Source organism: Nostoc sp. JL33, from assembly GCF_017114985.1.
Classification (GTDB): domain Bacteria; phylum Cyanobacteriota; class Cyanobacteriia; order Cyanobacteriales; family Nostocaceae; genus Nostoc.
This window is the reverse complement of the sequence record NZ_JABXKP010000081.1, coordinates 1-57671: the sequence shown is the minus strand read 5'-3', so window position 1 is coordinate 57671 and position 57671 is coordinate 1. Positions and strand designations below refer to the sequence as shown.

General features: G+C 42.7%; 44 protein-coding genes and 3 pseudogenes (1 of these 47 running past the window's edge). 17 read left to right on the top strand and 30 right to left on the bottom strand.

What is annotated here, in order from left to right; all coding sequences use genetic code 11:
• Both HWQ23_RS24375 and HWQ23_RS24370 read right to left on the bottom strand, forming a co-directional pair.
• Positions 1 to 1456 carry the 5' portion of a glycosyltransferase gene (locus tag HWQ23_RS24375; protein WP_292833976.1) on the bottom strand. Its footprint begins 74 nt before the window's first position, so the window shows 1456 of its 1530 coding nt (coding positions 1–1456); its start codon is at positions 1454 to 1456; its stop codon lies beyond the left edge, outside the window.
• 292 nt (positions 1457 to 1748) lie between these two features.
• The gene (locus HWQ23_RS24370) at positions 1749 to 5018 is read right to left on the bottom strand and encodes a non-ribosomal peptide synthetase (protein ID WP_292833973.1); all 3270 of its coding nucleotides are present in this window, start codon (positions 5016 to 5018) and stop codon (positions 1749 to 1751) included.
• 144 nt (positions 5019 to 5162) lie between these two features.
• On the opposite strand from HWQ23_RS24370, the pseudogene HWQ23_RS24365 reads away from it, so the two are divergent.
• Positions 5163 to 5917 (top strand): annotated as a pseudogene (locus HWQ23_RS24365) (IS1 family transposase).
• A 206-nt stretch (positions 5918 to 6123) separates the two neighbouring features.
• Here HWQ23_RS24365 and HWQ23_RS24360 read toward each other — a convergent pair.
• From HWQ23_RS24360 to HWQ23_RS24345, 4 genes are all read right to left on the bottom strand, one after another.
• Entirely contained in the window at positions 6124 to 10302 is a 4179-nt protein-coding gene (locus HWQ23_RS24360; protein WP_292833970.1) for a non-ribosomal peptide synthetase, read from the bottom strand.
• A 452-nt stretch (positions 10303 to 10754) separates the two neighbouring features.
• Positions 10755 to 10898: a hypothetical protein gene (locus HWQ23_RS24355; RefSeq protein ID WP_292833967.1), complete on the bottom strand. Its 144-nt coding sequence runs from the start codon at positions 10896 to 10898 to the stop codon at positions 10755 to 10757.
• A gap of 517 nt (positions 10899 to 11415) precedes the next feature.
• A complete protein-coding gene (locus HWQ23_RS24350) occupies positions 11416 to 12357 on the bottom strand; it encodes an extracellular catalytic domain type 1 short-chain-length polyhydroxyalkanoate depolymerase (RefSeq protein WP_292833964.1) in 942 nt (313 codons plus the stop codon).
• A 520-nt stretch (positions 12358 to 12877) separates the two neighbouring features.
• The gene (locus HWQ23_RS24345; protein WP_292833961.1) at positions 12878 to 13201 is read right to left on the bottom strand and encodes an iron-containing redox enzyme family protein; all 324 of its coding nucleotides are present in this window, start codon (positions 13199 to 13201) and stop codon (positions 12878 to 12880) included.
• Between the two features lie 105 nt (positions 13202 to 13306).
• Between HWQ23_RS24345 and HWQ23_RS24340 the strand changes: the two genes are divergently transcribed.
• A complete protein-coding gene (locus tag HWQ23_RS24340; protein WP_292833958.1) occupies positions 13307 to 13438 on the top strand; it encodes a hypothetical protein in 132 nt (43 codons plus the stop codon).
• 565 nt (positions 13439 to 14003) lie between these two features.
• On the top strand, positions 14004 to 14318 hold the full coding sequence (locus tag HWQ23_RS24335; RefSeq protein WP_292833955.1) for a hypothetical protein: 315 nt from the start codon (positions 14004 to 14006) through the stop codon (positions 14316 to 14318).
• A gap of 127 nt (positions 14319 to 14445) precedes the next feature.
• Here HWQ23_RS24335 and menB read toward each other — a convergent pair whose 3' ends face one another.
• On the bottom strand, positions 14446 to 15279 hold the full coding sequence (gene menB / locus HWQ23_RS24330) for a 1,4-dihydroxy-2-naphthoyl-CoA synthase (protein ID WP_292833952.1): 834 nt from the start codon (positions 15277 to 15279) through the stop codon (positions 14446 to 14448).
• 332 nt (positions 15280 to 15611) lie between these two features.
• On the opposite strand from menB, the gene HWQ23_RS24325 reads away from it, so the two are divergent.
• The 4 genes and pseudogenes from HWQ23_RS24325 (at position 15612) to HWQ23_RS24310 (ending at position 18453) form a co-directional block, all read left to right on the top strand.
• Positions 15612 to 16031, top strand: a complete 420-nt coding sequence (locus tag HWQ23_RS24325; RefSeq protein ID WP_375466619.1) for a hypothetical protein — start codon at positions 15612 to 15614, stop codon at positions 16029 to 16031.
• 439 nt (positions 16032 to 16470) lie between these two features.
• Positions 16471 to 16968 (top strand): annotated as a pseudogene (locus HWQ23_RS24320) (N-6 DNA methylase); the annotation flags it as partial.
• 3 nt (positions 16969 to 16971) lie between these two features.
• Positions 16972 to 17622, top strand: a complete 651-nt coding sequence (locus HWQ23_RS24315) for a Uma2 family endonuclease (protein ID WP_292833949.1) — start codon at positions 16972 to 16974, stop codon at positions 17620 to 17622.
• A gap of 3 nt (positions 17623 to 17625) precedes the next feature.
• Positions 17626 to 18453, top strand: coding sequence for a restriction endonuclease subunit S (locus HWQ23_RS24310; RefSeq protein ID WP_292833946.1), 828 nt, complete (start codon positions 17626 to 17628; stop codon positions 18451 to 18453).
• Between the two features lie 340 nt (positions 18454 to 18793).
• Here HWQ23_RS24310 and HWQ23_RS24305 read toward each other — a convergent pair whose 3' ends face one another.
• The 4 genes from HWQ23_RS24305 to HWQ23_RS24290 all read right to left on the bottom strand — a co-directional run bounded on the left by HWQ23_RS24305 (position 18794) and on the right by HWQ23_RS24290 (position 20774).
• Entirely contained in the window at positions 18794 to 19075 is a 282-nt protein-coding gene (locus HWQ23_RS24305; RefSeq protein ID WP_292833943.1) for a hypothetical protein, read from the bottom strand.
• A 107-nt stretch (positions 19076 to 19182) separates the two neighbouring features.
• Positions 19183 to 19929 (bottom strand): creatininase family protein, encoded by a 747-nt coding sequence (locus HWQ23_RS24300; RefSeq protein WP_292833940.1) that lies wholly within the window; start codon positions 19927 to 19929, stop codon positions 19183 to 19185.
• A gap of 190 nt (positions 19930 to 20119) precedes the next feature.
• On the bottom strand, positions 20120 to 20392 hold the full coding sequence (locus HWQ23_RS24295; protein ID WP_292833937.1) for a cupin domain-containing protein: 273 nt from the start codon (positions 20390 to 20392) through the stop codon (positions 20120 to 20122).
• A gap of 22 nt (positions 20393 to 20414) precedes the next feature.
• A complete protein-coding gene (locus HWQ23_RS24290) occupies positions 20415 to 20774 on the bottom strand; it encodes a Mo-dependent nitrogenase C-terminal domain-containing protein (RefSeq protein ID WP_292833934.1) in 360 nt (119 codons plus the stop codon).
• Positions 20775 to 21888: 1114 nt separating this feature from the next.
• Between HWQ23_RS24290 and HWQ23_RS24285 the strand changes: the two genes are divergently transcribed.
• Positions 21889 to 24585 carry an ATP-binding protein gene (locus HWQ23_RS24285; RefSeq protein WP_292833931.1) on the top strand — a complete coding sequence of 899 codons (2697 nt, stop codon included), beginning with the start codon at positions 21889 to 21891 and terminating at the stop codon, positions 24583 to 24585.
• A gap of 382 nt (positions 24586 to 24967) precedes the next feature.
• On the opposite strand, the gene HWQ23_RS24280 is transcribed toward HWQ23_RS24285, so the two are convergent.
• The 5 genes and pseudogenes from HWQ23_RS24280 to HWQ23_RS24265 form a co-directional block, all read right to left on the bottom strand.
• On the bottom strand, positions 24968 to 25771 hold the full coding sequence (locus HWQ23_RS24280) for a superoxide dismutase (protein ID WP_292833928.1): 804 nt from the start codon (positions 25769 to 25771) through the stop codon (positions 24968 to 24970).
• A gap of 111 nt (positions 25772 to 25882) precedes the next feature.
• The gene (locus tag HWQ23_RS24275) at positions 25883 to 27013 is read right to left on the bottom strand and encodes an ABC transporter ATP-binding protein (protein WP_292833925.1); all 1131 of its coding nucleotides are present in this window, start codon (positions 27011 to 27013) and stop codon (positions 25883 to 25885) included.
• Between the two features lie 52 nt (positions 27014 to 27065).
• Positions 27066 to 27281, bottom strand: coding sequence for a type II toxin-antitoxin system HicA family toxin (locus HWQ23_RS24270; protein WP_375466620.1), 216 nt, complete (start codon positions 27279 to 27281; stop codon positions 27066 to 27068).
• A gap of 17 nt (positions 27282 to 27298) precedes the next feature.
• Positions 27299 to 27515 (bottom strand): annotated as a pseudogene (locus tag HWQ23_RS33725) (type II toxin-antitoxin system HicB family antitoxin).
• Positions 27516 to 27540: 25 nt separating this feature from the next.
• Positions 27541 to 28269 carry a GUN4 domain-containing protein gene (locus HWQ23_RS24265; RefSeq protein ID WP_292833919.1) on the bottom strand — a complete coding sequence of 243 codons (729 nt, stop codon included), beginning with the start codon at positions 28267 to 28269 and terminating at the stop codon, positions 27541 to 27543.
• 274 nt (positions 28270 to 28543) lie between these two features.
• On the opposite strand from HWQ23_RS24265, the gene HWQ23_RS24260 reads away from it, so the two are divergent.
• The 3 genes from HWQ23_RS24260 (at position 28544) to HWQ23_RS24250 (ending at position 30890) form a co-directional block, all read left to right on the top strand.
• Positions 28544 to 29965: an NADP-dependent isocitrate dehydrogenase gene (locus tag HWQ23_RS24260; protein ID WP_292833916.1), complete on the top strand. Its 1422-nt coding sequence runs from the start codon at positions 28544 to 28546 to the stop codon at positions 29963 to 29965.
• 257 nt (positions 29966 to 30222) lie between these two features.
• Positions 30223 to 30420 (top strand): hypothetical protein, encoded by a 198-nt coding sequence (locus HWQ23_RS24255; RefSeq protein WP_292833912.1) that lies wholly within the window; start codon positions 30223 to 30225, stop codon positions 30418 to 30420.
• Positions 30421 to 30422: 2 nt separating this feature from the next.
• Positions 30423 to 30890, top strand: coding sequence for a hypothetical protein (locus HWQ23_RS24250; RefSeq protein ID WP_292833909.1), 468 nt, complete (start codon positions 30423 to 30425; stop codon positions 30888 to 30890).
• A gap of 141 nt (positions 30891 to 31031) precedes the next feature.
• On the opposite strand, the gene mtnA is transcribed toward HWQ23_RS24250, so the two are convergent.
• The 4 genes from mtnA to HWQ23_RS24230 form a co-directional block, all read right to left on the bottom strand.
• Positions 31032 to 32093, bottom strand: a complete 1062-nt coding sequence (mtnA, locus tag HWQ23_RS24245; protein WP_292833907.1) for an S-methyl-5-thioribose-1-phosphate isomerase — start codon at positions 32091 to 32093, stop codon at positions 31032 to 31034.
• Positions 32094 to 32158: 65 nt separating this feature from the next.
• Positions 32159 to 32545 carry a methyl-accepting chemotaxis protein gene (locus tag HWQ23_RS24240; RefSeq protein WP_292833904.1) on the bottom strand — a complete coding sequence of 129 codons (387 nt, stop codon included), beginning with the start codon at positions 32543 to 32545 and terminating at the stop codon, positions 32159 to 32161.
• A gap of 922 nt (positions 32546 to 33467) precedes the next feature.
• The gene (gene dxs / locus HWQ23_RS24235; protein WP_292833901.1) at positions 33468 to 35375 is read right to left on the bottom strand and encodes a 1-deoxy-D-xylulose-5-phosphate synthase; all 1908 of its coding nucleotides are present in this window, start codon (positions 35373 to 35375) and stop codon (positions 33468 to 33470) included.
• A 1498-nt stretch (positions 35376 to 36873) separates the two neighbouring features.
• Entirely contained in the window at positions 36874 to 37320 is a 447-nt protein-coding gene (locus HWQ23_RS24230) for a hypothetical protein (RefSeq protein WP_292833898.1), read from the bottom strand.
• Positions 37321 to 37449: 129 nt separating this feature from the next.
• Between HWQ23_RS24230 and HWQ23_RS24225 the strand changes: the two genes are divergently transcribed.
• Positions 37450 to 37677, top strand: coding sequence for a hypothetical protein (locus HWQ23_RS24225; protein WP_292834011.1), 228 nt, complete (start codon positions 37450 to 37452; stop codon positions 37675 to 37677).
• A gap of 34 nt (positions 37678 to 37711) precedes the next feature.
• Here HWQ23_RS24225 and HWQ23_RS24220 read toward each other — a convergent pair whose 3' ends face one another.
• The 5 genes from HWQ23_RS24220 to HWQ23_RS24200 all read right to left on the bottom strand — a co-directional run bounded on the left by HWQ23_RS24220 (position 37712) and on the right by HWQ23_RS24200 (position 43490).
• Entirely contained in the window at positions 37712 to 38674 is a 963-nt protein-coding gene (locus HWQ23_RS24220; protein WP_292833895.1) for an aldo/keto reductase, read from the bottom strand.
• Positions 38675 to 39127: 453 nt separating this feature from the next.
• Positions 39128 to 39433 (bottom strand): small RNA NsiR4-regulated ssr1528 family protein, encoded by a 306-nt coding sequence (locus HWQ23_RS24215; RefSeq protein ID WP_196509210.1) that lies wholly within the window; start codon positions 39431 to 39433, stop codon positions 39128 to 39130.
• A 340-nt stretch (positions 39434 to 39773) separates the two neighbouring features.
• Positions 39774 to 40037, bottom strand: coding sequence for a hypothetical protein (locus HWQ23_RS24210; RefSeq protein ID WP_292833888.1), 264 nt, complete (start codon positions 40035 to 40037; stop codon positions 39774 to 39776).
• A 33-nt stretch (positions 40038 to 40070) separates the two neighbouring features.
• On the bottom strand, positions 40071 to 43151 hold the full coding sequence (ppc, locus tag HWQ23_RS24205) for a phosphoenolpyruvate carboxylase (protein ID WP_292833885.1): 3081 nt from the start codon (positions 43149 to 43151) through the stop codon (positions 40071 to 40073).
• 84 nt (positions 43152 to 43235) lie between these two features.
• Positions 43236 to 43490: a hypothetical protein gene (locus tag HWQ23_RS24200; protein WP_292833882.1), complete on the bottom strand. Its 255-nt coding sequence runs from the start codon at positions 43488 to 43490 to the stop codon at positions 43236 to 43238.
• Between the two features lie 502 nt (positions 43491 to 43992).
• Between HWQ23_RS24200 and HWQ23_RS24195 the strand changes: the two genes are divergently transcribed.
• The 5 genes from HWQ23_RS24195 (at position 43993) to HWQ23_RS24175 (ending at position 52813) form a co-directional block, all read left to right on the top strand.
• Entirely contained in the window at positions 43993 to 46986 is a 2994-nt protein-coding gene (locus tag HWQ23_RS24195; RefSeq protein ID WP_292833879.1) for a DUF1574 family protein, read from the top strand.
• Positions 46987 to 47128: 142 nt separating this feature from the next.
• Entirely contained in the window at positions 47129 to 48628 is a 1500-nt protein-coding gene (locus HWQ23_RS24190; RefSeq protein ID WP_292833876.1) for an MBOAT family O-acyltransferase, read from the top strand.
• A 626-nt stretch (positions 48629 to 49254) separates the two neighbouring features.
• Positions 49255 to 50337, top strand: a complete 1083-nt coding sequence (gene psbA, locus HWQ23_RS24185) for a photosystem II q(b) protein (RefSeq protein WP_099099811.1) — start codon at positions 49255 to 49257, stop codon at positions 50335 to 50337.
• Between the two features lie 166 nt (positions 50338 to 50503).
• Entirely contained in the window at positions 50504 to 51193 is a 690-nt protein-coding gene (locus HWQ23_RS24180) for a Uma2 family endonuclease (protein ID WP_292833872.1), read from the top strand.
• A 228-nt stretch (positions 51194 to 51421) separates the two neighbouring features.
• Positions 51422 to 52813, top strand: coding sequence for a malic enzyme-like NAD(P)-binding protein (locus HWQ23_RS24175; protein ID WP_292833869.1), 1392 nt, complete (start codon positions 51422 to 51424; stop codon positions 52811 to 52813).
• 116 nt (positions 52814 to 52929) lie between these two features.
• Here the strand turns inward: HWQ23_RS24175 and HWQ23_RS24170 are convergent, their stop codons facing one another.
• The 5 genes from HWQ23_RS24170 to HWQ23_RS24150 form a co-directional block, all read right to left on the bottom strand.
• Entirely contained in the window at positions 52930 to 53574 is a 645-nt protein-coding gene (locus tag HWQ23_RS24170; RefSeq protein WP_292833866.1) for a nucleotidyltransferase family protein, read from the bottom strand.
• A 12-nt stretch (positions 53575 to 53586) separates the two neighbouring features.
• Positions 53587 to 54744, bottom strand: a complete 1158-nt coding sequence (locus HWQ23_RS24165) for an XdhC family protein (RefSeq protein ID WP_292833863.1) — start codon at positions 54742 to 54744, stop codon at positions 53587 to 53589.
• A gap of 76 nt (positions 54745 to 54820) precedes the next feature.
• Positions 54821 to 55240: an MFS transporter gene (locus HWQ23_RS24160; RefSeq protein WP_292833860.1), complete on the bottom strand. Its 420-nt coding sequence runs from the start codon at positions 55238 to 55240 to the stop codon at positions 54821 to 54823.
• A gap of 19 nt (positions 55241 to 55259) precedes the next feature.
• On the bottom strand, positions 55260 to 56576 hold the full coding sequence (locus HWQ23_RS24155) for a Gfo/Idh/MocA family protein (protein ID WP_292833856.1): 1317 nt from the start codon (positions 56574 to 56576) through the stop codon (positions 55260 to 55262).
• A gap of 136 nt (positions 56577 to 56712) precedes the next feature.
• Entirely contained in the window at positions 56713 to 56955 is a 243-nt protein-coding gene (locus HWQ23_RS24150) for a hypothetical protein (RefSeq protein WP_292833854.1), read from the bottom strand.
• Between the last annotated feature and the right edge of the window lie 716 nt (positions 56956 to 57671).

Genomic DNA, 57671 nt, shown 5'->3' with positions numbered 1-57671 from the left:
TCTGCGATTCGGGATTACGGAAGTAGGGATGGATGGGAAGGAGTTCAGCGCGATCGCGGGGTTCCGGTGAAGACAGAACCGAATCAAGCAAAGTCAGGTAATTTTCAGCAGTAGATTCCCAAGTGTAGGTCTTCAGCACCCGTTGCTGACCAGCTTGGGCAAAAGACTTCCACTCCTCAGCATCGCATAACAACCGCTCCAAGCCCCGCGCAATATCAGCAGGATCTTCTGGATCAACGAGTACGCCATATTCCTTATTTCCCTGCCGGAAGCTCTCACTAGGGCCACCGTTTTTGGTTGCTACCACTGGCAAACCTGCGACTGCCGCTTCTAAGGGAGCAAGCCCAAAGGGTTCGTAAAGTGCAGTCAGCGCGAACACCGAGCGGCGTTTAACCAGAAATCGATAGGCTGCTGCCAGTGACTCTTGAGACTGATCTGACAAGCCAAATGCACTGATTTTGCCCCACAAGTCGTTTTCTTTGACCACCTCTCGAATGGGGGCTAATACCTCTTCAGTCATGCTGTCACTAGTCTCCTCTCGTAAAGGATCGTCCAGCCCCCCTGTAAGTAGCATCAAGTTAGCTCGTTCCTGAAGTGTTGGACTGATTGCGAAGGCTTGCACCAGCCCTAATAAGTTTTTTTTCAAATCTAATCGACTGGATGCTAAGATGACGGGCAAATCTCGACGGGCTTCTGTAATGTCTCGTGCTAATCGCTCCTGAATGAACTGGTAGATAGCCTCCTCGTTTTCGTAACGCGCCTTTGCACCGAAAATTGAGAAATCTGCTCCCGGTGGAACCACCGCAAAGCGGTTGTCGTTGTTTACATCCACTGCACCACCATAGACTTGATGAGAATACTGTTCAAAGCGTTCCTGTCGTGTACTGGTGATATTAATGACCGAGCGATTCATGCTCAGGCGTTCGGCTAAGATGCGATATCTGAAATAGAATTGCTCGTCTATTTCTGTGAGGTTTTCTGGGGTAAGTTCCAGTTTGTCCATCTTTTGAGCGCCGAGAGAATGAGCAGTAAAGGTAAAAGGTGTGCCTGTCTCCTCTTCAATCAGAACGGCACATAGTCCCCCATCGGCGTAGTGGGCAGTCATTGCATCAGGTAACTTACCTTCTTGTTGATAAAATTTCAGGATGTTGGGTACCCAATCACTAACCAGATGAGACCACAAAGACTCTTTAGGGAGAAATTCTTTTGGCCCGGCTGGTAAACGAATAATGCGGACGTTATCGATCCCTGGATATGTCTCAAATGCTTGGGCAAACTCTGGCCACTCCGGGTCAATAATTTGACGGGTGAGAATATCAACTTTATGACCCATTTGAGCGATCGCTATGGCGGCTTGCTTAACGTAAATCAGCTGACCCCCAAAATCTGGGTGTTTCGTTATATGACTATTGTTTGAATCAAAATTGCCTTGAGGGTTAAGAAATCCAATGTGCATCGCCCACTTCCTAATACAGGTTAATTTCTACTAGAGATTTTTGCCTGAAGACGGCAGTAGAACAGTTTAGTGAGCTTGTTAAAAACTCCCAAGACTGAAAAACGCAGGCAGCAAGGCTATACATAAACGCCATCAAAAAGTAAGCTTTTCCACATGACGTGAAAAGTCAGTTTAGCTTAAACCCAGCCAATTCGCGCATTTTCCTAATGCTTAAGTTAATCGCTAGTGCGGCTCGCGCACATATACCGGATGGCATAAATAGCATGGTGATTCTTAACTCAAGCGTTTCTCCTTAAAATTCCATTTCTTCTCGCTGAATTCCGGTAATTTCAGTCTTATTCACACCTTTTGCTGTCCAACACATTGTGTCAATGTACTTAGCAAGTTGTTCAACAGTTGGTGTTTCAAACAGATTGCGTACAGGCAAATCTATTTGGAAGGTATCCCGGATGCGGGAAGTTAGCTGAGTCGCTAGTAGAGAATGACCGCCCAATTCAAAGAAATTGTCGTGGATGCCTACTTGCTCTTTTCCCAAGACTTTAGCCCAAATTTGGGCAAGTAACTCTTCAACTTGCGATCGCGGTGCCACGTAATCTTGATAATTGAAAGTAATTGTATCAGGTGTGGGTAAAGCACGGCGATCGACTTTGCCATTAGGTGTTAGAGGTAGAGATTCCAGTACTACATAGGCTCTTGGTATCATGTATTCTGGTAACTTTTCTTTGAGAAATTGACGCAGTAAGGACGCAAAGCTTTGCACCTCTTGCATCGGTATCTGTTTCTGCTTGGGAACAATATAAGCCGCCAAGTACTTATCATCAGGTACGTCCTCAGCAGCAATGACAACAGTTTCTCTCACTGCTGGATGTTGGCTCAATACCGCTTCAATCTCCGACAACTCAATGCGGAAGCCGCGAATTTTTACTTGATTGTCAATGCGACCTAAAAATTCAATATTGCCATCTGGTAAATAGCGAGCTAAATCACCCGTTTTATAAAGACGTGTTTTTTGTTTATTACTAAAAGGATGAGGAATAAAGTGTTTAGCAGTTAATTCAGTGCGGTTGAGATATTCTCGCGCCAATCCCTCCCCACCCATATATAATTCGCCAATAACGCCAATAGGCACTGGTTGTAAATAAGTATCTAATATATAAATTTGCGTGTTTCTAATTGGGCGACCAATAGGAAATGTGGCTGATGGTGACTCATCTATGCAGTAATAAGAGGAAAATGTCGTATTTTCTGTAGGGCCATAAACATGAATTAAGTGCTTTGGCGCACCATGTTTGATAATCTTCTTAATCCATCTCGGATCAACAGTCTCGCCCCCAAACAATAAATATTTCAAGGTCGCAAAAGCTTGCGGAACATCTCTAGCAATCTGTTGAAACAAAGCAGTAGTCAAAAAGAGAACGTTGATAGCTTTTTCTCGTAGTTCTAAGGCAAATTCGTGAGGCGAAAGGGTTACATCTTTACTAATTCCCAGAAGTTGAGCGCCGTTAAGTAGCGCTCCCCAAATCTCGAATGTCGCTGCATCAAAGGAAGTATTTGAGACTTGAGCGATTTTATCAGACCCAGAGAATCTTATATAGTTAGTATTGCACACTAAGCGATTGACAGCTTTATGAGGTACAGCAACTCCCTTGGGTTTTCCTGTAGAACCAGAGGTGTAAATAACATAGGCTAAATTATCACTATTTAAATCACTTTTGGGATTGTCTTCCTTTTCTTGGTTAATAATTTCCCAGTCTTTATCTATAGAAATAATTGAATTTGAGAAACCTTCAAAATGCTTGAGCAAGTTTTCTTGTGTCAGCAATACTGAAACTTTTGCATCTTCAAGCATAAAATTGAGGCGTTCTTGAGGATAGCTGGGGTCTAATGGAACATACGCCGCCCCTGCTTTCAGAATGCCCAACAACCCGATGATCATTTCTATAGATTGTGAAATACAAATGCCGACTAAAACTTCTGAACCAACTCCGATTTTTTGTAAGTGTCGTGCTAGTTTATTACTGCGAGTATTCAACTCTTGATAAGTGAGTTGCTCGTTAGCAAAGTTTACTGCTATAGAATCAGGATACTGCTGTACCTTTTCTTCAAACAATTGATGGATAGACTTATCTTGAGGATAATCTGCTTGAGTGTTATTCCATTCCACCAATACCTGATGTAGCTCTACTTCACTTAATAACGGTAAATTTGCAATTTGGTGTTCTGGATTTGCAACAATAGCTGATAACAAAGTTTTAAAATGTTCCACCATTCGGCTAATAGTGGCTTTATCAAACAAATCTGTGTTGTAAACAATTACGCCTCGGAGACCTTCAGAATACTCCCAGTTTCCACCCAATAAGCTCCTAAAATCCTCAGAACACTTCCACAGATGCAGTTCCAAATCAAAACGCGTTTTTTTCAAGTCAATATTCATAAAGCTAGGTACTAATTCAGGCAGTTCTAGGGCTGACATTGGCGCATTCTGAAAACCAAACACCACTTGAAATAAGGGATGATGGCTCAAGTTTCGCTCTGGATGCAATTCTTCAACTAACTTTTCAAACGGCAAATCTTGGTGGCTGTATGCTCCTAAAGTTACCTCCCGGACTCTGCCTAGTAGTTCCCGAAAAGAGGGGTTTCCAGATAAGTTGCTACGTAGCACTAAACTATTGACAAAAAAACCAATTATGCCTTCAACTTCACTACGGTTCCGGTTAGCAATTGGCGAACCGAGTGCGATATCTTCTTGATGTGTGTAGCGGTAAAGTAACGTTTGAAATGCTGCCAGCAATGTCATAAATAACGTGACACCTTCTTGCTGTGACAGCTTTTCTAGTGCATCAATTAGCTCTTTTGGTAACTCTAGAAATTGTGTTGCTCCTTCATAGCTTTGTATAGCTGGTCTTGGTTTGTCAGTAGGCAAATGCAGTATAGAAATACCGTTTAATTGCTCCCGCCAGTAACCTAACTGGGTTTGGAGTACTTCTCCTTGCAGCCACTCACGCTGCCAGTGAGCAAAATCGGCGTACTGAAGAGGCAGTTCTAATAGAGGGGAGGGCTGGTTTTGTGCAAAAGCTGCGTACAGCGTTCCCAGTTCCCGAATCAGTACCCCCATAGACCAATCATCACAGATAATGTGGTGCATATTCAGTAATAGAATATGTTCAGTCTCAGAAAGGACAAGGAGTATTACTCGCAGCAATGGCCCAGAGGATAAATCGAAGGAATGTTCTATCTCTGCGGTAATAATGCACTTTGCTTTCACCTCTTGTTCATCAGCTGGTAATTGCTGGAGGTCTAATACAGAAAGAGGTATTGTTAAGCTGGGTGCTATCGCCTGTAGAGGTTGCCCATCCAACACAATAAAAGTAGTGCGTAAGGTTTCGTGGCGACGCACAATTTCGTTAAAAGTCTGTTCTAGTGCGGCTAACTTCAGCGAACCTGTCAAGCGAATTACTGTCAGCACATTGTAGATAGCATTGCCGGGGATCAACTGGTCGAGAAACCATAATCGCTGTTGAGCAAAAGATGCTGGAAAGACGAAGACCTCTTCACAAGACATATAGTAACCCTAAATCATTCGTGAAAATCTCTCTTTATTCTCTCTGCGTTCTCTGCGCCTCTGCGGTTCGTTATAAAAAATTATTGGCGTTGCATAATTGAAGTATGAATTAGAGCGATGCCTTCGGCGGGCGTAGCCATCGTCATGCAATGTCCAAGGTGTGCATCAACTCATATCCGCAAGAACGGAAAAAAGGGTAGTAAACAAAATTACATCTGTGTTAACTGTCGTCGTCAATTTATCGATTCTTATGAAAAACAAGGTTATTCAGAAGAAATAAAACGTGAATGCTTAGAAATGTATGTAAATGGGTCAGGCTTTAGAGCAATAGAAAGAGTAAAAAAAGTAGATCACACAACAATAATAACTTGGGTAAAAAAGATTGGTAATGATTTACCAAAATGTGCTGATTATGATGAAATACCTGAAATAACACAAATAGATGAGCTAGAGACTTTTGTTGGTAAAAAAAAACAAAATTTGGCTTTGGACAGCAGTAAATAAGCATACTCCAGGAATTATAGCTTGGGTTTTAGGAGATAGAAGTGCAGAAACTTTTAAAATTTTATGGCAAGTAATAAGTTGTTGGCATTCTTATTTTTACGTAACTGACGGCTACCCTGTTTATCCCTGTTTTATCAATAATGAAGACCAGCTCGTTAGCAAAACGTATATGACAAGAGTAGTTCGCGCAGCGTCTCCCCTTGGGAGAAGGAGAAAACAGCCGTTTAAGACATTACCTTGCTCGCTTACATCGTAAGACTTTTTGTTATTCAAAATCAGAGGAAATGCTTAGGCATTCAATTGGATTAGTAATATATTATCTTAAGTACGGTTCGGTGGCGTTGCGGGCGCTATGCGCCCGCAAGCTTGAGGCGATCGCACAATTCATACTTTGATTCAGCAACGCCAAATTATTTTATCCCTACGGCAGGCTACGCCAACACAAATCAGATAGGATTGCTATATGGGATTTCCAACAAATAAATTATCCAATCTCGTGGGGTGGGCATCTTGCCCGCCCATTGCCAAAGGCGGGCAAGATGCCCACCCCACAAGAAGTAGTTGAGTATTTTTTTTTTTGTAAGTCCCTATTGATCCATCCTTATTTTAAAGTTTGCGCTTTCTCAATACAGACTCTTAGCTGTGCAGCGAGAACTTCAATATGGGGTTTTCTCAACATAGTTAGATGATTACCAGGAATATGATGAATTTCCGTTCCTTCCACAATTAGCTGATCCCAACCCATACTCGGATCTTCCTTGACAATACTTGATTGAACCTTAGTTCTGAAAAGATTAATTCCTTTAGGGTAGGCTTGCGGAACGTAATTGAGAACTGCTTGACTATTGGCATAGAAAACCCGAAGCATTGGACGAATTGCTAACTCGCTTAAAAATCTTAACTTGGATTCTTCAGGTATAAGCTTGACTGTCGCATCCTCTTTTAGGATGATGTGAGAGAACAAATTTCGAGAAGTTAAACTGTTAATTCGTTTCTTGGCGATCGCGATAATTAGATAAAAATAATCGAAGAAAAATGGCCATATATATCGCGCCACTGTAGTCAGCATAAACTTGAAACCATTACCCAAAGAAGGTACATTTCCCGGAATTGGTGCTAAAGTGTCAAGCACAGCAAGTAGAGCCACTTCTTCCCCAGACTTTTGGAGTTGTTGAGCCATTTCAAAAGCAACCCAACCTCCAAAAGACCAACCTCCTAAAAAATAAGGGCCTTTGGGCTGCACTGTACGCAATGCTTCAATATAATGAGCAGCCATATCCTCAATGCGAGTTAATGGAGAAGTTTTTCCGTCAAGTCCAATAGGTTGTAGCCCATAAAATGGTTGATTTTTTCCCAATTGATCAGCTAATTCATAATAAGGAAAGACAACACCAAAAATTGGATGAACGCAGAAGAAAGCGGGATTTGAACCAGCAGATTGAATCGGAACTAAGGGCGACCACGCCAGAGAATCTGTTTCTGAGGATAGAGAAGTTGCTAAACTTTCAATTGTGGGATTTAAAAATAAGGTAGATAGTGGTAATTCCCGCTCAAACTGCTTGTGTATCTGCTTCAATAGGCGTACAGTTAACAGCGAATCTCCTCCCAAGTCGAAGAAGTTATCGTAAATACCCACGCGCTCAACATTAAGGACTTCAGCCCAAATTTTTGCCAAGGTTGACTCAGTTGGAGTACGAGGAGCGATAAATGCTTTATCTATGAAGCGGCTAGCCGGACTGTCAAGTTCTGTTAGCGCCAAACGATCCACTTTCCCACTAGTTGTTAGTGGCAGAGAATCCAGCACTACAAAAGCTTTTGGCACCATGTATTCTGGTAATTTTTCTTTTAAGAATATACGTAGTACAGACGGGAAATTTTGCGTCTGTATATTGGGAACAATATAAGCCACCAAGTACTTATCGCCAGATACGTTTTCTTTAACAATTACTACTGCTTTTTGCACACTTTTATGCTGACTCAGCACTGTTTCAATTTCTGACAACTCAATGCGGAATCCCCGAATTTTTACTTGATTATCGATGCGACCTAAAAATTCAATATTCCCGTCGGTTCGATACCGAGCTAAATCACCCGTCTTATAAAGTCGCGCTCCCTTTTTATCACTAAAAAGATTGGGAATAAACTTTTCAGTAGTTAATTCTGGACGATTAATATAGCCTTGTGCCAATCCCTCACCACCTATGTACAATTCACCAGAAACTCCAATTGGTAAAGGTTGTAAATGCTTATCTAATATATAAATTTGAGTGTTAGCAATAGGGCGACCAATAGGCGGTTTTTCACTTATATGACCAATCTCTGCAACAGTTGACCAAACGGTTGCTTCAGTAGGCCCGTAAGCATTAAAAAATTGACCCTGAGAGTTCCACCAACGTTTGACAATATCATCAGTGCAAGATTCGCCTGCACAAATAATAGTTTGCAATACCGCAAGTGATTCTGTAGGTAAGACTGCTAATACTGCTGGCGGAAGGGTGACGTGAGTAATAGCTTTTTCGCGCAATAATTGGAGCAAAGGTTGTCCGGGTAGAAGCGATTCTTTGTTTGCTAAATAAAGAGTTGCTCCTATTTGCAGTGCCATGACAATCTCAAAAATTGAGGCATCGAAACTTAATGATGCGAATTGCAGAATGCGGTTACTCGGTTGCAAGTTGAAAACCTCAATCTGAGCTTTTGCTAAGTTAGACAATCCTCGATGCTGGAGCAAAACGCCTTTAGGTTTTCCTGTTGAGCCAGAGGTGTAGATAACATAAGCTAGGTTATCAAATGTTACGCAACTAGTTGGATTTTCTTGGCTGTGTTGTGTAATAGTTGCCCAATCTTTATCTATGCAAATAATTGGATTTGAGAAGTCCTCAAAATGCTTGAGCAACTTTTCTTGTGTGAGCAACACCGAAACTTTCGCATCTTCTAGCATGAAGTTAAGACGCTCTTGAGGTAGGCTCGGATCTAAAGCCAGGTATGCTCCACCTGCTTTAAAGATGCCTAATACTGCGATGATCATCTCTAACGTTCGCTCTATACAAATGCCAACTAAAGATTCGGTTTCTACACCTATTTTTTGAAGATAATGTGCGAGTTGGTTGCTGCGTATATTTAACTCTTTGTAGCTGAGTTGTTCATCGCCAAAAACTACTGCGTTCGCGGAGCGTGCGTTTAGTGCGATCGCATCGGGAGTTTCCTTTACCTGCGCTTCAAATAACTGATGAAAACACTTGTTCTCTGGGTAGTCTCTTTTAGTGTCATTCCAATCAATTAATAACTCTTGTCGTTCTTTTTTAGTAAGCAAAGACAACTCTGAAATCCGCTGTTCTGGATTGGCGACAATACTTTCTAGCAGCGTTTGGAAATGTCCCAGCATCCGGGTAATTGTCGTATCATCAAATAAGTCGGTGCTATACACCATTTGTCCTTTCAAACTTTCCAAGTCTTGCCACAGATGGAACTCTAAATCAAGCTTTGCGGTTTTGCTGTCGAACTCAAATAGCGAAAGCCTTAACCCAGGTAACTCTAGGGCTTTGATGGGAGTGTTTTGCAGGCTAAATACAACCTGAAAAAAAGGATGATAGCTCAAATCTCGCTCTGGATGCAGTTCCTCCACCAGCTTTTCAAAGGGCAAGTCCTGATGAGCATAGGCTCCTAAAGTTACCTCTCGTACTCGATTTAATAATTCTCGAAACGTCGGGTTTCCTGATAGATTGGTACGTAGCACTAAACTATTGACAAAAAAACCAATTAATCCTTCTAGTTCGCTACGATTGCGATTAGCAATGGGTGAACCTACTGTAATATCTTCTTGCTGCGTATAACGATAGAGCAAAGTCTGAAACGCTGCCAGCAGAGTCATGAACAAGGTAACGCCTTCTTGATAGCTAAGTGCCTCTAGCGCTTGAGTTAAGGAGTGTGGTAGTTTTAGAAATTGTTTTGCACCCCTGTAGCTAGGAACTGTTGGTCTGAGTCGGTCGTTGGGGAGATTCAGTACCGAAATCCCGTCTAATTGCTTTTGCCAATAAGCTAATTGGGTTTGTAGGGGCGAACAACCGTTTGCTCCCACTCCTTGCAGCCACTCCCGTTGCCATTGGGCGAAATCTGCATATTGAATGGGTAATTCTGGCAGGGACGTAGATACGGAGTCGTGAGACAGCGCTGCGGGAGGGTTTCCCTCCACAGGCGACTGCGAACCCGAAGGGCTTGTCGTCAGACATTGCTTATCCTCTGCAAAGGCTTTGTATAATATTCCTAATTCTCTAATTAGCACTCCAATTGACCAGCCATCGGCAACAATGTGATGTAGATTTAGCAGCAGCACATATTCTGCTTCATCTAGTTGCAGCAGCTTCACTCGCAGCAATGGCCCGGTGGTGAGATTGAAAGGACGTTGAGCCTCTGCGGTTGCGATTTGCAGCACTTTTGTCTCACGTTCTTGGCTCCCGAAATTCCGTAGATTTACTAGGGGAAGAGGTATGGTTAAGCTGGGTCTAATCGCTTGCACCGGTTGCTGTACCATAACAAACGTAGTGCGTAAGGTTTCGTGGCGACTTACAATTTCGTTGAATGTCTGCTTTAAGGCGGTGAAGTTGAGGGAACCTGTCAGGCGAAGTGCTGTTGACACGTTGTAAAATGGATTGCCCGGTGCTAACTGGTCGAGAAACCACAATCGCTGCTGGGCGAAAGAAGTGGGAAAAACGAAAACCTCTGCTTCTTCAGAAAAATTAAGTTCTTCATCATCTGTGAGACTACTGAGAATATACTGGCTCATAAGTGAATGGCAAACAGTTGTGGTGGAATTTGTAGAAGCTTTTTCTCAGACGATGTTGTTGTCAAGGCTCACCGAATTTTAGATTTTAAATTTTGGAAAATGGAATTGTTGGGCGTTGCCTAAGAAGAGAAGATTCTTGCGTTCCATTATTTAAAAAGGTCTGAGAGCAAGCTTTCTTTAAACGCGAGAATAATTCTTTAATCCGTCTTGGAAAGTTTGCTCAAGTCAAGCCACTCCGTTGCGGGGGTTCCAAGAGTTGTAGGAAGTGGCGCGGCAGAGCCGCAAGAGCAACTTTGGGCAAAATCTAAAATTAAATCACAGAGCTAATGACTTGATTGCTCTTTTCAATCTAAAATCTAAAATCCAAAATCCAAAATTGTCTGACAGAGGAGTTTAGCTCTAAAGAACTAATGGTTGTCAGACTAGGAAATCGCTGATCAGTGATGTCTGTTTCAGAAGCAGTGACTTTGAAGATTTTGGCGACTAAAGTCACAGTTAATTTGTTCTTCGATAACCGTTTTGGCAACGAATTCTAGTGCTGCTTGGTTTGACCATGCATATATATGTGCCTTCTCTTCACCATGATTTTTAATCAAATCTGCATAAATTAAATAGAAGTTTTAACATAGAAAATAAAACTATCTTACGAATAAGTTTGCTTGAGAAATTAGAAGATGTATATCAGTCTTAAGGTATAGAGCAACCTAAAAAAATCTAGTTGTAATTTTTCGGATGAACTTATTTGTCATTGGTAGGGGTTTGATATTATGTCCGCTTGATTACTTATTAAACCTGAAGAACCCCAAAGAGCCTGCTCTTAGGGCAATACAGTTCAGTTAAGCATTTCTTTATTCTCTCAGTGCCCTCTGCGTCTCTGTGGTAGCCTGCGGCAAGCCGCTTTGCGTCTACGTAAAAAAAATTGATTTTGGCAAAGAGTTTTAGCCTTAACTGAACCGTATTGGCTCTTAGGGGATTAAGGGGAGCCATGAGTAAATTTATGATTCTGGTTATCCGAAGAGAAAGTTTTCTCCTGGTTTGAGTCGGCTTTTAAATACTTATAACATTTTAGACAAAGCACGCTTCAAAAATTAGCTGCTTGCAAAACTTTTCGGTCTACTTACTGTGACGTTGAAAAAAGTTCCAAATTGTTTCACTGGCGTTCAGCCCCAGTTTAGCATTGAATTTATTTAGGCTCTCGTCAGTTGAAGAACCGCCAGGCCAGAAATGTCCCCCGTTTACTACCGCTAGCTGCCAGACTTCTGAGTTGCCACTACAACCGTTGTAGAGAGAGGTTTTCACTTGATCTTCAGAAAACTGCGGAGATTTATTCGATGAGGTACATTGATCGTGCGATCGCCAAAAATCTACCATATCTGAGATAGAAACCAGCGCTCCTCGTCGAGTATGATCATCACCTTCATAAAGTACATCGCGATCGTTTGTACCGTTGATCATTAACATCGAGATAGGAGTTTCAAGCTGGCAATTAGGTTTGAGTCTAACTGGGAGCGAACCAGCTACTGATGCAAAACCAGCAATTTTATTAGGTAACTTACAAGCCAGTGCTTGGGTAAGTATTCCACCTCTAGAAAAACCGGTGGCATAAACTTTATGACTATCAATATTGATTTGCTGCTGAAGATGATCAATCAAAGCACTGACAAACAAAACATCATCTACCCTTCCTTGACCATTACCTCTAAGGCTCCATTTTTTGTCAATTCCATCTGGATAAACAACAATAAATCCTTTTTGATCTGCTAATTCATTGAAGCGAGTTACATTACTTATAGACCGACCACTACCATCATCGCCATGAAACACTAAAACTAACGGCATCGGGCGGTCTCGATTGTAAGATTTTGGAGTATAAAAATAATAAGTACGTAACTTTCCTTGGTCATGTAGCTCTCCATAATTATCACCACTGACGATTTTTTCTTTAGCTATATTTCTTTCTTCCGCTTGGATGGAATCGCAGGCTGTTACTAAAGTAATTGTAAGTAGAAATATAATAATTTTTTTAAAAAATCGAAAATTTGGATATATATTCATGTTACTTAGATTGAATCGATCAAGATACTTTCATTCACTTTGTAAGTCTTATTTGCCAAATCTTTAGGATTATAGGAAGTTTTGCCTGTTACACGGCTTAGTTCGTTTGCTCTATTGTTCTGAGTTTAAAATACTAAGTAAGAAGGCACAGTAGACTAAAGTCATAATTTCAGTATGACTTTAGTCATATTTTCGACTTTGGACAAAAAAGAGTGTTCGCGCGTAATCTTTCACTCAGTGCTGGGTAAGGAAAAACTCGTTAGTACTGATGTACTGTAGTTTGAGCAAAGCCCCTGAGCCGAGGCACTTTTAACTCAGCACTCTCATCGTAAATTAAAGGGTTTAAATAAGAGTCTCTTCGCTATAGCGTGCCGTAGGCAAAATGTCTTTAATGCAAGAATTTTGAATTGTTAATTTCTGCGCTTGTGGTGTGGGGATTGGCTATGGTTGAATGGCGGTAGCAGGCAGTGGAGCGATCGCTGGGTCTAGCAATTTTTGGGTAAGTGGCGCTTTTTTACAGCTATTCTGGCTTGACCCCTAACCTGAGTGGCAGATACTGGTTGTAGCGCCTCATGGCTTCCATGCGAAGCGCACCTCCTATAGCCAGTTCCAATCCTGCTTCTGGTTGCACTTCAACGATAGGGGCGATCGCATTGTTCAGCCAGCCTCCACTATGTACCTCATCGACTTCTATATGGTCGAAAAAATATTCGCATTTTACCCGCGCATCGGGATACAGGCGCTCCAAACCAGCAACAACTGCACGATTGCGATTTGGGTGGAAAAATTCCGGCATCGCTAAACTTCCATGTTTGGTTTCGTGATTGCGTATGTAATATCTCAAGTTTTTGCAGCTGACACAATTGTGCAGAATTTAACCGTAGAGGCACAGAGAACACAGAGAGAAGAGGTTAAAGAAGAATTTATAGACTAAAAATTTTCACCCACCTTGAAAGGGCTAATTGCGATCGCTGTACACCTTCACTTGAGCATATACAGGCGGATACAATTTGGTACAGTGCCTCAAGCGATCGCAATTAGTCATGAAAAAGAACAGTCTACTGTTGATATGATTGCTTGAAAACCTTATTAATAAAGCATTTTAGGCGATTGTGTTGACCTACTCACACTATACATATCTTTAGGCTTCGGGATTCAATATTTAGATGCGTTTGCCCTGGAATCAGTCCTGACCTAAATTCAAAGCAAAATAGTTTAGCGATTATTCCTTGAGCATAATTTCTCACGTAAGTAACTTGCTGTTAGCACATAAAATAGTTCTGATTCTTGAGAAAAAAAATATTTTACTGCGAGAATATACCGAATGTGGTATACAAAATAGACTATTTACCTGAAATCCTCTGCCTTAACTTATCCTTAAGGAAGAAGTTAAAAGGCTGGATAAATCAAAAGCTTTAGTTTTAGTCTTGATCCCTAATAATTTTTAGCCAAAATCTATAGGTGAACACTCTAACGATTATTTAAATATATAACAAGATTATAAAAACAATCTGAAGTTTATTTTTTACTTGGGATCGCTGAAACCTCTACAAAATAATGGCTTTTTGGCTTTTATCCGTATTTATATATAGAAGCAAAATAAAAGGATGAAATACAGCCTGAAACCACACTAAAGATAAATCCAAATGAAACCCATTAAATTTTTAGCATCTGCCTGTAAATATTGCCGTCATTACCAGCCAGAGGGTCGCCGTGGCGGAATGTGCCAGCAGTTGGGAGCACCAGTTCAAGCAACTTGGAAGGCTTGCTCTTTGGCGCTTCCACCTTTTGCACCTTCTTGGGAAACCTTGGAAGATGCCTGGATTTTGCCAGATGCAGCCCCAGTTTTAACATCTTCTCAATCTCTAGCCTCAGATTTAGACAATGCTGCTCTTGCCCCTATAGAAGAAACAACTCCCTCTATCTGTGAACAGGTAAAGTCTAAAGCAGTGGTTATTTAGTCATCCATTATTACTGAACTGAGTTTGTAGTCTACTTAAAATAAGATTTTTTTTTAAAATTTTTAGTGCTGTAAAAGTTGACATCTGCAAAAATCGCACCCTTTAGTGAGGTGCGATTTTTGCAATTTTAAGGTAACCAAGGAAAAGAGCGAAAATCTGGTGGACGCTTTTCAAGAAAGGCTTGTCTGCCCTCAGACCCCTCTTCTGTCATGTAATAGAGTAGGGTGGCATTGCCAGCGAGTTCTTGTAAACCAGCTTGTCCGTCACAATCAGCATTGAAGGCGGCTTTGAGACAGCGAATTGCGATCGGACTTTTTTCTAAAATCTCCTGCGCCCATTGAACACCTTCGGCTTCTAGTTGTTCGACTGGGACGACGCAATTAATTAAGCCCATTTCTAGAGCTTGTTGTGCATCATATTGGCGGCAGAGAAACCAAATTTCTCTGGCTTTTTTTTGTCCGACGATGCGGGCGAGATAGCTGGCTCCAAAACCACCGTCGAAACTGCCGACTTTGGGGCCAGTCTGTCCGAAAATGGCGTTATCGGCAGCGATCGTCAGGTCACAAATCAAGTGTAGGACATGCCCACCACCGATCGCATATCCAGCCACTAGGGCAATCACCACTTTCGGCATGGAACGAATCAGGCGTTGTAAATCCAGCACATTCAAGCGGGGGATGCCAGTTTCGTCCACATAACCCCCATGTCCCCGCACACTTTGATCGCCACCAGAACAGAAAGCATATTTGCCATCAGTGTGTGGCCCATAGCCCGTAAATAAGACAACACCAATAGTAGTATCTTCACGAGCATCACAGAAAGCATCGTACAGTTCAAAGACTGTTTTGGGACGAAAAGCATTGCGTTTGTGGGGGCGGTTGATGGTGATTTTCGCAATGCCATCGTTTTTTTGATAGAGAATATCTTCGTAGGTTTTGGCAGTTTCCCAGTTAATTTGCATTGGTATGGAGTGCGCTGTTGTGCTTGAGAATTTTATCGCGGTCTTAGGGACAAGCGATACCTACGGTGGGCTACGCCGGAGCAAAAATTGGTGACTCAAGCCTTTACAATCTGGTAATTGTCTGGGTGCTGAGGAATAAAAATGCGACATGACACCATTTTCTAGAAATTATCGCCCAATCAGTCCTTGTTACGATCACCAGCTTTATTCTGCGAATGGAAATTTGAGTTGTATATCTGGGCGCTCTAGATTTAAGAAACTTAGTGGAGAGTCATTAGACATGTCTACAGCCCGAATTAGTGTAACACTGACACAAACAACAGAGAGATGCTGTGTTGCAAGGAATTAGCACGATTAAAGAAAAGTTACCATTTTTGGTTGATTTGAGTTCCGGCGATCGCAAAGCTTTACCGAAGATTGGAGATAAGAGTCGGGCGTTTGTAAGCATTGCATTAGAGGTGGGGGCGCAGAATCCAGAGTTTTTACCGCGATCGTTTGACTTGGAGGAGATGCGGAAGGACGTGCAGTTATTTGAGGCGTTGTATCCGGTGTTGCGATCGCTGACGCAGTTACAATTGGTGGATGATACAACTCTGGCGGTGGGTAGTGAAGCTTATGCAGCCGCGTTGCAGGTATATAATTACGCTAAAGCCAGTGGACAGGGCGCGGGTTTAGATGCAGTGGTTGTGGAAATGGAGCGACGATTTGCCCGTAAAGCTGGAAAGGCCAAGTCTGAAAAGGCAGCGTTGTAGAAAATAGCTCGGTAGTTGCACTTAAAAGGTGCAACATTGAAGTTCAGAACTTGGATGTTGGAGTTAAAAGCTCGGCGTTCCGAGTTCTGAGCTTCATTTTTTGAGCAAAAAGGTCGAAGTTCCGAGTTCAGAGGCTCAACGTTCGAGTAAAAAGGGCGAAATTCCGAGTTCAGAGGCTCAAAGTTTGAGTTCTAATCACTAAAAGTTAATAATCTAGAGAGTCAATTCAATGAACTAACATTCAGATTGTCATTTTGTAGTTGCATTTTGAGTAAAAGGTTAAGAAGCTAGTTGCAAAGCTAAAAATTGGAGTTGAAAAAGATGTAACTTATGTTCTTCCTATTTCTGTTGTAGTCCCAAACTTTGCAGTCAGAGACTTTAAGTTGATAATTCAGCACTTGTGGGTCGATAATAAGGAGGCTTTGACAATCAAAGTCGCTATGAAAATACAGGAAGCTGGCAAACAAAGCAAAGCCGAGACGTATTGTTTATCGAACGGAATTTAGAGTTTTTATGTCCGGGAGGGCGAATGGCGATTGTGCTTCCTCAAGGACGGTTTAATAATATCTCTGATGCTCATGTGCGTTCTTGGATTAGTGAGAGAGCCAGAATTTTAGCAGTAGTAGGGCTACACGTAAATACTTTTAAGCCGCATACTGGTACAAAAACCAGTGTTTTGTTCCTGCAAAAGTGGAACAATGATCCAAATTCTAAGCACTACTGTCCTCGACTCAAGGACTATCCTATATTTTTTGCCACCAGTGAAAACAGTGGTAAGGATAACTCTGGTGAATATGTTTACAAGCCGGGGGTGGACGGGAAGCCTATGATTGATGATTATGGACACATGATTATCGATCACGATTTAGATGAAATTGCCAGTGCATTTGTAGACTTTGCCAAGAAACAAAAGTTTTCGTTTTGGCGGGATGGTTAAGCAATGAGTGATTTACAAACCCAGTTACCCACAGATACATGGATTTACACCTCTTGGGAAGAGTATGAGCAGATAGTTACCAACTTGCTCGACGAGAAGGGAAAGAGTTACTACTACAAAGGATATATGAGGCTGGAGATGCCACCAGTTAGTTTTGATCATGGTCAAGACCATGTTGTAATTATTTTTGCAGTGACTCTATTTGCAACACTTAAAGGGATTCAGGCAAGAGGTTTAGACACCACTACCTTTCGTAAAACTGGTGTTCAGGATTGTCAGCCCGATGTAGCGTATTACCTCAGAGAACGCGCCCAAGTCATCCCAGCAGGTACAGGAATTGTCAAACTTGATCGGTATCCTGCACCGGATTTGGTGATTGAAATTGCTAAAACATCTCTGTTGGATGACTTGGGTACAAAGCGATCGCTCTATGAAGAGTTGGGCGTTGCTGAATACTGGGTAGTGGATGTGAAAAATGCCCAAATCATCGCCTATGCGATCGCAGATCAAGGTAGTAAACGTATTCAAGAATCACAGGTATTGCCTGGGCTGGCGATCGCTATTTTAGAAGAAGCTTTACGCCAAAGTCGTGAAATGAGTCAATCTGAAGTTGGAACTTGGTTATTGAGCCAGTTTCAGCAAAAGGAGGATTGACCATTGGCAGTTTGGAGTATTGTTAATTTTTCTCAAATTCCTTTTGACTGGCGATTAGATGCAGAATATTTCAAGCCAGAATATCTCAAACTTGATAATTTACTCTCAAATGTAAATGTCGAACTCTGGGGGAATTTAAAAGGCAAATTTATTACAGGGCCTTTCGGTTCTGCTTTTACAGTTGAAAATTATGTAGAACACTCACCTTATCGATATGTACGAGGCAAGGATGTTAAACCATTTTTTCTCTTAGATCAGGATAATGCTTACATTCCCAAAAGTGCATTTCAAGGCTTGAAGAAGTATAGTTTATTTCCAGAAGATTTACTTGTTTCAGTTGTCGGCACTTTAGGTAATGTGGCAATTGTTGATGAAGATGTAGGTCAGGCTATTTATAGTTGTAAAAGTACAGTTTACAGGTCAAAGTCAATCGACCCATATTATTTATGTACATACCTCAATAGTAATATAGGGCAAGCCTACCTCCAGAGAAAGTCCAGAGGTGCTATCCAAGCAGGTTTAAACTTAGATGACCTCTATACTATCCCTATATATATTCCCGAATTTGAGCAACAAAGAGAGATTAGGAAATTAGTTATAACTAGTTGGGAAAAACTAAAAATTTCTAAAACTCTCTATGCTGAAGCCGAGACTCTATTACTGCACGAACTTGGACTAAATAACCTCGACCTGTCTACACAGAAAAGCTATGTAGCAAATTTTAGTGAGACTGTAGAGAGCGATCGCTTTGATGCAGAGTATTTTCACCCAGAAAAGCGCCATATCTTGGAACAACAGTTGATTCGATGCACTGTGCTACTGCGATTTTAGACGTAGTAAAAGTAATAGATCATTGCTGGTCTAGTACTTCAACAAGTATGTTTGTTGACAGAATTAAATGTGCCTTACGAATTGTTTACCTTTATTCTTCTGAGGGGGATGTTTCTAAAAGAGAGCCATTTGAAGAGAGAATGCGGAGAAAGCGTTGGCGTACTCAGACTGAAACTGTTCGGGCTCAGGGAAGACAGATACAACCTGGTCTTCGAGACTACTGGTATATTGCTATTCGGATGCAAACTCCTTTGGTTGATGAATGCTTGAATGATATAGGAGTTTCATAAAATTTTAAAGTATCATTGTTCTCCAATGCCCATCACTTAACCTCAAACCCTCAAGTTTCACTTTCATAACTCGAAAGTTGCACTTCATAACTCGACATTCCGACCTCAGAACTCGAACATCCGAGCAAAAAGCCTGAAACTTCCCCTTCTGAACTCGAACGTTGCACCTCATAACTCGAACATCCGAGCAAAAACCCTGAAACTAAAGGAAATCCTTGAGCTAAAGTTGATAAATTAGATTCCGCAGACAGTGTTTGCGAAATTTCAGTGTCTAAATTAGATTTGCCAGACGGTGCCTGGGCAATTTGCCATTCTAGATAAAAACGCCGCATCTGTTCTAGATTCGTTTTTGAAAAACCCTTATCGAATAACTCTTCTCAAGATATTTTATGCAGAGAGGCAATTTTACTCGCATCTCTACAGCGTCTTTCCACGAGTTTTACTCAGCGTTCACAAATTCTAAATACCCACTGCTAAGTTCTTTCACCGCCAAATCATAAAGTTGCTTACCGTGTTCAGGCGTTGCTAAAGCCGGATTTGATCCCATACGTCCATCTGGATAACGCACTCGAAAGTCAGCAGCGCTATAAATCCGATGTCCGCTTGCAACTTCTGGTGAAAGATATGCTTGCTTAATCGCCTCTGGATAAACGTACTGTGTGAGGGCTACTTCACTTGGCGTTGCATGAGAACCTTCTTGATCCCCATATAATTCTTTAGCTAGCTTATATACAGAACCGCACATAAACCAGTTTGCCACTTGACATTGCACATGTTGAGCATTAGGAATCTGCAAATCTTCTAAATGCGCGTAAGTTTCGGAAAAAGCCGCTTTCAGGGTGGCGATATTCCCACCATGTCCGTTAATAAAGTAGAACTTGCTAAAACCAGCTTTGGCTAAACAAGTTACATAATCTCGCACTACTTGAATTAAAGTGCTGGGACGCAGACTGATTGAGCCAGGAAAAGCAGTATGGTGCAGTGCCATGCCCACATTGATTGTAGGGCCAACGATCGCTTGGGTTGCATCACCTACACCAGCTGCGATCGCTTCTGCACAAATGGCATCAGTACCAATTAACCCCGTTGGCCCATGTTGTTCTGTGGAACCAATAGGGAAAATAATCCCCTTTGACTGCTGTAAATAAGCTTCGACTTCTTGCCAAGTACTTAAATGCAGTAACATTTTTGATGATTTTCCTCTATAAAATGGCGGTGGGACGAAACCTTTTTCTGCTAAACAGCATCTTCTGTAACTAAACTCCCACTAACATGATTATGAACTCTCTAGATTTTCTGTGGTGGCGATCGCACAAGATCCCCGACAACTTTTACGAAGTCGGGGATCTATTTCTGCCATCACTTTTGTCTATTCACTAATCAAAGTAATAATGCTTCTTTACGTCCTTTGTAATTTCCCATGTGCAGGACATGCCAGCAGGAAAAGTCACCAAATCGCCTTTACCCATTTGCACTGGCTGTCCACCATCAGGAGTAACAAATACGTCACCTTTCAAAAAGTAGCAAGTTTCTTGAGAATCATAAGCCCAAGGGAATTTTGAGACTTCCTTTTCCCAAATTCCCCATTTATAGACACTCAATTCATTGAGACGTTCTTCACTGGGTTGATGCTCAATTTTAATTTCCATATTGTGTTTTCTCTAGTTATGTTCAGCAATAGGATTGAATATCCTCTCCACACTGATCTACTAGATAACACAAAGCGCGAAAACGCAAGTAGACAAGTTCGTTATAAAGGGGATTGAGTTTGCACATTGGCGGAATGTGACCTATTCTGCGACCAAAAAGCATGATATCACGCTCGAATGGACACTGAGCGGGAATCAGTTTAGCAATAAATTTGGCTAATTTCCGATTCTGAATCTCAATTTTGTCGAGCCATTGACGTAATGGTTGCAGTAAATCTAATTTAGGTTGAGCAAATTGCTTTTTACTACCTTTTTGATTCTTTTCTTCTAAAGGGTGAATAAAAGCAGGCAGAAAAATACGCCGATTTTTTGTTTTAAGCATAGTTGTAGGCAAGGTTTTCCTTGTGTAGATGAACTATTTGCCAATTAGAAATATTACCATGTAATCTGTCTGACCCATTTGCATTGTGCTTGTAAATTCAGAAGCAAAGTAAGCAGAATACAAATAATTTACATGGATCTTTGGGGGGAGAAATTGTTTAACTAATTGTTATTTAAACCCACCAAATGATGAAGAACTGTCCCGTTAAATACAAAATAACAAAGAAAATATAAAAATTGCATTTCTTTCACTTATGGATTTCTAATCTTAAAGATACAAATCTTATATATTATATATAAATGCCTGGTTTTGAAACTGCCTAGTATCTAAAGATGTAGTTTATGGCACAATACGCTTGGGTTAAGAAGAATAGTAGGTTGGGGAGCCACTGCGCCCTTGCGCTCTGCCGACTTGTTCGCGTAGCGTCTCCCCAGGGAGAAGCATGTGGCGTTTGAGGAACGTAGCTTGCTTCTTTGCAGGGTAACCCAACATTATCAAGGCTTTGTTGGGTTTCGTTCCTCAAACCAATCTACACCAGTTTTATTTTTTAGCTTTAATCCAAGCGTATTGGTTTATGCCAGACAAACACAGTTTTGTTGTTACCCCATATACATTTCGCTAGGATTAACCCCTAATATTTCTCCATTTTAGGGTATTGAATATCCATAACTTTGTCTAATCTACTACATAAGCTAACCTAAATATTATCTAATAAGCGGCTCTGAACTTACCGCAACCCACTAGCTTACCCCTTAGTTGTCGTAGCTTTCCGGGGTCAATCAGGGTTTGTGTGAAATGGTACAAGTACCCAATACCCAGTAAGCTGAAAAACATCTAAATTGCATAACCTAATTAAACCTAACTCTTGTGGGGTGGGCCGGAAAGCCCGCCCTAATGGGAGCAAGTTAAATGTGGAACAGCTTACCTTTGAAGATCGCAATATTTGACTGGTGAAATCTACAGGTGCAGTTAGCTAACTGTTCTTTTAGCAGAAGTGCTATATTGGCACTTGACCCTACCGAGTACAAACTATGCATAAGCCCACAGGACAGCGAACTCCAGGTGTTGTACTCAGTACTAGAGGACAGTCAGGGGAAGCAGGGAGAGTGGGCAGATGAACAAAAATACTGGGCAAGGTAGTGTTTTTTCGCTGTTTAAAGGCGTACCCCTAAGTTGCATCCTGGTAGCATTGTTCCTGCTACAAATCTTCCTAGCTGTGGGATTGACTGGATATTTATCAATCAGCAACGGGCAAAAAGCAGTCAATGAGGTAGCTAGCGAATTGCGTCGTGAAGTTGCCAATCGAGTCGAGCAGAATTTACAAACTTATCTGTCAACCCCGCGTCAGGTACTACGCAGTAATCAAAATATCATTGAGATGGGGTTGCTGAAGATAGAGAATCTTGCAACCTGGGAGCCATATTTAATCGAGCAGTTAAAGATTTTTCCAGATGCGTTGGCCTTAACGGCAAGCAATGAACAGCAAGAATACTTAGCGGTGGAGAAGCTCAACGATCGCCAATTTTTGCTCAGAAAAGCCTCTAAGTCAACTGGGTACGACCTCTACACCTACAGAATTGACCCTCAAGGTCAACCTACCCAACTACCAGAGGTAATCAAAAACTATAATGCGCGATCGCGCCCTGATTATCAAACAGCAGTTACCGCTAAAAAATTCAGCTTTAGTCAGATTTTTACACCCCTGACTGAACCAACACTCCTAATTAGTGCATCTCAACCCATCTATAATTCACAAGGTCAGTTACTCGGAGTCAACAGCACTCTCACTCACTTATCAGATATTGGGGACTTGCTGCAAAATATCAAAGTTGGCAAGTCTGGGCAAATTTTTATTATCGAGCGATCGGGGCTATTAGTAGCAAGTTCTACAACCGAAGAACCATTCCGCTTACAAAATGGTAAACCGATTAGGTTGGCAGCTTCCCAGAGCGGGAATTCTTTTACTCAAGCAGCCGCTAAATATTTAGCAACTAAATTTAGTAACTTTGACCAGATTCAAAGTTTACAGCAACTAGATTTCTCTTTTGAGGGCAAACGACAATTTTTAGAGGTTAGACCCTTCGAGGGCAAACCAAATGTCAATTGGTTGATTGTAGTCGCTGTCCCAGAAGCAGACTTTATGGGACAAATTGATCGCAACATTCAAACGACAATTTTTCTCTGTCTGGCAGCATTGGGACTAGCTACTATATTGGGGATCGTCACCGCTCGTTGGATAACTCAGTCAATTCTCTACTTCAGCACGGCGATAAAAGATTTAGCTGATTTTACCAATGGTAAAGATTCAGTGGTGAAAGTACAGGGCATTAAAGAACTAGAGGTGCTGCGCGGATCTTTCAACCAGATGGCGCAGCAATTAGGCAAAACCTTTACTGCACTGACTACCAAAAATCAAGAGTTAGAACTGCAAGTTAAGCAGCGAACTGAAGAATTACAGCAAGAGATTCAAGAACACATCAACAGTCAGGAAAAACTGAGCCAGCATAGTCGGGTACTGGCAGAACTGGCAAATCACAAAGCCGTTTTTGAAGGAAATCTGGAAACAGCATTCAAAGTCATCACCGAAAAAGCAGCGAATGCCTTAGAAGTAGAGCGAGTGGGTGTATGGTTATTTAATAGCGATGCCAGAGGCGGGCTGCACCAACGCACCAAACTACAATGTATAAATCTCTATGAACGTAGCAGCCAGAGACATTCGGCAGGTCTAGAACGCAACCTTGCAGATTATCCGATCTACTTTAAAGCTCTGGCGGCTGCCCATAGGATCACCGTCACCGACACTCGCACCGATCCCCGCGTACAAGAATTATGGAATGAACTACTAGAACCAAATAATATTGTATCCCTAATTGATAGCGACCTTTGGGTTGGGGGCGAAGTGGTGGGAACAGTATTGTATGAGCAGATTGGTATTAAGAGAACATGGGAACTTAGTGAGCAAAACTTCGTTAGCTCAATCGCGGAATTTGTCGCCCTGACTTTAGAAATATGCGATCGCAAACGGGCAGAATCCGCTCTGCGTGAGGCTAAAGAAGTTGCCGAAATCGCAAATCGTGCTAAAAGCACCTTTTTAAAAAACATCAGCTATGAACTGAAGACTCCATTAAACTCCATTCTTGAAATCACAGAGTCATTTCAAAATAAAGTGTACGGCTCTGTGAGTGAAGAACAGCACCAGTCCCTAAATATGCTCGAATCCAGTGGTAAGAACCTACTAGAATTGATTAACCAGATCCTTGACCTTACCGACATCGAATCCAGCAAAATAGAACTGCAACTAGCTACTACTTCAATTCGGGGATTATGTGACTCCAGCCTAAGTTTTGTTAACCATCTGGCGTTCCAGAAAAATATCCACCTGAGTCTACAAATACCTGAAGAACTCGAACCGATCCAAGTTGATGAACGCCGCATCCGTCAAGTATTTATCAACCTGTTGACTAATGCTATCAAGTTTACTAAAGAAGGAGGCAAAGTCTGGATGGAAGTCCAGCCAAATTCCACAAATAAATATATCTTTTTCAGCGTGGTAGATACGGGTATTGGTATGCTTTCCGATGACCTTTTCAAATTATTTCAACCTTTTATGCAGGTTGAAAATTCCTCCACCCATCGTTCCACGGGCACTGGTTTAGGATTAGTGATGGTGCAAAGAATTGTAGAGTTGCACGGTGGTACTGTCCATGCCGAAAGTCAGTTAGGGAAAGGCAGCCGATTTACAGTCAAACTTCCTTGGAAAAAAGTTGGGGAGTGGGGAGTGGGGAGTGGGGAGTGGGGAGTGGGGAGTTAGAATTAATTATTACAGCAGTTTTCATGTTTGGTGAAACAATATAGCCCTACTTAATCATTCGTGAACAACGAGATCCTCGACTTCTCTAAGAAGTCGGGGATCTGAGTCTTGCGATTTGAACCAAATCAAATAGGATTGCTATAGCGTTTTTGCGAGAACGGCTATATACCAATACGCTTGGTGTTAAGGATTATTGGTGTAGATAATTGGTCTTTAAAGACGCAATAAATCGCGTCTCTACATCAGGATTTTGGGCTTATCTAAACTGTATTGGGCTATATACATCCTTTCCATATTTGGTATCACATCCAAAAATTAGCAGCAGAAATAAGATTCTGTTGCCAGTTTTTAAGCGCCTATAACTCTAAATTGTTATCTGGTTTTAGGCAAGTTTACTTGCTGCTGCAAACCGCTTGTTAATTTCATCCCAATTAACAACGTTCCACCAAGCATCTAAATAATCGGCGCGGCGATTCTGGTAATTGAGATAATAGGCATGTTCCCATACGTCATTACCCAAGATGGGATATTTGCCTGCACTTAAGGGACTATCTTGGTTAGCTGTTGTTGCCACTTCCAACTTGCCACCTTTGTTACGCACTAGCCAAACCCAACCACTACCAAAACGACCCGCACCAGCTTCGTTAAACTTTTTTTTGAAAGCTGCAAAAGAGCCAAAATTTTGATTAATCGCCGAGGCTATACTTCCTGTTGGTTCTCCCCCACCTTTCGGCTTCATAATTTCCCAGAACATTGAGTGGTTGACATGACCACCGCCATTATTGCGTACTGCTCTGCGAATATCTTGTGGTACTTTGTCAAGTTTTTGCAACAGTTCTTCAACAGTTTTCCCTTTGAGTTCTGGGTGTTTGTTCAAGGCCGCATTCAGGTTTTTCACATAAGTTGCATGGTGTTTATCATGGTGAAACTGCATCGTTTTAGCATCGATGTGTGGTTCCAGTGCTTCGTAGGCGTAAGCTAAAGGCGGTAGCTGGATAGGGCCTGTTGTATTTAGTGCTGTATTTGTTGTTGGATTTGGTGTTGTATTTAGTGCTGTATTTGTTGTTGGATTTGGTGTTGCAGTGTTTTTTTCAGGAGATTTCTCAGCCAATGCACAAGCATCTAATGCAAAAGCACCCGCACCTGCTGTGAGTAAAAACAATAAATGGCGTCGATTAATAGTCATATAAGTTTTTGCAGCGAATCCATTAAGTATCTATTGCAGTTTTTATTTTCTTAGATTTTGGCTACAAAAAATTGGAAATTGGCGATTATTTCTAGCAGTTTAAAACTACAGTCACTCAACAGGTAAGATTCTGTCCCCAGTTTTGGGATCAAACACAAACAAATGATTTAAATCGAGTTGTAGAGAAAGGCGATCGCCTGGACGCAAACGCACATCCCCACTTACCTGAATATTCAACACCACCGCCGAACCAGGTAAACTAGCACGAATCAAAGTTTCCCTTCCCAAAGGTTCCACCAGTTTAACTTCAACCGATAACAGTCCTGAGTTTTGAGTACTGTTAGCGGTAGTAGGGTGTTCAGGCCGTTCTGAGTCAGTATTGATTTTTATATGCTCTGGACGAATCCCCAAATTAAAACTGTGTCCCTGACGCAACTGGAATTTTTCTTTCACAACTGCTGGAATTGTTAATAACTGTCCACTCACATCAAAACCGTTACTTTCATAGATTGCAGGCAAAATATTCATTGGTGGACTGCCTAAAAAAGTTGCCACCATCTGATTAGCAGGACTTGCATAAATAGTTTGGGGATCGCCGATTTGTTGAATCCGCCCGCGATTTAGCACGACAATTTTATCAGCCAAAGTCATCGCTTCAACTTGATCGTGGGTGACGTAAATAGTTGTAATGCCTAATTCTTGATGTAACTGTTTCAATTCTGCCCTTGTATCATCGCGCAATTGGGCATCTAAATTAGATAAAGGTTCATCAAGTAAAAACACTTGTGGTTCACGAGCGATCGCTCTCCCTAATGCTACCCGTTGTTGCTGTCCCCCAGAAAGTTGTTTGGGTTTGCGATCCAGTAAGTGATCCAGAGAAAGCGATCGCGCCACATTCATCACCCGTTCTTGAATGATTTTCCGGTCAACCTGACGCATTTGCAAGCCAAAGCCGATGTTTTGCGCCACACTCATATGAGGATAGAGAGCGTAGTTTTGGAACACCATCGCTACATCCCGTTGTCTGGCTGGGATATTGTTCACCAAGCGATCGCCAATAAATAGTTTACCAGATGTAGCAGTTTCTAAACCCGCGATCGTTCGCAAAATTGTAGACTTACCACAACCCGATGGGCCAACTAAAACCCAAAACTCACCATCAGGAATTTCAAAGGTAATATCCTCAATAGCGGTGACATTGTTAAATCTACGCTTAATATCTTCGAGACGAACGTTTGCCATTATCTGATTTGAGATTGTGCATTTGGGATTAGTGGAAAACTTCCCAACTCTATTATTCCAGCAATGCTATAAACTCTTCTCTTGTAAGTTCAACATCGCGTAGTAATCCTTTACCTATAGTTTTAACAGCATGAACAGGAATAGTTACTAACCGCCGATCCTCATGTTGCATTTGTACATGAGAGCCTTTTTGACGCACCGCCTGAAAACCTATTTTTTCAAGAGTGTTAATAACTGTTTTACCTGTTAAAACTGGTAATTTTGGCATTACTGGTAATTTTGGCATTAAATTACTACCTTTTGAAAACCTATAAATTCTTATTTCTTCATCATTTTTTGTTTCTAAACAAAGTTCAATTACTTCTTTGATATTAGCCATCAACTCATCAATTGTTTCTCCCTAACTGTAACAGGCTTTTAGCTGAGGGACTTCTCCGACATAGTAGCCATATTCATCTCGTTCAATGATCGCGTAGAATTCTCGGTTGGTGGGATTGATCATAATCTATTTGTACGTAGGCTCAAAATCATTTTTCTGGATTCTTCGACCAAGCTGGGTGAGAGAGTAGAGAAGCAAAGACTCGTACCCCCCGAAGTTGATTAGAGAGGGGTAAGTGACCTCTAGGCGCACTCAAATCCCAGGTAAACTCGTTAGGGTATCGCGTCCAGATGTTACCTGCTTTCCAGCCAATTTTCGGCCAGAAATTCTCCCAATTTTTACCCAAACTTAACCAGATTTCTCGCTGTACTGAAAAGCCAAATTTACCTTCGGAGTGGACTAACCAGAGGTTGTTAATGGTTTGCAAGTCAACAGCTGACACATTTTCTACCTCACTAAAATACAACCATTTTCGTTGTACAGCCGTTGTCCCTGATAGTTCACACATTTTTTCTATGGTGACGCGATCCGCTGCTTGGAAGTCTTGAACAGCTAGTAGCTGTTGCAAAGAATTGTAGTTAATCCCGCACTCTGATTTTAGAGGTACAATTCCCTCAGGAAAACAGGAGCGCAGAAATTCTTTGGCTTGAGGTGCATCAGAGTTATAAAGGACTTGGTAAGCTTTGCCATCAACCCAAGTCGCTGGGTTCTCACGTCGTTTGAGTAAAAATTCCATCAACACGTCTAATCCCTCATTACCCAACTCAGCTAACTGTAGGATTATCTGTTGTTGGACTTTTTCAGACCCAGCGATTAACGGTCGTCGGAGGGAGTCGATGTCATTTGCAGGGCCTGATAAAATCATTGGGTCTGTCATGCCATTCTTGTTTTAGCGGTCAGTGAAAGAGCGGTAAGCTATTAGGCTTCTCCAAGGTGAAGCACTGATAGCGAAAAGTAGTTTACTATTTTTGATCGTACAAAATTGCGATCGCTTCACTGAATCCCACACTTAATCCCCAAATAAGGTACAAGGGGAATAGGGGGAAAATCTGCGCCTTATGGCTTGGTGAACAAAAGACACAGCAAAATATACAAGCCTGCCACATAAGGTTTTTTTGAATAGCAGCGTATCGATTAGGAGTGTGTGAACTATGTACGAAAAGATTACCCCCCCCGCAGCCGGAGCAAAAATCACCTTCAAAAATGGTGAACCAATCGTACCGGACAATCCAATTATCCCCTTTATTCGTGGCGATGGCACAGGTATAGATATCTGGCCTGCTACCCAAAAAGTGCTAGATGCTGCGGTAGCCAAAGCATATAAGGGTCAGCGTCAAATTAGCTGGTTCAAGGTTTACGCTGGGGACGAAGCTTGTGATTTATACGGTACTTACCAGTATTTACCTCAAGACACTCTCACGGCAATTGAAGAATATGGTGTAGCTATTAAAGGGCCTTTGACTACGCCCATTGGGGGGGGAATTCGTTCTTTAAATGTAGCCTTACGGCAAATTTTTGACTTGTATGCCTGCGTGCGTCCTTGCCGTTACTATGCAGGTACGCCCTCACCCCACAAAAATCCCGAAAAGCTGGATGTAATTGTTTATCGGGAGAATACAGAAGATATTTATTTAGGCATTGAGTGGCGACAAGGTAGCGAAATCGGCGATCGCTTAATTAAATTTATCAACGAAGAACTGATCCCCGCCACCCCAGAACATGGGAAAAAACGCATTCCTCTTGATTCTGGTATTGGCATCAAACCGATCAGCAAAACTGGTTCCCAGCGGCTAGTCAGACGTGCGATCAAACACGCCTTGCTATTGCCCAAAAACAAGCAACAGGTGACTTTGGTGCATAAAGGCAACATTATGAAGTACACCGAGGGCGCTTTCCGCGATTGGGGTTATGAACTAGCAATCAGCGAATTTCGCCAAGAAACTGTTACTGAACAGGAATCTTGGATTTTAAGTAACAAGGAAAAAAATCCGAATATTTCCTTGGAAGAAAACGCCCGCCAGATTGAACCTGGGTTTGATAGTCTCACTCCAGACAAGAAAGCGCAAGTTGTCAAGGAAGTTGAAACTGTTCTTAACACAATTTGGGCAACCCACGGCGATGGCAAATGGAAAGAGAAAGTTTTGGTGAATGACCGGATTGCTGACAGCATTTTTCAACAAATCCAAACCAGACCGGACGAGTATTCGATTCTGGCAACGATGAACTTGAACGGCGATTACTTGTCTGATGCTGCCGCCGCCATTGTTGGGGGATTGGGAATGGGGCCAGGGGCAAATATTGGCGATGCTAGTGCCATATTTGAAGCCACCCACGGCACAGCACCCAAACACGCCGGTTTAGATCGGATTAATCCTGGTTCAGTGATTTTGTCTGGGGTGATGATGCTGGAGTTTCTGGGTTGGCAAGAAGCCGCAGACCTAGTTAAGAAAGGTTTAAGCGATGCGATCGCAAATAGTCAAGTCACCTACGATTTAGCAAGGTTGCTAGAACCACCTGTTGAACCCTTAAAATGTTCTGAATTTGCCGAGGCAATTATTCAGCATTTTGGTTAAGTTCATTAGGGCTAATTAGTCGAATAAAAAGACCTCTCCCTGGTTTTACATAGTAAAACCTGTCCCTCTCCGACTCGGAGAGGGAAAGACTTGAACTTTAGAGATAAAAGTATATTCGAGCTTGGAACGTGAAAATTTTTTAAGAAGTAGTTAGACACGAGTTGGTTTTGGGCTTACTAGATATAGCAGTTAGTCGTGGTGTAATCGTGAGTGATTAAAAAAAATCTCCAGAACAAGACAATCCCTCCGACAAGAAAATGATTGGCCAGGGTCTTCTGTTTATGTTCGTGCTGGTTCCGGCTATATTTGTTGTTTTTGGTTTTTTACTCAATGAGTTTGTGGCTAAAACGCCTCTGTTAAGGTCGTTTGGTGATGCTGCTGAAAAATCACAGCGATTAGCCTGCGAAACTAAAGCTTCTTCTGAAAACAAATCATCAGAGGATTGTTACAAGTAGCGATGAAAAACGATGCGCCTTTCTTGACACCCAACCCTCAAGATTTCAAGCTCCGTATTGTTTGGAGTATTGATGCATCGAGCAAAATGGTGGCCGAATTTTCAAGCTGTAAGTGGCTTCCTCGAATTGGTGAAACTTTGGTTTTACCAATAGATGAGACACGTAAGCCTAGCTCTTGGCGCAAATTTCAGGTGTTTGATGTTGTCTATGATTTTCAAAATCAGTCCACTAAGGTTTTGTGTAGCCCTATAAAAACCTCGACTCCACTCAATGCAAAAACACTAATCCAGAACCTCGAAGACAAGAAAGATAAATGGGATGTCTGGGAAAATGCGATCGCAGTAAGTGAGACAACAGAGAAATCTGAGGCTTTAGAGCCTCAGACTCGCCTAGCACACGAACTTTCTCACATGGATCAGGAAGATGTAGATGAGGAACTAGAAAGGCTGAGAAGAAAAGTTCTGGATTAGTTTAAGACAGGGAGAAGTTCACTTCTAGTAGTTCGTCAAGCTAATTTTGATTCAAGGTTTGTAGTAAGCACTTTAGTGCTTAGAAGATCAAGGACTAAAGTCCTTACTACAAACTTATTTACCTATCAATTTAAACATCAATTACACTAATTGCTTTAACTGTAATTTCACCAATTCCCCAGGCGCGATCGCTCCATTTTCTGTAATGATCGCTGTAATCAACTCGCCTGGAGTGACATCAAAAGCTGGATTATAAAAATCTACACCCGCAGGTGTGAGAATAGTATCGCCAACTTGATAGATTTCTGTTGGTTCGCGTTCTTCAATGGGAATTTGGCTGCCATCGGCTAATTCAAAATCAACGGTAGAAAGGGGTGCAGCGACAAAGAAGGGGATATTATGTGCTCTAGCTGCGATCGCAACACTATATGTACCAATTTTATTAGCAGTGTCACCATTAGCAGCAATGCGATCAGCACCCACAACTACAGCATGAATCAAACCCTGTTTCATGCAATGGGCTGCCATATTATCGGTAATTAATGTAACTGGAATACCTTCTTGGACACATTCCCAAGTGGTGAGTTTTGCGCCTTGTAAACGAGGACGGGTTTCGTCGGCAAATAAACGTTCTAAACGTCCTTCCCTCCAAGCAGAACGCACAACACCCAAAGCTGTGCCATAACCAGCAGTAGCTAGCGCCCCAGCATTACAATGGGTAAGCAGTGTCAACTTTTCTGGGGTAGTGGGCAAGACTGCCAAACCATTGTCACCAATTGCATGACAAGTTTGTAAATCTTCAGTATTAATTGCTTGGGCTGTTTGGAAAAGGGTTTGCTTAATCTCTTCTACCGTTCCCAGCGTTTCGTAGGCGGCTTTGATCATCCGGCTAATTGCCCAAAATAAATTTACTGCCGTCGGCCGAGTAGAACGCAACAACTGGGCTACTTTATCTAAGTGTTGCAAAAATTCGTGGCGATCGCTTGTGGCAATTTCTCTCGCACCAAGATATATTCCATACGCCGCAGCCACACCAATTGCCGGCGCACCTCGCACAATCATAGTTTTAATCGCCCGCGCCATATCTTCACTGCGGTGAATTTCTACAAATGTATATTCGTTGGGTAAGCGAGTTTGATCAATTAGTGACACCGAGTTGTTGTGCCAAATAACGGGATAAACCTGGTTTGTAGAAGGTGTCATAGAAGGAAGCCTGAATAAATTTCTTAAAATACCATAAAGTATGTTATCAAAACGCTAACAAGTCTTTAATTACCTTGTCTTAAATAGCGGACTTCTTCTAACAAAATATTAAATCTCTGATCATTTTCTTCTTGTCGTTGCTTCATTAATTCCATATCTCGCTGACTTTGAGCAGCCACTTGTAACAAAGCTTGAACAGTTACCCTCAGACCATCAACACTGTCACGCACTTCGGTAACGCTTTCCCGCAATTCAGTAACGCTTTCCCGCAGATTTTCCCGCAGTTCAGTGACGCTTTCCCGCACCTCGGTAACGCTTTCCCGCAATTCAGTAACGCTTTCCCGCAGATTTTCCCGCAGTTCAGTGACGCTTTCCCGCAGATTTTCCCGCAGTTCAGTGACGCTTGAAGCCAATCCATCCACCATTTCATCCGTCCATCTCTCAACCGTCATTTGATTTTTCCAAATTTAATCCAGTTTATTTTTATTCTAATTTATGCTTTTCTTCAATGCGATCTTCGTAGCTTACCATGAGGGTTTGTAGTAAGCACTTTTTAATGCTGAAAAAATAAAGACAAAAGTCCTTACTACCAACTTGCTTATCAATCAATTGAAAGTTGACAGAGTACTAGTCTCTTCTCAATAAGTCCTACTTCTTGCTGTGACTAATTACTTTCTAACTTTTTATGATTTTGCTGCGCGGATGGTTAGTCTATCAAGTAAAATTTTTATTCTTAACACATTTATGTACATTTATTGATTTTTACCTTTTTACTCAGTGTGCGTGCGGTTTTTTACCACTTTTGCATATTTGACGCGACAGAGTGCTTATTGGACGAGCAAATTTTTCTGGGTCAATTTTCAAACTCAAATTTCAATCAAACCAGAAGCAAAGTTTCATGAAAAAGTCTTTTTTCAAAAGCCACTATTGCTATTCCCAATCGACCACCGAATGTTAATGTTTGCTTAAATCCTAGTTTAGCTAACTTGCCATTTACCAGCCAAGAGTTATTCTCAAATAAGCCTAAACCCCACTCTGTGCCCCAGAAGCTAATTCCGGGCTAGGGTTGTTGGCTGCTGCGGCGAGTGCTGTTTTGTTGCGAAAGCGTTCATATAGGCAAACTGCCTAGTGGTCTGTCAAGCTAACAATACTTGGTAAACCAACTTTTAGAATCTTTCTCTCTTTCGCTCTGTGTTCTCCGTGCCTCTGCGGTTCGTTATTTAATCCAAGCATTTTTTTCGTTGAACTGGGGAATGCAGAATACCTTCGCAAATGCCAGCAGAAAGAGTGAGTAGGAATAGCGATCGCTAATATTCTCATGAAAATAACCCCTAGAACAGGGGTTATTTTTGGATAATACTGTTGATAAATGAACTAAACCACAGCAGATACTTGCTGCTTAAAGAAAGCTTGCAAAACTCTTTCTGCTATTTGATGACTAGTTAAACCTAGTTCTGTCTTAGATTCATTGGGTTCAGCATGTTCTACTAACACATCTGGCACACCGAATCGCTTGACAGGAACGAGAATATCTGCATCTAGTAAAGCTTCCGCGATCGCACTACCAAAGCCACCGATTACACAGCCTTCCTCCAAGGTGATGACGCGGCCAATTTTCTTAGCTAAAGGTAAAATTAACTCGGTATCTAAAGGCTTAACGAAACGGGCATTAATTACAGTTGCTTCAATGCCGTGTTCGCTGAGAAGTTCAGCAGCTTGCATTCCTGGATAGACCATTGTGCCATAGGCGACGATTAACACGTCATCGCCTGTACGCAGAATTTCGCCTTTGCCGATTTCCAAAGGTTCCCAACCTTCCTCCATCAGGGGGACACCGTAGCCATTGCCACGAGGGTAGCGCATAGCGATCGGCCCACTGGTATGGTTAACACCAGTTACGATCATGCTTTGCAGTTCTGCTTCGTCCTTGGGCGCCATCATTACCATGTTGGGAATGCAACGCAGATAGGCAATGTCATACATACCTTGGTGGGTGGGGCCATCAGCACCGACAATTCCTGCCCGATCTAAGCAGAAGAATACTGGCAGGTTTTGGATGCAGACATCGTGAATTATCTGGTCATAGGCGCGTTGTAGGAAGGTAGAATAGATAACCGCTACGGGGCGCATCCCTTGAGTTGCAAGTCCTGCTGCTAGGGTAATCGCGTGTTGTTCGGCAATACCGACATCAATATATTGATTGGGCAGTTTGGCTTGAAGTTTATCTAAGCCTGTCCCCGTTGCCATAGCCGCAGTAATCCCGACGATTTTCGGGTTTTGTTCGGCAAGTTTCACCAGAGTGTGAGAAAAGACTTTGGCATAAGCCGGGGGTTTGGGTTTAGTGGAAGGAATGGCTTTGCCAGTTGCTACGTTGAAAGGGCTTTGGGCGTGGTAGCCAACTTGATCTAGTTCGGCAATTTCATAGCCTTTGCCCTTGACTGTTGCTACATGTACCAAAACTGGGCCTGGGATCTGATGTGCCTGTTGGAAGGTGGCAATCAATTCTTCGAGATTATGCCCATCCACTGGCCCAATGTAGGTAAAGCCGAGTTCTTCAAAAACTGCACCTACCTTAGGAACAGCCAAGCGCTTCATGCCTTCTTTAATGCGTCCGAGTTCGGGAGACAGGGATTCGCCAACGAAGGGAATTTGCTTAAGCTGTTCCTCAAGATTATCTTTAATAAATTGCACCGGTTGGCTGAGGCGCATTTTGTTTAGATAGCGGGGAATCGCGCCCACGTTGCGAGATATAGACATGTCGTTGTCGTTGAGAACAACCAACAGGTTCGTTTTTGGCATGTGTCCGGCATGGTTGATCGCTTCTAAAGCCATACCCCCTGTCAGCGCCCCATCGCCAATAACAGCAACGGCTTTAAATTTTTCCCCTTTCAAGTCTCGCGCTAAAGCCATGCCCAATGCGGCTGAAATACTTGTAGAAGCATGTCCAGCCCCAAAGTGGTCAAACTTATTTTCACCGCGTTTGAGATAACCCGCAACTCCGTCTTTTTGTCTGAGGGTGTGGAAGCGATCGTAGCGCCCTGTAAGCAGTTTGTGGGGATAAGCCTGGTGTCCTACATCCCAAATCACTTTATCCCGATCTAAGTCCAGTGTCTGGTAAAGTCCTAGTGTTAATTCCACAACACCCAACCCTGGCCCCAAGTGTCCACCATTAACTGCTACGGTTTGGAGATGCTTATCTCGAATCTGACGGGCAATCTGTTGTAGTTGGCGAACAGATAAACCGTGCAACTGATTAGGATGGGTGATTTCGCTCAAATGCATATTATAGGGTTTTCCTCTCTAAGTTCTAGTTTCGGTATTTTGATTTTCCCACGGTCGGGCTGTCCACATAATCAAACTCTTACATTGTTACTAACTTGTAGTGGAAAGTATAACTTCGTAATTGATAATGGTGAAGAATTTGTTACCTATTAACAATTCGTCAAAATGAGCTTGCAATCAGCTAAAGTTATAACACATTTGTCAATAAGTAATGTTACTTAATTGTCCTCTATAGCCCGTATAGAAAAACAAGTTTTTCCGCAGGAATTTGCGGAAATTCCTTAAGTATATTCCTCACTTTTGCCATTTTAAGCTAGTAGAAAATCAAGTTAAATATTTTATCTATAACTCAATACGGTTCAGCATAATTGCTGGTAAATATTTAGCAATTATTTCTTCTCTTTTTCGTTAACACCAGCTAATTTTCTCAGCGATAATCAAAGGTTTGTAATAAAGGCTTTAGCCCTACTTTCAGCACTGAAGCCCTCTCTACGAGAGGCTATGCGTAGCAAGATCCCCAAAGGGGTACACTACGAGCCAACTTATTTTTTTAGATTACTTAACATACTTTGATTTATTATCGCCTATTTACTTAGTTCATCTGGCAGGGATAAATATGTATGTAAAACTACTTATTTATTTATTTAGTAAATTAATATTCTTAAACTTATTAGTAAATTTTATGGTTCCCTTTATGTAAAATTTCTGAGTATTTTACTGATAGAGTAGAGCCAAAAGGCTGTCAGGGTGACTTGGATAGTTGGAAACTAAAATCTCATGCTTTATGAAGTTAATGTAAAAATATTCGCTGCACAATTAGAAAACTTTATGGTTATTTCACAAATCTGTTGCCAGCAATTAAATATTTACCTCAAATCCGGGAGGAAATACTAAAATTGCCAGATGCTAGTATGCAAATTCCACCTGAACAAGGTCAGTTCATGGCGTTTCTTGCTCAATTGACCTTTTTTTAATTAAAAATTAAGAAGAATAATAATTTTTAATTAATTTTGGGTTCAGAGCAAGCACTGATAGGGCAGCGTTAGCTCATACTGGAGCGGATTGCAATTTTTAATTAATAATTTTTAATTTCTAAGACTTACGCATTGACAAGAAATACCAAATATGAGTCAAGGTTAAAAACCATATCTTTCGTAAGGGCACAGCATAATCTATTTACGTAGTTTACCGCCGTAGGCATCGCAGGATAATTAAGAAAAGCCTGAAAACTTCCTGAAGATCGTTAATTGGGATCACGATGCATTTGTACAGTGCGTAAGTCCTAATTTCGAGAAGCGACTTGACATCACCGTTCTACCTATCGCGGATCGGCTAACTTTAATATGGAAGCGTAGTTAACCCTACTGTTTATTGACCAAAAGGAAATTTTCTGGTGTCAGCAAGAGACATCTCCAGAAATTAATTTTGCGTTGCCGGAAGTCCTTCAGTAGGCACAATTGATCAACTGTGCCTACCTCCTTTTCACTTCTATGTCTATCTACTTACCAAAAGCATCCTTGATATTATCAACAGCACGTTCAACAACATTCTTTGTGTTGTCTACTGCTTTTTGAGTCCGAGCCGAATCTTCGTTTGCTCTTTTCTCAATTGTAGCCGCATCTTTCTTTGCTTTGCGCTCAACAACACTATCATCGTCTGTTGCTTGATCAACTTTACTGGCGTTGCTCTTGGCAGCTTCCTTAACTTTATCTGTCGTATCTTGGATGAAGTTTTTGGCTCGTCCAGCATCTTTACTGGTTTTTTCTTGAACTTGATCGCCTGCGTCTTTTGATGCGATCAAGGTTGCAGTAGTATCAGCCATTGCTGAGGTGTTGGAGAAAAATGCACCTTGCCAAACGAAAGCGATCGCTAACAGACAAAACAGTGTTGTAGCCATCCAGCGTTTGACGGTGGAAAACTGTTTTGTCAAATAATTTAGTTTCATAGAATACAATCTCATCTGATTTAGCATCCTATTATAGTCCATTTAGCTTATTAGCCATATCGTTCCCTAGATAGAGGTTTTGGCGTCATAAGTTGTTAAACGATTATTATTTTGATATAGGAAAAACTTTTGCTGGTAATCAAGGATCGAATTAAACAGTTGAGAGCTTTTGGGCATGAGCGTAGACGCTTCTTCGGCTTGTCGTTAGACATCGCGCTTAGAGAAAAGTCAGCGATCGCCGTTGAGTTAATTAACTTGCGATCGCTTCCAGCAGGCGGTTACGCCATCGCAACTGAATTTTTACGGTTGGGAAGCTTGCGCTCTAATTTTTTCTTCAGTCCAACCGCTTGGGCTTGATCGCTAATCTTGTAGACTACCTTAGCTCTTGCGATCACGCTGACATCAATTGTTGGAGGCGCTGTGGTTCCTCTCCCAGCCAATCTGGATTTTGGGCAGTGCTGTCAAAAATTGATGAGGTTTTGAAAGGCTCAAACTCGCCGCGTGATGCCGCTTCTGCTGTTTTTGCTAAGAGCGATCGCACTTGGTGGTCATTCATTGGCTGGAACGTCCGCACTGCTTCAAAAGTTTGCTCTAGAATCTCCATGCTGTCAATTCCGGTAATCACAACCGATGTCGGCAGATTCAAAGCATAGTGTAAACATTCAATTGGCGTTACAGTATTTGACCGTAAAATAATACCGTTTGCCAAGCTTTTCATTCCCAGAACGCCGATGTTTTGTTTAACCAGTTCTGGCACAACCAGCTTTTCAAAGCTCCGATAGTGGGCATCCATCACATTGAGGGGCATCTGCGCTGTATCAAATTTAAACCCGTTACTGGCTGCAACTTCCAGCATATGCAGATGAACATAGGGGTCTTTATGCCCAGTGAAGCCGATATATCGAAGTTTGCCAGCTTCCCGTGCCTCAATTAAGGCAGCATTCGCCCCTTCTTCGTGAAAAACTCGATGTGGGTCTTCGTGCCGAAGGATTTCGTGGTGCTGAACGAGATCGATGCAATCAACTTGCAGGCGTTGGAGTGATTCGTCTAGCTGTTTTGCTGCTGCTTTTTTAGAGCGACCATCGATTTTCGTCATCAGGAACACTTTGTCTCGGTAGCCATCACGCAGGGCTTTTCCCATGCGAATCTCGCTGACTCCACCGTTGTAATCCCAACTGTTATCCATAAAAGTGATGCCACGGTCAATGGCTGTTCTCACAATTTGGATACCCAGTTGCTCATCAACATGCTTCAAGGCGATGTGCCAACCACCCAATCCGATAGCAGAAACTTTTTCTCCTGTACTGCCGAGAACTCGGTATAGCATTTCTGAATTTGACGTAGTTCCTGACATCTGTTCTCCAAGTCTTTCAGCTATTACTTATGTAGATATAACTGTGTGGCCATTCAAAGACAAGGGAAAGTTGACAATATCTTGCTGAAGATACACTTTTCGACCCATTAGGAAAAGACTCAAGAAGCCAAAATACCGATGGCAATTTGGGATGTGTGAGGTATATGAATTGAGTTGATGGGTTAAAAGGGCGGTTAGAAACCGCACGCCAGTCGCCTCTCCCAAGGGGAGACGCTGCGCGAACAACGGGGGGAACCCCCGCACAGCGCTGGCTTATCTACACAGACAAAACCCACCTGCGTGGGTTAAGAATCCTTGATTTTGTATTAGTCCACGGAGGTGGACTTGGTTTGTGTAGCCGCGACTTCCAGTCGCCCTGGCTCTAAATTGACTGTGCCCCTACAACATAATATGTGGTTCAAATAAATGAAAACTGTTGTCAAACATCAACAATTATTTGCCACTATAAAAAAAAGCAATTTCTTTCTCTTTTAGGGGTGCGAAACCAGCATCTACAAGTAATTGGTCGAGTTCTGCTTGGGGAATGTGTTTTGCACCAATTCGCACAATGCGCGATCGCATCGTATTAGATACGCCACTGCGCTGTCTATTGCCTTCTAGCGCCATAACTTTACCATAAAGGTCTAGCTTGGCAGGCGGAATCGGAGAACCATCAAAATCAATTCCCTGTGCGATCGCTTCATCAATAGCATCAGCACCTGTGGTAGTCTGATTTCCTGGGTTAGTTTCGGTAGGCATGGTGATTTGTTCTTTTTCGCTATGGGTAGATTTTACCAGCCTTGCTGACACCAAAGCTGCCAACTGGCTTTTTTGCTGCCGGGGATTAATTGCAATTCTTTGCGTTTAGAGGTTCATCGAACTCACCAAAATCCTCGCGCCGTGGAAGCATATCGAGAACACTGGTTTAACCCTTTTAAGCCTCTTTAATCCTCAATTTCTAGAGCAAGGAACTAGCGGGAGCATTCCTTGGTAGGTCTTTAACTCTTGCCTTAAACGTAGTCAAGTTTTGACTTAGACTAGTCAGATTTGGGCTTTTTTCAAGCCCCCGCCTTTAGGCGGGGGCTTTGGTGACGCTACACTAATCACGAGCTTGTCGCGTCACCAAACCCCCAACAAACGCCCCTAAGATAGTGCCTGTCCATAACCCTGTTGTGCTACCTTGCCATATTGCTCCAGGTGTCATCCAAGCATTGCACATCTCCTTGAAACCCCAAGGTTGGTTTTGGCACTTTTGGCTATGCAGCATCATGGTAATTTGCCCACTAGTGTAAGCACCAAAAAAACCTACTGATAGCGCCAAAAAAGTGCAAATTAAAATTCTTGTCCCCCTTGTCTCCCTCATCCCCCACTCCCCACTCCCAACTCCCATTCCCAATCAACCTGTATTTCTCATCCCAGCAGCAATACCATTAATAGTTAACAATGCCCCTCGCAGTAACTCGCCTTTGCTGTAACGAGAGTGGATGACTCCAGATGTAGCAGTCGTATTTTGGGACTGTCGTAGGCGCTTGAGTAAGGAAACTTGGATAAATCCTAAGGGTACAATTGTGCCATTGCGTAACTGTACAGATCGTTGCAATACAGGATCACCATCTAACAGTCGATTGTGATTGGTGATTTTTAACACCAAATCTCTTGTAAGATAGAACTCGCTGGCAATTTGATCAAAAACCTTGGCAAAACGAAGTTGATCTTCTGGTTTTGACAATTCCTGAACGTAGTGATGTGCCATTTGCATGTCTACTTTTGCCAAGGTCATCTCGGCTTTGGAAATCACCATCTTGAAAAAAGGCCACTTAACGTAAAAGTAACGTAGCAATTTCAAATGTTCTTCTGGTTCTACGTTCAAGAATTCTTGTATAGCTGTGCCAACGCCGTACCAAGAAGGCAGCAAAAAGCGAGTTTGTGTCCAACTAAATACCCAAGGAATAGCTCGTAGACTACTTAAATCTTTCTTACCAGATGGACGGCGGGCTGGACGGGAACTAATTTGTAGCTGGCTGATTTCTTCAATCGGAGTTACTTCGTGGAAGAAGTCAACAAAATCAGGCTGTTCGTAGATTAGGGCACGATAATGTTGGCGCGATCGCGCTGCTAATTCTTCCATAATCTCATTCCAGGGTTCAATATCATCAAACCCTGTCCGCAACAGGCTAGCTTGAATCACAGCCGTGGTGATGGTTTCCATGTGATACAATGCCAAGTCCAACAAGGAATATTTGGAAGCCAAAACTTCTCCTTGTTCGGTAATTTTGATTCGCCCATTGATACTATGACCTGGTTGAGCCAAAATCGCCTCGTAAGCAGGGCCGCCACCCCGTCCCACAGAACCGCCGCGTCCGTGGAAAATCCGCAAATTTAGATCATAGTTTTCTGCTATTTGTTGCAGCGATTTTTGAGCTTTATGAATTTCCCAGTTGCTGCTTAAAAAACCAGAGTCTTTGTTGCTGTCAGAATACCCCAGCATGACTTCTTGTAAGTTTGGGGGGAGGGGCGAAACGGAGGGGACAGGGGAGGCAGGGGAGGATGAATTTTCATTGGCATTCTCTGCTTTTGTCTGTTCATAGCCGCCAGCTAACAAAGCGCGATATAACGGCAGTTCAAACAGTTTCCGCATGACGCTTCTGGAGCGTTGTAAATCTTCTACTGTTTCAAAGAGGGGGACAACTTGAATAGTTCCGACAGCAATGGCGGGGTCAAAAAGTCTGGCTTCTTTAGCTAACAGCAACACTTCCAGCACGTCGCTGACGTCGCGGCACATGCTGATAATGTAAGTTTGGCAGATGTTGAAACCAAATTCTTGTTGCAGCGATCGCACGATGCGAAAAGTTTCAATTACATCGTTGGTTTTCTCAGAAAATGGCAATTCTGCCGGAATTAATGGCCGGCGAGTTTGCAGTTCTCCGGTGAGCCAAGCGACTTTTTCCTCCTCAGAGAGTTCGTTGTAAGGTTGAGATAATATTTGCAGGTATTCGAGTATCTCATTGAGCGCATCGGCGTGGCGGGATGATTCTTGACGGATATCTAGCTGTGTCAAGTTAAAGCCAAAAATTTCTGCCTGACAGATGAGATTTTCTAATTCTCGACAGCTTAAACCTGTTTCTGTTAAGTTGCGTTCAATCATCCGCAGTTCTGCTAAAAAATCGTCTCCCGAAAGATACAGGGGACTATCTTGATTTTTTGGCGTTTCCCGATTATATAAAGCTAGATTGCGATCGCGAGTATTTTCTAGCCGTTTCAGCACATAAGCCAGTTTCAGCCGATAGGGTTCTTGTCGATAACGCAGCGCCAGTGCATCGTAGACTTCGCTCAACTGGGACTGATCCAATTCTAGAGATTCCAGTAAGTCTGGTAAGACATCACTCCAGTGCATCGACACACTCAACAATTCAATCAGATTTTTTACTGACTGAATATATCTCCCTAGCACCATTTTGCGTTGATAGCAAGCTGTCTGCCAGGTAATTTCGGGTGTAACTGATGGGTTCCCATCCCTGTCTGAACCTACCCAGGAGCCGAAAGAGCAAAAGTTTTTACTCGGTGGTTCTAGCCAAGGAAAGGTATTGGATAGGGTATGTTTGAAACGTTTATACAGTTGAGGAATGCCATCAAATAAAACTTCTTGGAAGTAGTGTAGAGCATAATCTACTTCATCTAGCACTGTCGGTTTGAACTGGTGAAGTTCATCTGTGCGCCACCACAGGCGAATTTCTTCGAGCAATTGTTCGCGGACATCTGCTGCTTCCCAAGGATATGCTCCGGGTGTGGTACCAGAATGGTTTTCTAAGGCATCCAGTTTTTGCAACAGTAATACCACCTGTCGCTGCTTATCCCGGATGGTATGACGAACAATTTCCGTTGGGTGCGCTGTGAAAACTAAGCGCACATCCAGATGTGCAATTAGACGTTGAATTTGCTGGGGTGGTACATTCAGTTTGAATAAATAGGGAAACAAGGCAGCGAAAGTACCTTTTGGTTTGACTAATTCTTTTTCTAGATAACTTTTTCTCAGCAACTCTGCTGCTATTCCCCTGCTAACAGGCGCGTCATCTTCTCTTTGATTGGAGGAATAGTTGACATTGGATGGTGTTTGCGGCTCTGTAGCCTCTGCTTCTGCCTCATAGCGACTCAATTGCTGCCGTTGTTCGTATTCCTGCTCTATGATGTTAATCAACTGAAAATAGAGAGCGAAAGCACGAGCCGCGCGGATTGCTTCGTTGATATTTAGTTGTTCAATTAATTTGACGGCTGAGGATGCTTGGTCATTTGTTGCTTGTCCTTCTGGTGAACATAAATCGCGCAACTGCCCCAACAGGTCTACCATATTTTGTCCGCATTCTTGCCGGAGAACTGACTCCCACAATTCTTCCACTACCTGGAGACGATGACGCAAAAATAATTCCGACACCGGGTATATATCCGCAGTTTGAGACGAAGAGTATAAAAGGGAACCCATATTCTCTATTCTTGTAAAGCTAATTACTGTTTACGGTTCTAGGCTTTGCACTTAATGCTCACCGGGTTGTTCCTGAGCAAATAATTATTTGGTGTATATATTCTCATCTGGATTGGTTTGGTGTTCATCTGGGAAGTCGAGGTTAGGTAGGCGATCGCCTCGAAATAATTCTTCACTGGCTTCCCCTATGGCTTCTAGTGCTCTTACTGTAGTTTTTCCTGTAATCAGCAGCAGTAATATAGACGCTGTACCTATTTGTAAAATGAACGATTGGGGAATGGTAAAGAAATCCAGATTGGATGCGGGGTTAGGTGAAGGCTGTTGTTTGGCAGGAGGCATTGCTAATTTTTGGTTATGGGAATTATTGAGTAGAGACGCGATTAATCGCGTCTGTACAGGAGTTTGGAGTAGAGACGCGATTAATCGCGTCTGTACAGGAGTTGGGAGTTAGGATGACTCCTTTTGATAAAGGGATGAAGTTGAAATGGGATAAGCTTGTTGTTTGTTTCGTCCATCAGGGGCGTTAACGCAGTGGTAAGCAAGTCCGACTTTAAAAGACAAGCGATCAGCTAGTCATATAGAATTATTCTGACTCCTAGCTGCTAACTTTTAACTCCTAACTCCTAACTTCCGATTTCTGACTCCCTATTAGTAAAATAAACGCAAAACTCAATATTAGTCAGACTTGCAACCTGTACAAGACTATCTTGGCGGATTTTGTGAGCTACGAAGGTAACAAAATTGTTAAAAAAAAACCGTCAGAGTGTGATAGACCTATGGTTCTAGTTTACAAGTGCAAGCACTATCCCCCAACAATCGCTGACTGTAAAGTTAACTTCTAATGAAAACAGTATTACCAGATCGCCAGCAATCCTTACTGCAATGGGTAAGCCAAGCAACAGGAATCAACACTTTCGGAGTGAAAGTCCGGTTGCGGGGAAATGACCTTCATATTCTTTGTGAAGGTACAGAATGTCCGCAGCGTTGGCGCACTTTGTCTGACTTGCTGCAAGCACTACAGCAAACAGATGTGGATCTCCTGACCAGCAAGGAAGAACCCTCAATATATCAAGTATTTGTCTATGGCCGAAGAAAAGGGGAACAGCGCCCCAAATGGTGCCATCGGGTTTACTTGAATCAAATAGATAAGCATCTGGAACAGGTGCAGCAAGCGCTGCTAGAAGACTCGGAAAAATCAAAACAATCGGCTGGGGCGCTGATTGTCTCTAACGAAAGTTTGGCACGCCAAGGAAACCCAGAGGCGATCGCTCGCTATCTCAGCGAAACTCTGAGTATGTTAGGTGTATCGGTACAGGCAAAGATTAAGCTATATAAGCCAAAGAACTCTCAGCCAGAAGAAAATCGCCTGTGGATATTTTGCCTGTCAAGCTATAGCCCTGATGCATCGTTGCTTGCTGAACCAATAGCGCAGAAGTTGCGTTATCTCAAACTTTCCGGCTACCAAGATGCAGTAATTGTTTCTCAGGTGATCGGCGAAACTGCACCTGATTGGCTGCTGCGGGTGGATTTGACGCCACCAGAGGTAATGCTTAAGGAGTGGGCGCGTTGGGGGGATGTACAAGCGATCGCTCGATTATTAACTGAGGTATTGTCATTAAAAGTTGCTGTCCAAGCTGATCTTAAGGAATCAACCCTACATATCTTTTGTACTCCAGCTTATGATCCCTTAGGAATAGCCCCAATCCCAGACAAGGTAATGTGCTTAGAGGCGATTTTACCCCAGCTAGAAGGGATCGCTCCTCAAGGCATTCTCGCCGCCACCGTATACGGACAAAAAGCAGGCGACAACCAACCAACTTGGATTGATTGGCTGGCTTTACCCGCGACAAAGCATCCCGCCTTTGCCATATCACCGCTAGATTTGGCGAATACTGGCGATCAACCAGCGATCGTATTTTTACTGGAGCGTTTACTCAATCCTGACTTGGATTGGCGGCTATTGACAGGTGGAATTCGCGTACTGCTGCTGAAAAAAAATGATTTATTGCACATCATGTGTGATGCACCTGTTTGTCCAGGGCGTGAACAAGTAGCAAGCAAAATTACCCAGTTTATCCGCCAGTTAAAAATTCCCGGTATTATGGGCATACGTGTCTACGGTCGCCGCGCTGGGAATAAAGAACCTTTTTGGCACTATGGACTTGATTTTGAGCATCGCCAACGTTTAGTCCCAGAAGCAACCCCAGAATTTGCTGCTACTTCTAAATACTTTAACGAGCTGGTAAGCTCTGAGACTAACGAACCAATTTTGCGCCCGGACTTAACCACACAAGAAGTTCAAACTTTTGTGACAGAAGTAGCGCGAGATTGGATAGCAACAGCGAGTGCAACAGCGAAAAAATTCCTGTTGAGAAGCCAGCTATTTACCGAAACCCACCAGTCAGCCGAGGCAAACCCTGACGCTCAAGGACTTAAGGTGGCTCTGGTTTGGGGGACACTGGGATTATTGCTCACTCTCCAAACTGATTGGGTGTTGGGTCAAATCATCGCCCGTGCTACGCCCACCAATATACCCCCATCATCTTCTGGGCAAAAGGCATCTTTGACATCTGGGAAAAATCAGAGCCAGAAAACGACATTTTTTACCAGCACTTCCAAGACAAAATCTCCTCCAAATCAGAGTTCTGTATTTAATGCTTCTGAATTTACCCAAAGTGATGATACCTCGATCAAGAATTTGGCAGCTGCACCACTGAAGGAAAAAGCAACCTCTACCGCTATTCTTTTAGCAGCGCGATCGCAGATGCCAAGTTTCAATGTCAGGCAGTTAGACGAGCAACTAGCACTGTATAAACAGCGTTTAGCTAGAACTGGTAGTCCGCCAGATGTGTTGATTATTGGCTCCTCCCGCGCGCTCAGAGGAGTAGATCCAGCAGCACTTTCTAAAGCTTTAGCGGCTCAGGGTTATCCAAATATTGACGTGTTTAACTTTGGGATCAACGGTGCTACTGCACAAGTTGTAGACTTTCTGGTTCGCCACGTACTGGAACCATCAGAACTGCCTAAAATAATTATCTGGGCAGATGGTGCGCGTGCTTTCAACGGTGGACGCGAGGATATTACCTTTAAATCGATCGCTGCATCAGCTGGTTATAAACAAGCACTCCAAAAAACACCAATAGCTGCAAATAGCAATGATTTGCCCGAAAATACGGTAAATTCGCCAGAAGAAAAGACAAGTGAGGAAAAACCGGAGATTAGTACCTATGAAGCTGTCAATCAGTCGTTAAGTCAGGCTCTAGCATCTCTTTCTACTAGCTATCAAAACCGCGACCAAATTAAAACTTTACTGCAAAAACAACTGTTCACACTTAGTCCTAATCAGACAGTTGCATCAGAAAAACAGTCTACAGACGGTACTTCAGATGAGAGTATTTCTCGGCAAGCAGTTGACTTTGATGGCTTTCTACCTTTGTCTATTCGCTTCAATCCCGCCAGATACTATCAAAAACATTCTCGGGTTTCCGGAAATTACGACAACGACTATAAATCTTTCCAAGTAGAAGGACAGCAAGATGCTGCCTGTCAAGAATTGCTTCAGTTTGCCCAGTCTCAAAAAATTTCCTTAGTGTTTGTCAATATGCCTTTGACGGAAGATTATTTAGATCCAGTGCGTAAACAATATGAGCAACAATTTCAGCAATATATGTTGCGTTTGGCTACTAATCCCAAGTTTATTTATCGTGATTTGAGCCAACAGTGGATAAAAACAAATGACTACTTTTCTGATCCCAGCCACCTCAACCGCTTTGGAGCATACGAAGTCTCGAAAAAGTTGGCTAATGACCCGATGATTCCTTGGCCAGTGAAATAGGGGAGTGGGGAATGGGGAATGGGGAGTGGGGGATGAGGGAGATCAGGGAGATCAGGGGGATGAGGAGAATAAGCAATGCCCAATAACAAATGACAAATGACAAATGACAAATGACAAATGATAAATGATAAACGACTAAAAAATGAACTTTATATCAATTTTATATGGGCTGTTCTTGTTGAGTGTGTTAGGAATTTACTGGTCTTTAGCACAACAGAAATTGCGATTATGGACGCTGCTAATTGCTAGTTTGGTTTTCTATGCATCTCTGCACATCCAGTACATACCATTACTATTAGCATTGACGTTTATTAATTTCCGTGTGGGGCTGGAAATTGGAAAAAACACATCGCCAGGAAAACATTCTCTTGATTGGCAAATTTCTAATGAAGAGTGGCAATTTGCCCAAGGTGATTGGAATCTTCGTCGTCTAAAACTTTTGTGGCTGGGTATAACTCTAAATGTTTTACTGTTATTAGGTTTTAAGTATTTTACCCCTTTATTCAAGTTTGTTTTTCATCTGGAAACAAACTCACCAGATAGCTCTTTTAAAGTGATTGCACCCTTGGGAATTTCATTTTTCACCTTTGAATGCATTGCCTATTTAATAGATGTCTATCGCGGTGCGCCTGCTACTGAGCAGTTTCTCAAATTTGCCACATACAAATTATTTTTCGCCAAACTGATTTCCGGCCCGATTACGCGCTACCACAACTTAGCAAATCAATTCAATACACTAGACTTCCCCAATAGCGATAGAGTCGCTGAGGCGCTGTGGTTGATTGCTAGGGGCGCAGTCAAAAAAGGTATTTTTGCAGACCACTTGGGAATTTTTGTTGATTTATGTTTTGGTAATTTGCAACGGGCGGGTAGTACCGATTTGTGGTTAGCTACATTCGCCTACGGATTGCAGTTATATCTAGATTTCAACGGTTACGTAGACATTGCCCGTGGTAGTGCTTTGCTTTTCGGCTTGGTTCTACCTGAGAATTTCGACTTTCCCTATTTCAGCACCAATATTGCCCAATTTTGGCGGCGCTGGCACATGACTCTAGGAGATTGGCTACGTAACTATCTCTACTTTCCTTTGGGTGGTTCCCGTCGGGGTTTAGTCCGTACCTGCTGGAATTTACTTATTATTATGCTAATCGCTGGTATTTGGCACGGTGCTGCTTTAGGTTATGTCGTTTGGGGCATATTCCACGGGTTAGCCTTGGTGGTTCATCGACTTACAGATGCGATCAGCGATCGCGTTGAAAATCTAGAACAATTCTGGCAAAATCCTCTGGGTATCTTTGTCGCTTGGTTCTTGACCCAACTGATGGTTTTTACCTCTTGGATCTGGTTCCGCCTACCTAATCTCCAAGACTCTTCTTTGGTATTTCGGCATCTTTGGGGTTATCCTGCTGATCCCCAGTTTGCTCAAAAGGTCTATGTGGAAGCCTTAAATATGAGCCAATCCCAACTCACTTGGGTACTTCTAGCTTTAGCTGCCCTTATGGCTGTAGTCTATGCCTTCAACCGAATTCTGAAGTTAGAGTTGAACTGGCCTCTTAAGCTTGTCTTCGTGCCTCTATCTTTCTACGCTGTTTGGTTATTAGCTCCTGAAGGCAGTTTGCCCTACATCTACTTTGATTTTTAAAGCGGTTCCCAGGTGCATCAAGTACATATCAAAACCTCACCCCCAACGCTTCTTTTGACGCACACAGAGGGAAGATAAAGTACAGCTTCGGGGTGAGGTTAGCTCTACCTCGCTCTTATTAGGAAACGCTCTTATAGCGAGGTAGAACTTATTATCTCGTTACAACTTAGGCAAGACTTAAAATTTTTCCCACAGGCTAATTGTAAAGAACTGTAAAGGAAAATAGCTAGGCGATCGCCTCAGTTTATGTCCGAATAATTAGTTATCATTCCCACATTCATTGCACCCACCCCCAGCCCCTCCCCGCTAGCGGGGAGGGGAGACAAAGCGTAGCTTTGGCTCTTTGGGGTTCTTCGCATTTAATAACTAATCAAGCGGACATGAGATCATTGATAGTTACAGCTAGTTTGATATTGAAATGGCTTACAAAGCCTCAATCCATTACTTTTATGATTATTATTTCATAGTAGGAAAACTTTACAGTTCGATGAGCTTGTTAGAGAATTCTGTAACAGAATATTAAGTCACAGAGCGCCTGAAAGTAAATTCTTGTAGACTGGATTTTAACAGGCGAAAAAAATCCGCTTGTTCCATTTTTAACAACAACATATAGCACTTATAAAACAATGACCACAACCTTACAACGGCGCTCTGACGCTAATGTATGGGATCGCTTCTGCGAGTGGATCACCAGCACGGATAACCGTATATATATCGGTTGGTTCGGTGTTTTGATGATTCCTACCCTGCTAGCTGCGACCACCTGCTTCGTAATTGCCTTTATCGCTGCTCCTCCTGTGGACATCGATGGTATCCGCGAACCAGTTGCAGGTTCTTTGATCTACGGAAATAACATCATCTCTGGTGCAGTAGTACCTTCTTCAAACGCCATCGGTTTGCACTTCTACCCAATCTGGGAAGCTGCTTCCTTAGATGAGTGGTTGTACAACGGCGGCCCTTACCAATTGGTAGTTTTCCACTTCTTGATCGGTTGCGCCGCCTACCTGGGTCGTCAGTGGGAACTTTCTTACCGCTTAGGTATGCGTCCTTGGATCTGCGTAGCTTACAGCGCACCTTTGGCTTCCGCTACCGCAGTATTCTTGATCTACCCCATCGGTCAAGGTTCTTTCTCAGATGGTATGCCTTTGGGTATCTCTGGAACCTTCAACTTCATGATTGTGTTCCAAGCAGAACATAACATCTTGATGCACCCCTTCCACATGTTAGGTGTGGCTGGTGTATTCGGCGGTTCATTGTTCTCTGCAATGCACGGTTCTCTAGTAACTTCTTCCTTGGTGCGTGAAACCACCGAAACCGAATCACTAAACTACGGTTACAAGTTCGGTCAAGAAGAAGAAACCTACAACATCGTTGCAGCCCACGGCTACTTCGGTCGTCTAATCTTCCAATACGCTTCCTTCAACAACAGCCGTTCACTGCACTTCTTCCTAGCAGCTTGGCCTGTCGTCGGTATCTGGTTCACCGCTTTGGGTATCAGCACGATGGCATTCAACCTGAACGGTTTCAACTTCAACCAATCAATCATTGACTCCCAAGGTCGCGTCATCAGCACCTGGGCAGACGTAATCAACCGCGCTAACTTGGGTATGGAAGTAATGCACGAGCGTAACGCTCACAACTTCCCCTTAGACTTAGCTGCTGGTGAAATTACACCTGTAGCAATGACTGCTCCTGCTATCAATGGTTAATACTTCAGTATTCGCTAAATAAAAAGCGCCCTCGAGAAATGGGGGGCGCTTTTTTGTTGTAATTAAGAACTTCTAAATAAAAAAATATCCAATTTTTACACGAGAAGACATCGCACTCCATTATGTTAGATTCAAGCTACAACTCCTGCGGATGAGGAATCAGGTAATGGCGGCTTCTGTGAAACATGGCTTAAATAATAGCGCTTTTATCCCTCCCTTAGAAAGTGGCGATCGCTTAACCCGCCACGAATTCGAGCGGCGCTATACAGCAATGCCCGATAAAAAAGCAGAATTAATCGAAGGAGTCGTCTACGTGGCATCACCATTGCGTTTTAGAAGTCATGGTTTACCTCATGGAAACTTAATTGTCTGGTTAGGAAATTACAAAGTTTCCACCCCAGGCGTAGAACTAGGTGACAATGCTACCGTGCGCTTAGATTTAGATAATGAACCACAGCCTGATGTTTTGCTATTGATAGATAAACCAACCAGGGGACAGGCACAAATAAGTGAAGATGATTACGTAGAAGGCGCACCGGAATTAGTAGCAGAAGTAGCAGCCAGTAGTGCATCTATTGATTTGTACGACAAAAAACGCGCCTACCGCCGCAACGGAGTACAGGAATATATCGTTTGGCAGACTTTAGAGAATAAACTCGACTGGTTCTGCTTGGAAAATGATGAATATTTGCCACTTGTGGCAGATGCAGATGGGGTGATTAAAAGTAGAGTATTTCCAGGTTTGTGGTTAGCTATCACCTCACTCATCACAGGAGATATGACGAAAGTTTTAGCAGTACTGCAACAAGGGTTAAATTCAAAAGAACACACGGAGTTTGTTGAGCGTTTAACTTAGTCAAACTTAATACAAGTAGATTTAAAAATAAAAATATTTACACAGATAAAATTTTCAAAAAATATCTGGTGTATTTGGGTACAATTACTAAGTTGTTACCCATTTATATTAGTGAATGCATTGGTATAAAGAAAAATAATTTATTGTGTTTCGACTGACTACAAATCTCAGATTTTAGTTTTCGTCTCAATTCAATATAAAATCTAAAACTTAAAATCCCAAATAAACATGACAGACCTAACTCCGAATTCTAGTTTTAGTTTGACACTGCGTTTGCAGATTCCCAATCGTATAGGGATGTTGGCGTTGATAACCCAGGCGATCGCAACCACTGGCGGTAATCTGGGTCAAATTGATTTAATCGAGGAAACCCGCAAACAGTCTACCCGCGATCTGACTGTGGATGCTGCTAGTACTGAGCACGCTGAAACGATTGTGCAAGCAGTCAAAGCATTGCCAGACATCAAGTTACTCAGCGTCTACGATCGCACCTTTAATTTGCATCGCGGTGGCAAAATCAGCATTGTCAGCAGAATTCCCCTGAAGAGTGTATCCGATCTAGCAATGGCTTACACGCCCGGAGTCGGTCGAATTTGTACTGCGATCGCTCAAGATCCAGAGGAAGTTTACAAGTTAACCATCAAACAAAACACTGTTGCCATTGTTAGCGATGGTAGTGCCGTTTTGGGATTGGGAAATCTCGGCCCAGCAGCCGCCCTACCAGTCATGGAAGGCAAAGCAATGCTGTTCAAGGAATTTGCGGGGCTGGATGCTTTTCCGATTTGTCTGGCGACTCAAGATACAGAAGAGATTATCCAGACAGTTAAGAATATCGCTCCAGTGTTTGGGGGCGTGAATCTAGAAGATATTGCTGCACCTCGCTGCTTTGAAATAGAAAAAAGATTGCGCCAAGAGTTAGATATTCCCGTATTTCATGATGACCAGCACGGTACAGCAATTGTCACCTTGGCCGCGTTATTTAATTCCCTAAAGCTGGTACAAAAGTCAATAGGGGAAATCAAGATCCTGATTAACGGTGCTGGGGCGGCGGGAGTGGCGATCGCTCGGTTACTCCGGAAAGCTGGGGCAGAAAAAATCTGGATGTGCGACTCTAAAGGGATTATTTCTACTAGTCGCACCGATTTGACACCAGAAAAACTCGAATTTGCCGTGAAAGCTCAGGGGACATTAGCGGGTGCAATGCAAGGAGCAGATGTATTTATTGGTGTCAGTGCACCGGGAGTTTTGACACTAGAAATGGTACATTCGATGGCGAAAGATCCAATTGTGTTTGCAATGGCAAATCCGATTCCAGAGATTCAGCCAGAATTAATCAGTGAAGATGTTGCTGTGATCGCTACCGGTCGCAGTGACTACCCGAATCAAATCAATAACGTCCTCGCTTTTCCTGGGGTATTCCGTGGTGCTTTAGATTGTCGGGCACAGACAATTACCACCAAAATGTGTCTAGAAGCCGCAAGTGCGATCGCCTCCTTAGTCAAGCCTTCAGACTTAAGTCGGGAACATATTATTCCTTCAGTCTTTGATGAGCGCGTCGCCACTGCTGTTGCTGCTGCTGTGCAACGTGCAGCGCGTGAAGAAGGTATCGCTCGGAATTAAATAATCACCGAATTTTAGATTTTAAATTTTGGATAATGGAATTGTTGGGCGTTGCCTAAGAAGAGAAGATTCAAAATCCAAAATTGTCTGACTTTTGTCAGGGAGCAAAAGGTTTACTATACTCCAGAAGCGGCTCTGGTAATTGATAGTAATTGTTCGTAATCCTTTGGTGTATCAATATCGATATCCCCTAGTGAAAACGGAATGGAAAACACTTCATTGAGGTTATTATTAATAACTCTTTTTGCTCCTGAAGTTTCTTTCAAAGCAGCAAGTTCTGAAAAAAATCTCTGACTAAATAGAGCGGGTACACCTAATGTACCCGCATATTCACAAGCAATAATCGGTTTTTTTGTCGAATAATATGCATCAACAAGTTGATTAATAATTTGGTGAGAAACAAATGGCTGGTCGCAAAGTGTAATAACTACTGCTTCTATTTTTTCAGGAAGATTATTTAATAATTCAATGCCGCTCTTGACTGAACTACCCATCCCACAAGCCCAATCTGAGTTATTAACTACTCTAACAAGAAGGTGCTTAATTTGGGGATGAATTTGTTCTGCATTTGCTCCAAGTACTACTACCACAGGTTGACAAACTGAAGCGATCGCCATTTCTGTAATGTATTGCAAAAAACTACGTCCTTGGTAAAGCAATAGTTGTTTTGGTGTACCCATACGAGTCGATGCACCAGCAGCAAGAATCATAATCGCTATGGTTGATTTTTGATTGTCTATTTGCTCAGTGTTAAATACCATAAAAGATAAAAACTATGTGGTAAGTAGCAAGTTTAAGTTGCTTTCATCGGATTGGTGAATTGGTTGATGGCGATTTCTTAAAAAATTAGCACTGCTGTTTGTTAGCACTGCTTGAATTTCAGCAATAATCGCGATCGCTATTCCTTCAGGTGTATCTGCTCCGATGTCAATCCCAACAGGGCCATGCAATCTTTTTAATTGTTCAGTATTATAAACTATTCCTTGCAGGCGTAAATCTTCAAGCAATCTTTCAGTACGCAGCTTTGGCCCTAAAACCCCGATGTAGCGTGCAGGAGATGGCAGCAACATTTTCAAAATTTCCAGGTCGTCAAGGTAATTATGCGTCATCACCACAGCAACTGTGTAGTCATCGATAAATACCTGTTTATCTACAACTTCCCGCCGACTAAGAATCAGATCACAAGAACGAGGAAATCGCTCTTTAGTTGCTTGATTAGCTCGACAATCGACTACAGTAACCTGCCAACCTAATGCTTGAGCAAATTGTGCTACGGGTACAGCGTCATAACCTGCACCAAATATTACTAAACGTGTGGGTGGTTGGATGACTTCAATGAAAACTTCTACACTGCCTAAAGGTAGCTGATAGTTCTTTACACTTGACTTTTGATTAGTAAAGGCTGCTTGACTATCTGCAATCAGAGATGGAATTAAAGTTGGATCTTTGATGTCAGTGATAATTTTACCATTTGGATATAGCAGTAAGCGCGACCCAAGTTTGACATTGACTGCGCCTTCAAAGGCAAAGACTGTAGCAATAATACCCAAATGTTTTTTATTTAAGCACTCTTGTGTAAAAGCGATCGCATTCGGCATCGTTTCTCTCTCAAGACGTTCGAGGAGAATTTGCACTATCCCATTGCACCCCAAACCAAAGCCCCAAAAAATATCTTCAGAGGCGGCGTTATCGTAAGTAATAACAATTGGTTCGCCTTCTGACATTCGTTGTTGAGTATGCTCAAATACGTCGTTTTCCAAGCAACCAGCGCTGATTGTTCCGATCATCCGACCTGTATTTGTAATCAACATTTTGGCACCCGGTCGGCGATAGGTTGAACCTTGAGTTTTGACTACAGTGGCAAGGAAAGTGATTTCACCACTTGTTTGACTTGACTCGAAGCCTTCTAAAATTGCTTGTAATTCGTTCATTTGATTGCTTATTTCTCTGTTTCTAGCAGCTTGTAAGCTTGAGCAGGCAGTCCCAATCAAAACTAATGCTTTTATTCTAAGCTCGTGCTTCTTGGGATTGGTGAGCATAAATCATCTGAGAAATAATCGGGGGTTCATCGCCTTGATGAAAGGCAAAAACCTTTTCACGAATCTCTCGATCTGCCACCGTAAACCGTTCATACTGACGTAAATGATCCACCCAAGACTCGACGATAAATGTCTCTAAGTAGCGATTCGGCTGAGATGTATCATCAATGCCCCAGCGAATCGCACCATCTCGTAACCGCACCACTCGCAGGGCATGAATTGCCGCAATGAATTCCTCTGCTTGCTCTGGGTTAATACAATATTCAAGTGTCATTAGCCAAGCTCCCGCCGTGTCCTCCATCCAACCCCCAATGTTGGAGACAATTGAGGCAATCCAGCGATCGCCAAACAAAGAGTTACGGAGCGGACTCCAAGCAGAGGTTGTCATGACTGCGCTATGCACGTATTTACTTCAGCATTCTGGGAGCGGGGCCACGAGTGACATCCAATCCTGACACACGAGGTAGAGCGATCGTTTTGCCTGTTTGTGCGGCTTCATAAATCAACGCTATCAGTTTTTGGTCTTGCAAACCTTCTTCACCAGGCGTATGGGGTTGCTTATTCCCAATCACACAATCTGCCATGTGATCGATTTCTAAGGCGAACTGATTCTTCTCACCTATCCGCACTTCGCTAATGTTTTCTGCCATGCTATTACTTGGTGATTTGCGTGAAACCATCATCCGTAAACCGTTGTAGGAGAACGCCGGATCGAGTTGTCCCCAAGCATCAGAGCCGAAGACGCGAAACCGCCGCCCTTCGTGAAAGCCGTAGCTAGTAGAGCAAATCCCTAGTATCCCACTGGGAAACCGCAGCTGGAAGGTGACACTTTCTTCTACTTCTTTGAAGCGCGGATCGCCAGGAGTGCTGAAGATTTGGGCGCTAATTGCGATCGGTTCCTCTCCCGTCAAATAGCGAGTTGCATTCAAGCAGTAAATTCCGACATCCGGTAAAGAGCCACCTCCAGCTAAGGCACGTTTCAATCGCCACTGGTTTAAGTCACCGCCTTGGTTTTGGCCGTTGTCTGCCTGAATCACCTTGATCGCTCCCAATTCTTTGCTGCGGATCATTTGAATCATCGCGCGATGGTGCGGCTCATATTGGCAGCGATAAGCAATCATCAGCTTACGATTGGCGCTTTTGCACGCGTCGATCATCTGCTGACAATCTTCCACTGTGGTTGCCATCGGCTTCTCACACAAAATATGTTTACCAGCTTTAGCACCCCGCACTGTATATTCACGGTGCATACTGTTAGGCAGCACAATATAGATTACATCAACGTCTGGATTGCTGCGGAGATTGTCATAATTCTGATAGTTGTAAACATTTTGCGGTTTGATGCCATACTGCTGTGCAACTTGATTGGCTTTGGCAGCATCGCCACTAACTAATGCAGTTGGCTTTGCTAATTTACATTCTGCAAATGCAGGCATGATTTCTTCTAATGTCAGTCTACCCAGTCCGACGATCGCAAATCCCAAGCGTCGCTCTGGAGGTAATGCAGTTGGTGATCCCCCTGTCTCAACCTCAGTCTTTTCCGAAATGGGCGGAAACTCAATCTGAGGCGGCAAAGTCCCTCCGTGTGGGGTGGCTTGCCCAGTTGGCTGTTGGGCAGCAACCTCTTCGTCTATACTACCAATTGCGGCGGCTGAAATGGCTCCTAACCCAGCAGTAGTGAGAATCTGACGACGAGAAAATTTTCCTTTAAACAATTCAGACATCGTAATTCCCTAAAATTCTCGTTTAAACAATTTGTCGTGGTTCCTTAATGATGAAATTTTGGACTTAAGCTATTCCACATTTAAATCGCATAATTAGGCGGGCTTTCTGTGCCACTGCACAAGAGTTTGATGAAATTTAGATATACGAACTAGATGGGGAACAGCTTAGTACAGCAATTCGTAGCGAATTAAATTTGGGAATACGCTGCAATGCCAATGCATCGGCTGACAATGCCAATGCATCGACTGACAATGCCAATGCATCGACTTGCAATGCCAATGCATCAACTTGCAATGCCAATGCATCGACTTGCAATGCCAATGCATCGACTTGCAATGCCAATGCATCGGCTGACAATGCCAATGCGTTCTTCTGCAATTAAAAAATCTACGCTTTTACGCAAAACTGTACTTAGGGAACTCCAGAAAATAAATTATCCAATTCCTTCATCAATGCTAATAAGCTAATCGACATTTAAGTTGCTCCCATCAGGGCGGGCAAGATGCCCACCCCACAAGATATTGATAAAATTTTGATATGCTTTCTTAGATGTGTTTTAGCTTATTAGATTTTTCTGGCTAAAACTCTTTAACGTAGACGTAAATCGGTGAAGCAGCGCAAGAACAGGGGGTTGCCAATACACTTGGGTTAAGGCTAAAAAATAAAACTGGTGTAGGTTGGGTTGAGGGACGTAGCTTGCTTCTTTCCTCAACCCAACCTACTAACCTGAAAAACATCTAAATTGCATAACCTAATTAAACCTAACTCTTGTGGGGTGGGCCGGAAAGCCCGCCCTAATGGGAGCAAGTTAAATGTGGAACAGCTTATTCTTCTTAATCCAAGCGTATTGCCCCTTTCCTCGACTGCTGTTAGCGCCAGAAAGAGCCAGTCTTCTCCCTTGGCGTAGCTTGAGCTTGCTTCTTTGCAGGAGTAGCCGCAGGGGACGCAAAGGGAAAGAAGAAATGCTTAACTCAACTGTATTGGCTTAGGGGGTGCTAATTGGACTTGGTCTGCTAGTTGGACTTGGGCTGCTAGTTGAACTTGGGCTGCTAGTTGAACTTGGGCTGCTAGTTGAACTTGGGCTGCTAGTTGAA

What these genes read in the sequence shown, in the direction of transcription:
- HWQ23_RS24170 (WP_292833866.1), bottom strand. Translation starts at nt 53,574, where the DNA reads ATGGTATTTAACACTGAGCAAATAGACAATCAAAAATCAACCATAGCG.
- HWQ23_RS24200 (WP_292833882.1), bottom strand. Translation starts at nt 43,490, where the DNA reads ATGCCTCCTGCCAAACAACAGCCTTCACCTAACCCCGCATCCAATCTG.
- HWQ23_RS24215 (WP_196509210.1), bottom strand. Translation starts at nt 39,433, where the DNA reads ATGCCTACCGAAACTAACCCAGGAAATCAGACTACCACAGGTGCTGAT.
- HWQ23_RS24260 (WP_292833916.1), top strand. Translation starts at nt 28,544, where the DNA reads ATGTACGAAAAGATTACCCCCCCCGCAGCCGGAGCAAAAATCACCTTC.
- HWQ23_RS24155 (WP_292833856.1), bottom strand. Translation starts at nt 56,576, where the DNA reads ATGTCTGAATTGTTTAAAGGAAAATTTTCTCGTCGTCAGATTCTCACT.
- HWQ23_RS24195 (WP_292833879.1), top strand. Translation starts at nt 43,993, where the DNA reads ATGAAAACAGTATTACCAGATCGCCAGCAATCCTTACTGCAATGGGTA.
- HWQ23_RS24280 (WP_292833928.1), bottom strand. Translation starts at nt 25,771, where the DNA reads ATGACTATTAATCGACGCCATTTATTGTTTTTACTCACAGCAGGTGCG.
- menB (WP_292833952.1), bottom strand. Translation starts at nt 15,279, where the DNA reads ATGCAAATTAACTGGGAAACTGCCAAAACCTACGAAGATATTCTCTAT.
- HWQ23_RS24180 (WP_292833872.1), top strand. Translation starts at nt 50,504, where the DNA reads ATGGCGGCTTCTGTGAAACATGGCTTAAATAATAGCGCTTTTATCCCT.
- HWQ23_RS24255 (WP_292833912.1), top strand. Translation starts at nt 30,223, where the DNA reads ATGATTGGCCAGGGTCTTCTGTTTATGTTCGTGCTGGTTCCGGCTATA.
- HWQ23_RS24265 (WP_292833919.1), bottom strand. Translation starts at nt 28,269, where the DNA reads ATGACAGACCCAATGATTTTATCAGGCCCTGCAAATGACATCGACTCC.
- ppc (WP_292833885.1), bottom strand. Translation starts at nt 43,151, where the DNA reads ATGGGTTCCCTTTTATACTCTTCGTCTCAAACTGCGGATATATACCCG.
- HWQ23_RS24270 (WP_375466620.1), bottom strand. Translation starts at nt 27,281, where the DNA reads ATGCCAAAATTACCAGTTTTAACAGGTAAAACAGTTATTAACACTCTT.
- HWQ23_RS24210 (WP_292833888.1), bottom strand. Translation starts at nt 40,037, where the DNA reads ATGAGGGAGACAAGGGGGACAAGAATTTTAATTTGCACTTTTTTGGCG.
- psbA (WP_099099811.1), top strand. Translation starts at nt 49,255, where the DNA reads ATGACCACAACCTTACAACGGCGCTCTGACGCTAATGTATGGGATCGC.
- HWQ23_RS24220 (WP_292833895.1), bottom strand. Translation starts at nt 38,674, where the DNA reads ATGTCAGGAACTACGTCAAATTCAGAAATGCTATACCGAGTTCTCGGC.
- HWQ23_RS24305 (WP_292833943.1), bottom strand. Translation starts at nt 19,075, where the DNA reads ATGCGGCGTTTTTATCTAGAATGGCAAATTGCCCAGGCACCGTCTGGC.
- HWQ23_RS24240 (WP_292833904.1), bottom strand. Translation starts at nt 32,545, where the DNA reads ATGACGGTTGAGAGATGGACGGATGAAATGGTGGATGGATTGGCTTCA.
- HWQ23_RS24165 (WP_292833863.1), bottom strand. Translation starts at nt 54,744, where the DNA reads ATGAACGAATTACAAGCAATTTTAGAAGGCTTCGAGTCAAGTCAAACA.
- HWQ23_RS24285 (WP_292833931.1), top strand. Translation starts at nt 21,889, where the DNA reads ATGAACAAAAATACTGGGCAAGGTAGTGTTTTTTCGCTGTTTAAAGGC.
- dxs (WP_292833901.1), bottom strand. Translation starts at nt 35,375, where the DNA reads ATGCATTTGAGCGAAATCACCCATCCTAATCAGTTGCACGGTTTATCT.
- HWQ23_RS24190 (WP_292833876.1), top strand. Translation starts at nt 47,129, where the DNA reads ATGAACTTTATATCAATTTTATATGGGCTGTTCTTGTTGAGTGTGTTA.
- HWQ23_RS24230 (WP_292833898.1), bottom strand. Translation starts at nt 37,320, where the DNA reads ATGAAACTAAATTATTTGACAAAACAGTTTTCCACCGTCAAACGCTGG.
- HWQ23_RS24295 (WP_292833937.1), bottom strand. Translation starts at nt 20,392, where the DNA reads ATGGAAATTAAAATTGAGCATCAACCCAGTGAAGAACGTCTCAATGAA.
- HWQ23_RS24300 (WP_292833940.1), bottom strand. Translation starts at nt 19,929, where the DNA reads ATGTTACTGCATTTAAGTACTTGGCAAGAAGTCGAAGCTTATTTACAG.
- HWQ23_RS24335 (WP_292833955.1), top strand. Translation starts at nt 14,004, where the DNA reads ATGAAACCCATTAAATTTTTAGCATCTGCCTGTAAATATTGCCGTCAT.
- HWQ23_RS24360 (WP_292833970.1), bottom strand. Translation starts at nt 10,302, where the DNA reads ATGAGCCAGTATATTCTCAGTAGTCTCACAGATGATGAAGAACTTAAT.
- HWQ23_RS24370 (WP_292833973.1), bottom strand. Translation starts at nt 5,018, where the DNA reads ATGTCTTGTGAAGAGGTCTTCGTCTTTCCAGCATCTTTTGCTCAACAG.
- HWQ23_RS24290 (WP_292833934.1), bottom strand. Translation starts at nt 20,774, where the DNA reads ATGCTTAAAACAAAAAATCGGCGTATTTTTCTGCCTGCTTTTATTCAC.
- HWQ23_RS24315 (WP_292833949.1), top strand. Translation starts at nt 16,972, where the DNA reads ATGAGTGATTTACAAACCCAGTTACCCACAGATACATGGATTTACACC.
- HWQ23_RS24350 (WP_292833964.1), bottom strand. Translation starts at nt 12,357, where the DNA reads ATGAATATATATCCAAATTTTCGATTTTTTAAAAAAATTATTATATTT.
- HWQ23_RS24275 (WP_292833925.1), bottom strand. Translation starts at nt 27,013, where the DNA reads ATGGCAAACGTTCGTCTCGAAGATATTAAGCGTAGATTTAACAATGTC.
- HWQ23_RS24250 (WP_292833909.1), top strand. Translation starts at nt 30,423, where the DNA reads ATGAAAAACGATGCGCCTTTCTTGACACCCAACCCTCAAGATTTCAAG.
- HWQ23_RS24175 (WP_292833869.1), top strand. Translation starts at nt 51,422, where the DNA reads ATGACAGACCTAACTCCGAATTCTAGTTTTAGTTTGACACTGCGTTTG.
- mtnA (WP_292833907.1), bottom strand. Translation starts at nt 32,093, where the DNA reads ATGACACCTTCTACAAACCAGGTTTATCCCGTTATTTGGCACAACAAC.
- HWQ23_RS24160 (WP_292833860.1), bottom strand. Translation starts at nt 55,240, where the DNA reads ATGACAACCTCTGCTTGGAGTCCGCTCCGTAACTCTTTGTTTGGCGAT.